This is a genomic window from Cognatundibacterium curvum (genome assembly GCF_014284235.1).
In the GTDB taxonomy this organism is placed as follows: domain Bacteria; phylum Pseudomonadota; class Gammaproteobacteria; order Burkholderiales; family Burkholderiaceae_D; genus Undibacterium; species Undibacterium curvum.
The window spans coordinates 1-57,671 of sequence record NZ_JACOGD010000005.1; the positions used below are offsets into that span (position 1 = coordinate 1).

At 51.2% G+C, this 57,671-nt stretch carries 49 protein-coding genes (1 of these 49 running past the window's edge); 30 read left to right on the top strand and 19 right to left on the bottom strand.

Going from position 1 to position 57,671, the window contains the following annotated elements:
* Positions 1-107: 107 nt before the first annotated feature.
* The 3 genes from H8K43_RS10210 to H8K43_RS10220 all read left to right on the top strand — a co-directional run bounded on the left by H8K43_RS10210 (position 108) and on the right by H8K43_RS10220 (position 3,987).
* Complete coding sequence (locus tag H8K43_RS10210) at positions 108-257, top strand: hypothetical protein (protein WP_186903756.1); 150 nt, start codon at positions 108-110, stop codon at positions 255-257.
* Between the two features lie 82 nt (positions 258-339).
* Positions 340-1,812, top strand: coding sequence for a M16 family metallopeptidase (locus H8K43_RS10215; protein WP_186903757.1), 1,473 nt, complete (start codon positions 340-342; stop codon positions 1,810-1,812).
* A 48-nt stretch (positions 1,813-1,860) separates the two neighbouring features.
* Positions 1,861-3,987, top strand: a complete 2,127-nt coding sequence (locus H8K43_RS10220; protein WP_186903758.1) for a peptidase domain-containing ABC transporter — start codon at positions 1,861-1,863, stop codon at positions 3,985-3,987.
* A 131-nt stretch (positions 3,988-4,118) separates the two neighbouring features.
* Here H8K43_RS10220 and H8K43_RS10225 read toward each other — a convergent pair whose 3' ends face one another.
* The 10 genes from H8K43_RS10225 to H8K43_RS10270 all read right to left on the bottom strand — a co-directional run bounded on the left by H8K43_RS10225 (position 4,119) and on the right by H8K43_RS10270 (position 16,114).
* The gene (locus H8K43_RS10225) at positions 4,119-4,460 is read right to left on the bottom strand and encodes a hypothetical protein (RefSeq protein ID WP_186879868.1); all 342 of its coding nucleotides are present in this window, start codon (positions 4,458-4,460) and stop codon (positions 4,119-4,121) included.
* 123 nt (positions 4,461-4,583) lie between these two features.
* Positions 4,584-6,824 (bottom strand): xanthine dehydrogenase family protein molybdopterin-binding subunit, encoded by a 2,241-nt coding sequence (locus tag H8K43_RS10230; RefSeq protein WP_186903759.1) that lies wholly within the window; start codon positions 6,822-6,824, stop codon positions 4,584-4,586.
* A 10-nt stretch (positions 6,825-6,834) separates the two neighbouring features.
* A complete protein-coding gene (locus H8K43_RS10235) occupies positions 6,835-7,293 on the bottom strand; it encodes a (2Fe-2S)-binding protein (RefSeq protein WP_329604132.1) in 459 nt (152 codons plus the stop codon).
* Positions 7,294-7,532: 239 nt separating this feature from the next.
* Positions 7,533-8,780, bottom strand: coding sequence for a phenylacetate--CoA ligase family protein (locus H8K43_RS10240; RefSeq protein WP_186903760.1), 1,248 nt, complete (start codon positions 8,778-8,780; stop codon positions 7,533-7,535).
* Positions 8,781-8,870: 90 nt separating this feature from the next.
* The gene (locus tag H8K43_RS10245; RefSeq protein WP_162019158.1) at positions 8,871-9,713 is read right to left on the bottom strand and encodes an ABC transporter ATP-binding protein; all 843 of its coding nucleotides are present in this window, start codon (positions 9,711-9,713) and stop codon (positions 8,871-8,873) included.
* Positions 9,714-9,830: 117 nt separating this feature from the next.
* On the bottom strand, positions 9,831-11,132 hold the full coding sequence (locus H8K43_RS10250) for an ABC transporter substrate-binding protein (protein WP_186903761.1): 1,302 nt from the start codon (positions 11,130-11,132) through the stop codon (positions 9,831-9,833).
* A 95-nt stretch (positions 11,133-11,227) separates the two neighbouring features.
* On the bottom strand, positions 11,228-12,286 hold the full coding sequence (locus H8K43_RS10255; protein ID WP_186903762.1) for a branched-chain amino acid ABC transporter permease: 1,059 nt from the start codon (positions 12,284-12,286) through the stop codon (positions 11,228-11,230).
* 159 nt (positions 12,287-12,445) lie between these two features.
* On the bottom strand, positions 12,446-13,342 hold the full coding sequence (locus tag H8K43_RS10260) for a branched-chain amino acid ABC transporter permease (protein ID WP_186904022.1): 897 nt from the start codon (positions 13,340-13,342) through the stop codon (positions 12,446-12,448).
* Positions 13,343-13,369: 27 nt separating this feature from the next.
* Positions 13,370-14,158, bottom strand: coding sequence for an ABC transporter ATP-binding protein (locus H8K43_RS10265; protein WP_162019154.1), 789 nt, complete (start codon positions 14,156-14,158; stop codon positions 13,370-13,372).
* A 9-nt stretch (positions 14,159-14,167) separates the two neighbouring features.
* A complete protein-coding gene (locus H8K43_RS10270; RefSeq protein WP_186903763.1) occupies positions 14,168-16,114 on the bottom strand; it encodes an AMP-dependent synthetase/ligase in 1,947 nt (648 codons plus the stop codon).
* Between the two features lie 310 nt (positions 16,115-16,424).
* Between H8K43_RS10270 and H8K43_RS10275 the strand changes: the two genes are divergently transcribed.
* Positions 16,425-17,123: a Crp/Fnr family transcriptional regulator gene (locus H8K43_RS10275; RefSeq protein WP_186903764.1), complete on the top strand. Its 699-nt coding sequence runs from the start codon at positions 16,425-16,427 to the stop codon at positions 17,121-17,123.
* Positions 17,120-17,950 carry a Rossmann-like and DUF2520 domain-containing protein gene (locus tag H8K43_RS10280; protein WP_186903765.1) on the top strand — a complete coding sequence of 277 codons (831 nt, stop codon included), beginning with the start codon at positions 17,120-17,122 and terminating at the stop codon, positions 17,948-17,950. Before H8K43_RS10275 ends, H8K43_RS10280 begins: the two co-directional genes overlap by 4 nt.
* On the opposite strand, the gene H8K43_RS10285 is transcribed toward H8K43_RS10280, so the two are convergent.
* Positions 17,935-19,395, bottom strand: coding sequence for a sensor domain-containing diguanylate cyclase (locus H8K43_RS10285; RefSeq protein WP_230403848.1), 1,461 nt, complete (start codon positions 19,393-19,395; stop codon positions 17,935-17,937). The genes H8K43_RS10280 and H8K43_RS10285 overlap by 16 nt on opposite strands.
* 266 nt (positions 19,396-19,661) lie before the next feature.
* Positions 19,662-20,231 carry a glycine zipper 2TM domain-containing protein gene (locus H8K43_RS10290; protein WP_230403855.1) on the bottom strand — a complete coding sequence of 190 codons (570 nt, stop codon included), beginning with the start codon at positions 20,229-20,231 and terminating at the stop codon, positions 19,662-19,664.
* Between the two features lie 332 nt (positions 20,232-20,563).
* Between H8K43_RS10290 and H8K43_RS10295 the strand changes: the two genes are divergently transcribed.
* From H8K43_RS10295 to H8K43_RS10350, 12 genes are all read left to right on the top strand, one after another.
* Positions 20,564-21,595 carry an AI-2E family transporter gene (locus H8K43_RS10295; protein ID WP_186903767.1) on the top strand — a complete coding sequence of 344 codons (1,032 nt, stop codon included), beginning with the start codon at positions 20,564-20,566 and terminating at the stop codon, positions 21,593-21,595.
* Between the two features lie 133 nt (positions 21,596-21,728).
* The gene (locus H8K43_RS10300) at positions 21,729-22,031 is read left to right on the top strand and encodes an antibiotic biosynthesis monooxygenase family protein (protein ID WP_162019148.1); all 303 of its coding nucleotides are present in this window, start codon (positions 21,729-21,731) and stop codon (positions 22,029-22,031) included.
* Between the two features lie 140 nt (positions 22,032-22,171).
* The gene (gene gshA, locus H8K43_RS10305) at positions 22,172-23,470 is read left to right on the top strand and encodes a glutamate--cysteine ligase (RefSeq protein ID WP_186903768.1); all 1,299 of its coding nucleotides are present in this window, start codon (positions 22,172-22,174) and stop codon (positions 23,468-23,470) included.
* A gap of 93 nt (positions 23,471-23,563) precedes the next feature.
* Positions 23,564-24,505, top strand: a complete 942-nt coding sequence (gene gshB, locus H8K43_RS10310; RefSeq protein WP_186903769.1) for a glutathione synthase — start codon at positions 23,564-23,566, stop codon at positions 24,503-24,505.
* 114 nt (positions 24,506-24,619) lie between these two features.
* Complete coding sequence (locus tag H8K43_RS10315; RefSeq protein WP_186903770.1) at positions 24,620-25,018, top strand: PTS sugar transporter subunit IIA; 399 nt, start codon at positions 24,620-24,622, stop codon at positions 25,016-25,018.
* Positions 25,019-25,054: 36 nt separating this feature from the next.
* Positions 25,055-25,324, top strand: coding sequence for an HPr family phosphocarrier protein (locus tag H8K43_RS10320; protein WP_162019144.1), 270 nt, complete (start codon positions 25,055-25,057; stop codon positions 25,322-25,324).
* Between the two features lie 96 nt (positions 25,325-25,420).
* Complete coding sequence (gene ptsP / locus H8K43_RS10325) at positions 25,421-27,175, top strand: phosphoenolpyruvate--protein phosphotransferase (protein WP_186903771.1); 1,755 nt, start codon at positions 25,421-25,423, stop codon at positions 27,173-27,175.
* A gap of 236 nt (positions 27,176-27,411) precedes the next feature.
* Positions 27,412-28,563, top strand: a complete 1,152-nt coding sequence (metX, locus tag H8K43_RS10330; protein WP_230403857.1) for a homoserine O-succinyltransferase MetX — start codon at positions 27,412-27,414, stop codon at positions 28,561-28,563.
* Positions 28,560-29,168 carry a methionine biosynthesis protein MetW gene (gene metW / locus H8K43_RS10335; RefSeq protein ID WP_186903773.1) on the top strand — a complete coding sequence of 203 codons (609 nt, stop codon included), beginning with the start codon at positions 28,560-28,562 and terminating at the stop codon, positions 29,166-29,168. The genes metX and metW overlap by 4 nt, the downstream gene beginning before the upstream one ends.
* Positions 29,169-29,281: 113 nt before the next feature.
* Complete coding sequence (locus H8K43_RS10340; protein WP_186903774.1) at positions 29,282-30,190, top strand: M48 family metallopeptidase; 909 nt, start codon at positions 29,282-29,284, stop codon at positions 30,188-30,190.
* A gap of 640 nt (positions 30,191-30,830) precedes the next feature.
* Positions 30,831-33,212: a TonB-dependent receptor gene (locus H8K43_RS10345; protein WP_186903775.1), complete on the top strand. Its 2,382-nt coding sequence runs from the start codon at positions 30,831-30,833 to the stop codon at positions 33,210-33,212.
* 103 nt (positions 33,213-33,315) lie between these two features.
* Positions 33,316-34,989: a bifunctional metallophosphatase/5'-nucleotidase gene (locus H8K43_RS10350; protein ID WP_186903776.1), complete on the top strand. Its 1,674-nt coding sequence runs from the start codon at positions 33,316-33,318 to the stop codon at positions 34,987-34,989.
* A gap of 60 nt (positions 34,990-35,049) precedes the next feature.
* Here H8K43_RS10350 and H8K43_RS10355 read toward each other — a convergent pair whose 3' ends face one another.
* Entirely contained in the window at positions 35,050-35,826 is a 777-nt protein-coding gene (locus tag H8K43_RS10355; RefSeq protein WP_186903777.1) for an exodeoxyribonuclease III, read from the bottom strand.
* A gap of 451 nt (positions 35,827-36,277) precedes the next feature.
* Between H8K43_RS10355 and H8K43_RS10360 the strand changes: the two genes are divergently transcribed.
* Genes H8K43_RS10360 through H8K43_RS10370 form a run of 3 tightly spaced genes read left to right on the top strand, consistent with a single transcriptional unit; the run spans position 36,278 to position 41,409 of the window.
* Positions 36,278-37,108, top strand: coding sequence for an ABC transporter permease (locus H8K43_RS10360; RefSeq protein WP_186903778.1), 831 nt, complete (start codon positions 36,278-36,280; stop codon positions 37,106-37,108).
* Positions 37,098-38,453, top strand: a complete 1,356-nt coding sequence (locus tag H8K43_RS10365; protein WP_186903779.1) for an ABC transporter ATP-binding protein — start codon at positions 37,098-37,100, stop codon at positions 38,451-38,453. Before H8K43_RS10360 ends, H8K43_RS10365 begins: the two co-directional genes overlap by 11 nt.
* Before the next feature lie 4 nt (positions 38,454-38,457).
* Entirely contained in the window at positions 38,458-41,409 is a 2,952-nt protein-coding gene (locus tag H8K43_RS10370) for a glycosyltransferase (RefSeq protein WP_186903780.1), read from the top strand.
* 358 nt (positions 41,410-41,767) lie between these two features.
* On the opposite strand, the gene H8K43_RS10375 is transcribed toward H8K43_RS10370, so the two are convergent.
* The 5 genes from H8K43_RS10375 to gatC all read right to left on the bottom strand — a co-directional run bounded on the left by H8K43_RS10375 (position 41,768) and on the right by gatC (position 47,175).
* Positions 41,768-42,766, bottom strand: coding sequence for an acyltransferase family protein (locus H8K43_RS10375; RefSeq protein ID WP_186903781.1), 999 nt, complete (start codon positions 42,764-42,766; stop codon positions 41,768-41,770).
* A 371-nt stretch (positions 42,767-43,137) separates the two neighbouring features.
* Positions 43,138-43,803 (bottom strand): orotate phosphoribosyltransferase, encoded by a 666-nt coding sequence (pyrE, locus tag H8K43_RS10380; protein ID WP_186903782.1) that lies wholly within the window; start codon positions 43,801-43,803, stop codon positions 43,138-43,140.
* 12 nt (positions 43,804-43,815) lie between these two features.
* Positions 43,816-45,282, bottom strand: coding sequence for an Asp-tRNA(Asn)/Glu-tRNA(Gln) amidotransferase subunit GatB (gatB, locus tag H8K43_RS10385; protein ID WP_408058524.1), 1,467 nt, complete (start codon positions 45,280-45,282; stop codon positions 43,816-43,818).
* 118 nt (positions 45,283-45,400) lie between these two features.
* Positions 45,401-46,855: an Asp-tRNA(Asn)/Glu-tRNA(Gln) amidotransferase subunit GatA gene (gatA, locus tag H8K43_RS10390; RefSeq protein ID WP_186903784.1), complete on the bottom strand. Its 1,455-nt coding sequence runs from the start codon at positions 46,853-46,855 to the stop codon at positions 45,401-45,403.
* A 17-nt stretch (positions 46,856-46,872) separates the two neighbouring features.
* Positions 46,873-47,175, bottom strand: coding sequence for an Asp-tRNA(Asn)/Glu-tRNA(Gln) amidotransferase subunit GatC (gene gatC, locus H8K43_RS10395; RefSeq protein WP_162019129.1), 303 nt, complete (start codon positions 47,173-47,175; stop codon positions 46,873-46,875).
* Between the two features lie 372 nt (positions 47,176-47,547).
* On the opposite strand from gatC, the gene H8K43_RS10400 reads away from it, so the two are divergent.
* From H8K43_RS10400 to H8K43_RS19090, 6 genes are all read left to right on the top strand, one after another.
* Positions 47,548-48,591 (top strand): rod shape-determining protein, encoded by a 1,044-nt coding sequence (locus H8K43_RS10400; protein WP_110256286.1) that lies wholly within the window; start codon positions 47,548-47,550, stop codon positions 48,589-48,591.
* Positions 48,592-48,752: 161 nt separating this feature from the next.
* Positions 48,753-49,880 (top strand): rod shape-determining protein MreC, encoded by a 1,128-nt coding sequence (mreC, locus tag H8K43_RS10405; protein ID WP_186903785.1) that lies wholly within the window; start codon positions 48,753-48,755, stop codon positions 49,878-49,880.
* Positions 49,877-50,395 (top strand): rod shape-determining protein MreD, encoded by a 519-nt coding sequence (gene mreD, locus H8K43_RS10410; protein ID WP_186903786.1) that lies wholly within the window; start codon positions 49,877-49,879, stop codon positions 50,393-50,395. The genes mreC and mreD overlap by 4 nt, the downstream gene beginning before the upstream one ends.
* Positions 50,396-50,422: 27 nt before the next feature.
* Positions 50,423-52,420: a penicillin-binding protein 2 gene (gene mrdA, locus H8K43_RS10415; RefSeq protein WP_186904024.1), complete on the top strand. Its 1,998-nt coding sequence runs from the start codon at positions 50,423-50,425 to the stop codon at positions 52,418-52,420.
* Between the two features lie 2 nt (positions 52,421-52,422).
* The gene (gene rodA, locus H8K43_RS10420; protein WP_186903787.1) at positions 52,423-53,535 is read left to right on the top strand and encodes a rod shape-determining protein RodA; all 1,113 of its coding nucleotides are present in this window, start codon (positions 52,423-52,425) and stop codon (positions 53,533-53,535) included.
* Between the two features lie 10 nt (positions 53,536-53,545).
* Positions 53,546-54,694, top strand: coding sequence for a septal ring lytic transglycosylase RlpA family protein (locus tag H8K43_RS19090; protein WP_268970901.1), 1,149 nt, complete (start codon positions 53,546-53,548; stop codon positions 54,692-54,694).
* 43 nt (positions 54,695-54,737) lie between these two features.
* Here the strand turns inward: H8K43_RS19090 and rsmI are convergent, their stop codons facing one another.
* Positions 54,738-55,658, bottom strand: coding sequence for a 16S rRNA (cytidine(1402)-2'-O)-methyltransferase (gene rsmI, locus H8K43_RS10430; protein WP_186903788.1), 921 nt, complete (start codon positions 55,656-55,658; stop codon positions 54,738-54,740).
* Positions 55,659-55,706: 48 nt separating this feature from the next.
* On the opposite strand from rsmI, the gene H8K43_RS10435 reads away from it, so the two are divergent.
* The 4 genes from H8K43_RS10435 to H8K43_RS10450 form a co-directional block, all read left to right on the top strand.
* The gene (locus H8K43_RS10435) at positions 55,707-56,090 is read left to right on the top strand and encodes a YraN family protein (RefSeq protein ID WP_186903789.1); all 384 of its coding nucleotides are present in this window, start codon (positions 55,707-55,709) and stop codon (positions 56,088-56,090) included.
* Between the two features lie 91 nt (positions 56,091-56,181).
* Positions 56,182-56,778 carry a phosphoheptose isomerase gene (locus H8K43_RS10440; RefSeq protein WP_162019123.1) on the top strand — a complete coding sequence of 199 codons (597 nt, stop codon included), beginning with the start codon at positions 56,182-56,184 and terminating at the stop codon, positions 56,776-56,778.
* Positions 56,771-57,430 (top strand): BON domain-containing protein, encoded by a 660-nt coding sequence (locus tag H8K43_RS10445; protein WP_329604511.1) that lies wholly within the window; start codon positions 56,771-56,773, stop codon positions 57,428-57,430. Before H8K43_RS10440 ends, H8K43_RS10445 begins: the two co-directional genes overlap by 8 nt.
* A gap of 53 nt (positions 57,431-57,483) precedes the next feature.
* Positions 57,484-57,671, top strand: partial view of a LemA family protein gene (locus H8K43_RS10450; RefSeq protein ID WP_222611010.1) — the 5' end (the start) only. The gene runs 406 nt beyond the window's last position; the window shows 188 of its 594 coding nt (coding positions 1-188); its start codon is at positions 57,484-57,486; its stop codon lies beyond the right edge, outside the window.

The following is a 57,671-nucleotide window of genomic DNA, read 5'->3' on the forward strand; positions in this document are numbered from 1 at the left end:
GGGTCGAAAAACCTGTAAGCATGACGCAAACATGCTTACAGGAGGCAGCAAAGCTAACCCGTATAGGATGGGTTAGTTCATTCAACCATGTATAGGAGTAACACAAAATGCGTTTAATGACAAATGAAGAGTTAGAAGAGGTTGGTGGCGGAGATCAGACTTACGAGCATGTAGAAAAACGTATGACTGAAGATGAAAAACGTGATTATGACAAACGAGCAATCTGGGAAGCTAATGGCTACGGTGGTGGCGTTTAAGTAATTCGTTAGCTCTCAACGTAAGACAGATGGTGTTGGCTTAAGCTAGCACCATCCAATAACCCTTTAAATAAGTCATTATATGCAAGCCAATAATCGATTGCTATTACATTATTTAATCGTAATTTTGTTCATTTTTGGTATCTATAAAAACTGTTCAGGCAAGGATGTTTTGATTTCTTTAGAACCCGATAAAACTGAAGCTCCAAGGTTCGTACGTGAAATCGAAGGTGTGCAAGAGTTGTTATTGTCTAATGGTTTGCAAATTTTATTAATACCTGATCATGGCGCTGCCAATGTGTCGATTAATCTGGTTTACAGAACGGGTGCTAAACAAGAGGCTTATGGAGAAAAAGGTATCGCACATTTACTAGAACATGTCCTAGTCATGCGTGGGTCTCCAAAGCATCCAAACTTAGCAGAGGAAATGAAAAAAAAGGGACTGCGGCGAATTGGAACTACGGGACATGACTATACGAGTTATCGATCAATTATTCCTGCAAATGATGATTTGCTCAACTGGGTTTTAGAAGTAGAAGCAGAACGAATGCTAACATTTAAGTACCATGAAGCTGACTTGAAAATCGCCTTGCATGAGGTATTGGAGGAAAAAGAGAACACGGATCGGGATGGTAATATATTATTAAGAAGAAGTGCGTTTGAAGCAATGTTTCTGTGGCATGCATACGGCAGGGAGCCCATTGGAAACAGAAGTGATTTGGAAAATCTGAGTTTAGAACAAATACAAAAATTTTGGAAAAGCTATTATCGACCGAATAACGCCACCTTAATTGTGGCCGGAAATTTTAATCAAGAAAGAGTTCTGGCATCGATAACCGCTCTATTTGGTTTGATTTCCAACATTGAACAGACAACAAAAGAGCCTGTCACTGTCGAACCAATGCAAGAAGGAGAACGTGAATTTACGATTCGCCGAAGAAGAACGGTTCCAATGATGCTGGCTGCATATCGGACTGAAGATGTTTCACATCCAAATTACGCTGCTGCGCCGTTGCTCGCATATATTTTAGGCAAAGAGGAAAAACGATTAAACGATACCTTAATCACTACAAAGCTAATTGATAAACAAGAGGTAAAAATTGTTAATTTCGCTGATTCAGGAGCCATCATTTTTGAACTAAAACTCGAATACGGTAAGGGTGCTGATCTAAGTATGGCTCAGGAAAAGTTATTGAATATACTAGAAAAAATCGCCGAAAAACCGATAACACAAGAAGAACTCGATCACGCTAAATCATATTGGGATGACAAACTCAGGAAATCAAAAACTGATATTGAATTGTTTTCAAAGGAAATTTCTTATAATGCCGGGCGCGGTGACTGGAGACTTTGGTTTTTGATGCGCAACCATATTCAGACTATAACTTTGGAAAAGTTACAATCAATTGCGAAGAACTGGTTTGACGCAAATAATCGTACGGTTATTAAATTGATTGAGAGTGATGGTTATTCGCGTCGGGAACCATATAGCAAAGTAAATTTAGCAAATCAGTTAAAGCAATTGGATGCAGCAAATGGACAAGTTGATCGATAACGGAGCAACTTATCCTTGCTCCCTAACCGAATAGCCATTTCTGCATCAATGCGCCCCCTCCTCCAAACCGAATCCAGCGAATGCGGCCTAGCCTGTCTCGCCATGATCGCCTCGCACTATGGCTATCACACCGATCTGCCGGATTTGCGGCGCAGGTTTGCGATCAGCCTGAAAGGCGCGACGCTCGCGCAGTTAATGCGGCATGCGTCGACTTTGCATTTGTCGACCCGGCCTTTGCGGCTGGAACTGGATGAGTTATCTGAGCTGCAGTTGCCCTGCATTTTGCATTGGAATCTGAATCACTTCGTCGTCTTAAAAAAAGTATCCAGGAACTGGCAGGGTAAGGTCAGTCTGACGCTGCTGGATCCGGCGGTCGGTGAGCGCCGCGTTTCGCTGGAAGAGGCTTCGGCCCATTTTACCGGCGTCGCTTTGGAGTTATTACCCAGCGCGGCCTTTGTCGCCAAAGATGAGCGACGGCGCATTGCGATCCATGACTTAACCGGACACATTCTGGGGCTGCGTCCTGCGATTGCCAAGGTGATGTTGCTTGCGCTGGCTCTGGAGATTTTTGCGATTTGCTCGCCCTTGTTTAATCAGTTTGTGATCGATGAAGTGATCGTGAGCGGGGACAAGGAATTACTCACGGTGCTGGTGTTTGGTTTTGCCTTGCTGATGGTCACGCAGACCGCGATTAGCCTGGCGCGCAGCTGGTTTCTGATGCGCTGGAGTATGGACATCAGCTTTCAGTGGAGTGCGCGCGTGTTTGCGCATCTGACCCATTTACCGGTTTCTTTTTTTGAAAAGCGCCATCTGGGCGATGTGGTGTCGCGCTTTGGCAGCATAAGTGCAATCCAGAGCACGCTGACCAGCCTGTTTGTAGAAAGCGCGCTCGATGGGCTGATGGCCTTGCTCGCGCTGGGCATGATGCTGGTCTACAGCCTCAAACTGTCAGCCCTGGTGTTGGTGACAGTGTTGATTTACGCGCTGTTACGCTGGGCCTTTTACCAGCCTTTCCGTGAAGCCTCGCAAGAGCGTCTGATCCTGTCGTCCAAAGAGAACAGCCACTTCCTGGAAACCCTGCGTGCGGTGACGCCTTTAAAGCTGTTTGGCCGTGAAGAAGAACGCCGTGCACGCTGGCTGAATCTCAAAATGGATGTACAGAACCGCGACATCAAGACCCAGAAAATGTCTATTCTGTTCAAAGTCGCTAACACCACGCTGTTCGGTATGCAGGGTCTGGCCTTGTTTTACATCGGTGCCGGACAAGTCATGCAGAATGCGCTCACGGTCGGTATGCTGATGGCCTTTTCCAGTTATGCCGGGACCTTCTCAGGCCGCTTCTTTAGTCTGATCGATTTATTTGTGAACCTCAAAATGCTGAGCCTGCATAGCGAGAGGCTGGCCGATATCGTGCTGGAAGAAGCCGAAACCGATCAGGCCTTAGAAACCGATTTGTCGCGCATCCAGCCCGGTATCACGCTCAATAACATCAAATTCCGTTATGCCGATGGCGAACCCTGGGTACTCAATGGCATCCACCTCAGCATCCCGGCCGGTCAAAGTATCGCCTTAGTCGGCCCCAGTGGCTGCGGCAAAACCACGCTGTGCAAAATCATTCTGGGCTTATTAAAACCAACCGAAGGTGAAATTTTGATCGACGGCATCCCGGTCAGACAACTGGGCCTGAAAGCCTGGCGCCAGCTGGTTGGCACCGTGATGCAGGATGATGTCTTGCTGGCGGGCTCCATCATGGACAACATCAGCTTCTTCGATGCCCACACCGACCGTGACCGGGTTGATCTCTGCGCGCGTCAGGCCGCGATTCATGAGGACATCAGCGCCATGCCCATGGGCTACCAAACCCTGGTCGGCGACATGGGCAGCAGCCTGTCCGGCGGCCAGAAACAACGCGTATTACTGGCGCGTGCCTTATACAAACAACCGAAAATTCTGGCCCTGGACGAAGCCACCAGCCACCTCGATGTCGAGAACGAACACAAGGTCAACCAGGCACTGGCCAGCCTCAACTTAACCCGCATCATGGTCGCGCACCGACCCGAAACCATCAGCGCCGCCCAGCGCGTGGTGGCCTTACGTGAGGGGCAGGTGGTGGAAGTCAGAGGCTGTGTGGAAGTCGCAGCAGATGCTGAGACGGAAGCGGTGCGGGTGGCTTGAACGGTAGGCCACCACCCGCTGTCTGGGCCGGGTGGCATTGGTGTGCTGGCTGGCGGCTACAACATGCTGACAGGCCGCCAGCATCTGTCATGCAAATTCAATGGCTATTGGTATGTCATGCGCTGGCGGCTTTATCGGCGAAAATCTTGCGGGAATTTGCGACGCAATTTTATGACAGCGCTGCCATTCACCATCAGGCAGACTAAAACGACAAAGCCGACTAGCCAGGGTTCGAAAGCATGTCTGAACGCTGTGACAATTGCCAAAGGCAACAGACTGGCGACGACCGTCAATGTTTCTGGAGTGTTTTTATGGCGTCCAAACTGCCAGTTGTACAAGGTGACAGGCATCACGAAAAAGATTGCTACAAGAAACAGCAAGCCGAGGTTTGATTCATTTGTACTGGCCGTCCATGCACCTGTAAGGAAAAAAAACAGGGACAAGATCCAGCTTGTTATTCCAATGATTTTCATCAATATCTTCAGCTTGATATGGCCTGGTGTGAGTGGCCTGAACCGGAACTTCCACCCGCTGTCTGAGCCGGGTGGGGCTGCTTTGCTGGCTGGCGGCCAGCATCTTTCATACAAGTGCCACGCTCAGGCCAGTTTGAATGGCAGGGCGCGCAGGCGTTTAGGTTGCAGGCGGGCTAAGGCATTGGCGAAGGCGGGTGCCAGTGGTGGCAGACCGGGTTCGCCCATGCCTTTCGGTGCATCGGCACTGGGCACGATGTGTACCGCAACTTTGGGCATATCGGTGATGCGCGGAACGACGTAGTCTGAGAAATTACTTTGCTCGACCACGCCCTGACGCAGGCTGATGGCGGCGCCTGGCAGGCACATGCCCAGACCCATCAATGCTGCGCCTTCGACTTGTGCGCGTACGCTTTCCGGATTGACGGCCAGATTGCAATGCACGCCAGCGGTCACTTCCAGCAGTTTGGGCTGAGCTTTGTGCAGCGATGCCACCACTACATAGGCCACTACCGATTCAAAGGATTCATGCACTGCCACGCCCCAGGCCTGGCCTTTTGCCAGCTTGCGTTTGCCATAGCCGGATTGCTCGACTGCCAGCATCAGCGCGGCGCGGTGACGTGGATGCTGATCGCCGATTAAGCTCAGGCGGTAGGCAACCGGGTCCTGTTTAGTTTTCTGCGCGATTTCATCGATCAGGGTTTCCATCACAAATGCGGTATGGGTAGAGCCCACGCTGCGCCACCACAGTACCGGCACATTCACTTTGGGATGATGCACGGTGAGCCGCATCGGCAGCGCATACGGTTCTTTCATGCCTTCTACCGCAGTCGCATCGATACCATCCTTAATCATCATGCCTTCAAACAGGGTACCGGCCACGATAGACTGACCGACGATCACATGATCCCAGCCCAGGATTTTGCCCTGCGCATCAAAGCCGATATGGGCAGTGTGCAGGTGCATAGGGCGGTAATAGCCGCCACGGATGTCGTCTTCACGGCTCCAGACGGTGCGTACCGGAGCCTGCAAGCCCGCATCCAGCGCGGCTTTGGCGACCTGGCAGGCTTCCACTACGTAATCATTGCTAGGCACTGCACGGCGGCCAAAACCACCGCCTGCAGCCTGGGTATGTACCAGAATATTTTCTGGCTTCAAACCCAGCGTGCGTGCGGCTGCCAGCCCATCCATACCGGCCATCTGGGTGCCGCACCAGAGTTCAGCACTGTCACTTTTAAGCGCAACGGTGCAATTCAGCGGTTCCATCGGCGCATGCGCCAGATACGGGAAAACGAATTCGGCCTTGATCTGATGCGTGGCTTTGGCGATGCCAGCGACATCGTCTTTGTAATACTGTTGACCCGGCTGGCGTGCCAGTTGGCGATAAGCGGCTAACTGCGCCTGGCTGTCAGTTTTTTCTACCGATGCCACATCCCATTCGACTTTCAGCGCATCGCGCGCCTGTTTGGCTTGCCAGTAGCCGGTCGCGATAATCGCCACACCTTCGGCACCGCGATCAAGCGCGATGCGGCGTACTGCTTTGACGCCAGGCATGGCCTTAGCCGCTGCATCATCCAGGCTGCGGATGCGCGCACCAAACACCGGTGGCCTTGCCACCACGGCTGTCAGCATGCCAGGCAAGCGCATGTCGATGCCATATTGTTGCTGGCCGCGCGATTTCGCTGCCGCATCCAGCCGTTTGGTGGCATGACCGATCAGGCGGAAGCTGGCCGGATCTTTCAGTGTGACTTGTTCAGGCACCGGCAATTGCATGGCGGCTTTGGCCAGCTGACCATAGCTCAGTTGTTGTCCATTAGCGCCGATCACAAACCCGGCCTTGGTGCTCAGGCTGGCCGGATCGGCTTTCCATTGTTGCGCAGCGGCCTGGATCAGCATGGCACGGGTGCGCGCACCGAGTTCGCGGTACTGCATATACGAGTTCTTGATGGAATTCGAGCCGCCGGTCAGATGGATGCCAAATAAAGGATCGGCATAAGCGGGCGAATTGGTGCCATGTACGCTGCGTACCAGACTCCAGTCCGCATCCAGTTCTTCCGCCAGTATCAACGGCAAACCAGTCTGCACACCCTGACCGAAATCCAGACGGTTAATCGTTACCGTGACGATGCCATCTTCTGCGATCTGTACAAAGGCGGAAGGTTGCTGAGTAGGCTTCAGACCCGCCTTCTGATTTGCTGCAGCCCCCTGCGCCTGTGCGCTGTCTGGCAACAGCGGATAGCAGGCCAGCGCAAAGCCGGAACTGGCTGTGACTTTCAAAAAACGGCGGCGGCTCAGGCCCGTTGGGGCGGCTTGCAGCCGGTTTTGCAGCGCGGGTGGTAAATTCAGCACTTGATGATTGAATAGCATGCTGTTCCCCTCAGGCTAACTGACGTGCGGCATCGTGTATCGCAGCGCGGATACGCTGATAAGTACCGCAGCGGCAGATATTGCCTGCCATGGCGGCGTCGATGTCAGCATCGCTGGGTTTTTTATTGGTTTTCAGCAGTGCGGTTGCACTCATGATCTGGCCGCTCTGGCAATAGCCACATTGCGCCACGTCATGCTGTATCCAGGCCGCCTGCACCACACGTCCGACCGCATCGTTTTCCATGCCTTCTATGGTGCTGATCTGCTGTCCGGCGACTGCTGAAACCGGCGTCACGCAAGAACGGGTGGCCTGGCCATTGATATGCACAGTGCAGGCACCGCACAAAGCCGCACCGCAGCCAAACTTGGTACCGGTCAGCCCCAGCGCATCGCGCAAGGCCCACAATACCGGGGTGGATGGGTCCACATCAAGCTGATGGGTTTGTTGATTGATGCTTAACTGGCTGATTTGTGTCATCGCTGATGTCTCCTGCCGGATCGGTTGGATGGGAATGAAGCTAGAACTATAGGCCAAAATTGCGATTACTGCTGTACGCAGCAGGCGGCTGTCGGAAATCGGCGACACCGTGGCGACAAAGTGGATGGCATCGCTGATGGTGCACAAAAAAATGGACGCCGGGCAGCGTCCACAAACACGAGGAGAAACAAGGCAGGCCGCGCTCCATGCTGAGCGCTGAACCATGAAAATTACTGGTAGCTGCGCATATCGGCGATCACTTTGCCATCATTCGGCAAGCTGGCCGGGCTCACAAATTCAACTTCGCCACGCAGTTTGGTGATGTCACGCAGGCTGGTGATGATCGCCTGTTGCAGCTGTTCGGATGAGGTCAGGGTTTCGCAGTGCAGGCTCATGGCGTCATTCCCCATTTCACCGCTGACCACCAGTCTGGCCTTGATGATTTCGGGATGGCGTTTTTGCACCTCGGCGATCTGGGAGGGATGCACGAACATGCCTTTCACCTTGGTGGTCTGATCGGCGCGGCCCAGCCAGCCACGGATACGCTGGTTAGTGCGGCCACAGGGCGAGATGCCGGGCAGGATGGCGGATAAGTCGCCAGTCGCAAAGCGTATCAGCGGATAATCGGGATTGAAGGAGGTCAGCACCACTTCCCCGACTTCACCCTCAGGCAGGACATCGCCGGTTCCGGGGCGTACGATTTCCAGTATCAGCTCTTCATCCAACACCATGCCGGGATGGACCTCACCCTCAGTCATGGTTTCGTAGGCGATATTGCCGACATCGGCACTCGCATACAATTGCAGCACATGCGGCACCCCGTGTTGTTGCAGCCATAGCCGTAAAGACGGTGGTAAAGCCTCGGCACCGACCACCGCTTTTTGCAGGCTGGAGATATCGGCGCCGCTATCCTGCGCTTTTTCTATGATGATTTTGAGGAAGCTCGGTGTGCCTATGTAGGCATCCGGCCTGAGTTCAGCCATCGCCTGTACCTGCATTTCGGTCTGCCCGGTACCGGCCGGTATCACGGTGCAACCCAGCCTGGCAGCGGCGCTTTCGACCATGAAAGCGGCGGGTGTGAAATGATAGGAAAAGCAGTTTTGTATCAGCTGGCCTTTACGCAGACCGACTGCGTGCAGCGGACGCGCAAAGCGCCACCAGTCCGCGCCACGGCCTTCCGGATCAAAGATAGGGCCGGGCGACATGAAAATGCGCGCCAGTTCATGCGGTGCGGCGGTAGTCAGTCCGCCGAATGGGCGCAGCATGCTTTGCAGCGTTTTGAGATCGGATTTGCGCGTGACGGGCAGGCTGGCCAAGGCGGCCCGGCTACGGATCTCGGGCGCATGCACGCCTTGCAGTATGCGGCTCCAGCCGGGGGCCTGCTGCGCATGGGCGATCAGTTGTGGCAGCCGGTTCATCAGCGCCTGTTCGCGACTCAGCGGATTACGGGTTTCCAGCGCATCCAGATAATCATGCATGGTGCAGACTTCCTTTAGAAAAATCACTACTGGTCAGACGTGGGGTGCTTCAGGAGACTAAGCTTGGTGCTGATAAAAACAGGCTGCGCTTCAGGCCAGCCAGCGTTTGCGACGCCGGTAAAATTTCAATTCGCGGAAGCTCTTGCGGCCTGCGCCGGAGACGCCCAGATAAAATTCTTTCACGTCTTCATTGCTGGCCAGGTCCTGAGCTTCACCTTCCATCACGACGCGGCCGTTTTCCAGGATGTAGCCGAAATCGGCGTAACGCAAAGCGATATTGGTATTCTGTTCTGCCAGCAGAAATGAGACCTGCTCCTGCTGATTCAGATTTTTGACGATTTCAAAAATCTCTTCCACCAGTTGAGGCGCAATACCCATCGATGGCTCATCCAGCAAAATCATGCTGGGTCTGGCCATCAGCGCCCGGCCGATTGCACACATCTGTTGTTCACCGCCCGAGGTATAGCCTGCCAGCGACTGACGCCGTTCACGCAGCCTTGGGAAATAGTGATACACCTTGTCCAGCTCGGCTTTCAGCTCACTGCGGCTCAGATGACGGGTATAGGCACCGGTCAGCAGATTTTCTTCCACACTCAGATGCGCGAAACAATGGCGGCCCTCCATCACTTGCGACAGACCGCGTTTGACCAGCTCATTCGGCGTGAGCTGATCGACGCGCTCGCCGCGAAAATGAATATCGCCCTTGGTGATATCGCCGCGTTCATTTTTCAGCAGGGTGGAAATCGCTTTCAGCGTGGTGGATTTCCCGGCACCGTTGGCACCCAGCAGCGCCACGATTTTTCCTTGCGGGACTTGCAGCGATATCCCTTTTAAGACCAGGATCACATGGTCGTAAATCACTTCGATATTGTTCACACTCAGATAAGCTGGGTTATCTGTAGTGGCTTCTGGTCGCAATGCGGAGATACTCATAATCAGCTCATCGGTAATGTCACGCGAATCATACGAATTGATGCAGCGGGCAAATTGGCTCAGGTTCTGGCTACGGCGACGCAGCTTGTCGGCTGCGTCGCCGGAGTACTGCCAGTCTTACTTCAGACAGGCTGGGGTGATTTTTTTCTCAGCCGCGTATTTATTCGATGACTCTTCCAGCATCGCGCGTGTGAGTGCCTTGTCACCTGTGATCCAGTTTGGCGTAATCGCCTTCCACTGATCGCCAGTCCATTGCTGCACCTTGACTGCGCCTGAGCCTTCATGGTCTTCACACGAGGTTTTCACCGGTGGGAACATGTTCAGGGCACCCAGCGCTTTTTGACGTGCTTCATCCACATTCAGGTTTTCAAAGCCCCAGCGTATCTGTTCCGCGCTCATGGTTTTGCCTTTGCCGAATTTTTCCTGCGCTTTCAGGATGGCTTCTGTCCACAGGATGGCGGCAGTCACACCGCGCATGTGATACACCGAGCCTATGCGTGCTTTATCGCTCAGATTGCCCTTGCCAGCGGCATAGACTTTGCTGCGGATTTCATCGAGCACAGGGTAATTGCCCGGTGTATTGAAGGTCATCGAGGTATACCCTTTGGCAGCGTCACCGGCCGGTACCGCGTCTTCTTCCGAACCGGCCCACCACACGCCCAGCATTTTTTCACGTGAATAGCCATTGCGCTGTGCGGTTTTGATTGCCACTGCATTCATTACACCCCAGCCCCACAGGATCACGAAATCCGGATTGGCCTGACGGATTTGCAGCCATTGTGATTGTTGTTCATTGCCAGGATGCGCGACCGGGATTTTGATGAGTTCAAAGCCATATTGCTTGGCCTGCGCTTCCAGTACCGGGATAGGTTCTTTACCGAATGCCGAGTCGTGGTACAGGTGGACGATTTTTTTGCCTTTGAGTTTGTCCAGGCCACCGGCTTTATCACCCAGGTATTTGGTCATGGCCGCAGCCTGATTCCAGTAGCTGGTGATGAGTGGGAAAATATATGGGAACACCTTGCCGTTAGCCGCATCGGAACGGCCATAACCGAGCGTGGTCATGGGGATTTTGTCGTCTGCCACGCGATCCAGGATGCCGTAGGCAATGCCGGTGGACAGCGGCTCTACCAGCGAAGCGCCGCCCTGGGATTTTTTCAGACGCTCATAACATTCCACCCCGCGTGAAGCGTTGTATTCGGTTTCGCATTCTTCCCAGCTGATTTTGACGCCGTTCAGGCCGCCTTTGGCATTGATCAGATTGAAGTAATCAATCGCGCCGCCAAAGAAGCCCGAGCCGCCCGCTGCATACGGTCCGACGCGGTAGGACAGGACAGGAATAAACTGCTCATCAGCTTGCGCTGTGACAGTCAGACCACATAGTGCAGAAGCCAGTAATACAGATTTCATCAGTTTCATGGTGTCTCCTTCGTGTTGTCAGTTACTGCGTTGCGGCCCTGACCCGGATGGGTGGCGGGCTCTTTTGTGGTTAAAACCAGATAAAACTCACATCCTTAATGCGGGAAAGGCCATAGCCTTAATTTTTCTTTGGCGATTTGCCATAAGCGCGCCAGTCCGTGCGGCTCCACGATCAGGAAGAAAATGATCAGTGCGCCAAATACCATCAGCTCCAGATTCGATGCCACATGGGTGGGCAGCGCCAGTGTATGCGCCAGCAGATTGAGCACTACCGGCAGCAGCACGATAAAGGCCGCACCCAGAAAAGAACCCAGGATAGAGCCGACGCCACCGATAATGATCATGAACAGGATGCGGAAAGACAGATCAAGGTTATAGGCCTCAGGCTCGACCGTGCCCAGATAGGCATACGCATACAAAGCACCGGCGATGCCGCAGTAAAACGAGGACACTGCAAACGCCAGCAGCTTGGTGCGCATCAGCCGGAAGCCGATCACTTCCGCTGCCACGTCCATGTCACGCACTGCCATCCACGAGCGTCCCACATTCGAGCGCACCATATTCTTTGCCAGCAGGGCCAGCAGCGCGACGATCAGCAGGGTCAGCAGATATTTTTTGAGCGGTGTGTTGAAGGCATAACCCGCGATCACGATTTCCTGCGCGGTGATCACGCCCGATGTGCTGTAGTTGGTGAACCACTGAATTTTAGTCAGACACCAGACCACAAAAAACTGCGTCGCCAGCGTCGCTGCCGCCAGATAAAAGCCACGGATACGCAGCGAAGGCAGGCCGAAAGCAATACCGACCAGTGCGGCGCAGATACCGCCCAGTACAAAAGCGAGTAACACCGGTATGCCGGGCAGCCGCAGTATGAAGTTATACGAAGCAAAGGCGCCGACCGCCATGAAGGCGGCAGTGCCGAGCGAGAGCTGGCCCGCATAGCCGGTCAGGATATTGAGGCCGAGTGCCGCCAGCGAAAAAATCAGGAAGGGGATGAAGATCGCCGAAAATGCATAATCCGATGCCAGCCAGGGCACGGCGATCAAGGCGATCAAGAGCAGGATCGCGATCCCTATGCGGTCCTGACGCAGCGGGAAGATCTGACTATCCGACTGGTAGCTGGTTTTAAATTGTCCGGCTTCACGATAAAACATAGTCTGTCCTTATAGTCTCAATACGGATGCGGCTTTCAGGGCGATTTGGGCTGGAAAGGCAATACTGCTGCGGATGTGCTGTTTTAAAAGTCCAGTTCAAACACAGTAAAAAGCGCATTTCACATTTCATTTCATCGGCCAAATCAACTGTGTGCGGCTTTAAATACGCCGGATAATTTTTTCACCGAACAGCCCCTCAGGTCTGACCAGCAGGAATAGCAGCGCCAATACGTACGGGAACCAGCCCTCAATCCCACCGCCGACCAGCGGGCCGATATATACCTCGGCCAGCTTTTCTGATGCACCGATGATGAGTCCGCCGACTATTGCGCCCGGCACCGAGGTGAAGCCGCCCAGGATCAATACTGGCAAAGCCTTGAGCGCAACAAAGGTCAGCGCAAACTGGACGCCATTACGCGCACCCCATAACAAGCCAGCCACCAGTGCCACAAAGCCAGCCACGGTCCAGACGATGGCCCAGATCTGCTGCAACGGAATACCGACTGCCAGCGCGGCCTGATGGTCATCTGCCACGGCGCGTAATGCACGGCCGATTTTTGTCTTGGAAAACAGCAGCGCCAGTGCCGTGACCAGTAAGGCGCAGATCAGCGCGGCGATCACATCAAACTGCGAGACCAGGATGTTGTAGTGCTCCATCACATATTCGATAGGTACATCTTCTATCGGCAGAGTGAGTTTATGCGGTTGCGAACCCCAGATCAGCTGCGCTAATCCTTCGATGAAAAACGTCAGTCCTATGGTCGCCATGAACAGCGTAATTTCCGGCTGATTGACCAGCGGCCGCAACACCACGCGCTCTATCGCCAGACCCAGCAGCACCATCACCAGCATAGTCAGCGGGATCGCGAGCCACATCGATAACTGGAATTTCTCGCTGAGCCCGACGCAGGTCAGCGCCGCAAAAAACACCATCGCACCCTGCGCGAAATTGAACACGCCGGAAGCTTTGTAAATCAGCACAAAGCCGAGTGCCACCAGCGCATACATCACACCGGACAGCAAGCCGCCGATCAGCACTTCAAAGAAAAAATTCAGATTCATGATTTGCCCTTAATGACAGTCTCAGTGCGCCACGCCCAGATAGGCGTTAATCACTTCCTGGTTGGCCAGCACTTCTGCCGGTGTGCCATCGCCGATTTTTTTGCCATAGTCGAGCACCACTACGCGGTCGGAAATATCCATCACGACACCCATATCATGTTCGATCAGGACGATGGTGGTGCCGAACTGATCATTCACATCCAGTATGAAGCGGCTCATATCCTGTTTCTCTTCCACATTCATGCCGGCCATCGGCTCGTCCAGCAACAGGATTTCCGGCTCTGCCGCCAGTGCCCGGCCCAGCTCCACGCGCTTTTGTAAGCCATAGGACAAGCGGCCTACCGGCGTTTTACGGATATGCTGAATTTCCAGAAAGTCGATGATTTGTTCGACCTTGTGTCTATGTGCAATTTCTTCTTTTTGCGCGGGTCCCCAGTACAGCGCCTGCAGTAAAAAATTACTGCGCATCTTCAGATTACGACCGGTCATGATGTTATCGAGCACACTCATGCCTTTGAACAGCGCGATGTTCTGGAAGGTGCGTGCAATACCGCTGCGTGCAGCAGCATAGGTATTCATGTCCTTGCGCACTTGTCCACGATAAGTGATCTGACCCTGCTGCGGCCGGTACACGCCATTGATCACATTCAGCATAGAACTTTTGCCTGCGCCGTTAGGCCCGATGATGGCGCGGATTTCATGTTCCCTGACATTGAACGAGATATTGGTGAGTGCCTTTACCCCGCCGAACGCAAGTGAGATACCTTGCAGGTCGAGGATGACGTCGCCGGTTTGTCTGCTGTGATTCATGCGCTCTCCTCAGGCGGCGTGCTGACGGGCAGCGAAAGTGGTGGCATCGCTGATGTGCAGGTCAGCACAAACTTTGCCCTGACGGCCATCTTCAAACTTGACCTGGGTTTCTATGTATTGCGAACGCAGCCCGGCATACATTGCATCGATCAGAACCGCATATTTATCGGCCACAAAACGGCGCCTTACTTTGCGGGTGCGGGTCAGTTCATCATCATCCGGGTCCAGTTCTTTATGCAATACCAGGAAGCGTTGTATCTGGGTGTCGGCCATACCGGCTTCACTGGCCAGACCGGCATTCACTTTTTCTATGCAGGACAGGATCAGTTGATATGTCTCGGCCTTGGCGGCCAGATCGGTATAGCCGGAATACGCAATGCCGCGCCGTTCGGCCCAGTTACCGACCGCTTCCATATCGATATTGATGAAGGCACAGACATGCGCACGTTCATGACCGAAGGCGACGGCCTCTTTGATGTAGGGGAAAAATTTCAGTTTGTTTTCGATATAGTTGGGTGCAAACATGGCACCCGATTGCAGCTTACCGACATCGGCCGCACGGTCTATGATTTTCAAATTGCCATCCTGATCCAAAATGCCGGCGTCGCCGGTATGGAAGTAGCCCGCGCTGTCTATCACTTCTGCCGTCGCGTCTGGCCGTTTGTAATAGCCAGTCAGCATCGCTGCGGATTTCACCAGCACTTCCCCATTGTCTGCCAGCCGCAGATCAACGCCGGGTGCAGCGCGGCCTACGCTGTCAAACTGGATTTTTCCATCCGGCTGCAGGCAGACATAGGCACAGGTTTCGGTTGAGCCATATAGTTGTTTCAGGTTGATGCCTATCGAGCGGTAAAAGCGAAATAAGTCTGGCCCGATGGCAGCACCGGCGGTGTAAGCGACGCGCACGCGCGACAGGCCCAGCACGTTTTTGAGCGGCCCATAAATCAGGAATTCACCAAGCTGATACTGCAGCCTGTCAGCCAGTACGACCGGTTTGCCATCGAGGATGTCAGCGCCACAGCGGCGCGCAACCTCCATGAAATGCTGAAACAGTTTTTGCTTGAACTGACCGGCATCTTCCATTCTTATCATGACGGTGGTCAGCATGTTTTCAAACACCCGTGGCGGGGCGAAATAATAGGTGGGGCCGACTTCGCGTAAGTCGCTCAATACGGTTTCACCCGATTCCGGGCAATTCACGGTAAAGCCGCATACCAGCGCCTGCGCAAATGAAAACAGGTGGTCACCGACCCAGGCCATGGGCAGATAAGACAGGATGTCTTCGTGTTCGCTTAATCGATCGAAGGCCACGCCGCCTTCAGCCGCAGTCATGAACGCGCGGTGGCTCTGGCACACGCCTTTAGGCTTGCCGGTGGTGCCTGAGGTGTACAGCATGACGGCAGTGTCTTCGGCCGCACCGGCTGCAATCTGCTGCAGATAGAAATCGGGATGTGCCGCATCATAGTCACGCCCCGCCTGCTGCAGACTGGCATAAGACACCAGCTCAGGCTGCTGATAATGGCGCATGCCGCGCTCGTCTTCAAAGCAAATGTGGGCGATGCCTGCATAGTGGCTGCGGATTTCCAGCAGCTTGTCGACCTGCTCCTGATCTTCCACCACCGCGTAGGTGATTTCAGCATTTTCCAATACATAGGCCATGTCGGCAGCGGGCGCATCCTGATACAGCGGCACGGCGATTCCGCCCAGACTTTGCGCTGCCAGCATGGCCCAGTACAGGCGTGGACGGTTGTCGCCGATGATGGCCAGATGCATACCGCGCTGAAAGCCGCGTGCCGCCAGGCCACAGGCGAGGGCGCGCACTTCCGCATTGACCTGTTGCCAGCTCCAGGTTTGCCAGATGCCCAGATCTTTCTCACGAAAAGCCGGATGATGCGGACGCAGCTTGCCATGCGCCAGCAACAAGGCCGGAAAGGTCTTGTTCGTTGTACTTGTCATGTCTCCACCATCTGCCTTCAGGCATAGCGCTCAGGTTCCGGTTTCTGTGTACCGGTCATCCTTGCGTTCAGGTTTGTAATACTTATTTAAGTTAGTTCGGGAAGTGTCCTGAGCTTTACTTACGACAGTCTTACTTGTGTACACAGAGCGGCTCGGGCATCAAACAACAGCGCATGCGTGCAGACTAGGGCTTACAATATTGCTCTGTGACAGTCAGGGGCTGAGTCTAGCGGTGTTCTCCAACTCCCTGCTGTCGTTTGACTGACAATCTGAGTAATTGAGACAACTTTCGGTGGTGCGTTGCACAAACATGAATACATCCAACAGCGATCCAGAACTGCGTTTTCAGCACACTATGTGGGCCAGCATGCTGGCGCCGGAACACATGCAAAAAGTCAGGGAAGAAGTGACAGAGCGCTTTGTACCGGCCGGTGCGTTTGTGTGTCGTAAAGGCGATCCTGTGGATCACTGGATGGGTGTGATCGACGGTTTTTTAAAAATGAGCAGTATCTCGCCGGAAGGGAAAACCGTGACCTTCAGCTGTATGCTGGCGGGTGGCTGGTTCGGCGAAGGCTCACTGCTCAAGACTGAGCCACGGCGCTACGATGTGGTGGCCTTGCGCGACACCCGGGTCGCCTTCATGCCACGCACGACCTTTAACTATCTGCTCGATCACAGCATACCGTTTAACCGCTTCCTGCTGCATCAGCTCAATGCGCGGCTGGGTTTGTTTATCTCACTGGTGGAATATGACCGCATGCTCGATCCCGATACCCGGGTGGCGCGTTGTCTGGCCGCGATGTTTCATCCCTACCTGAATCCTGCCAGCAGCATGCAATTGCAGATTTCTCAGGAAGAGATCGGTTATATCAGCAGCGTGTCGCGTCAGCGCGCCAATCAGGCGCTGCAGCTGCTCGAGAAAAAGCAGTTATTACGGGTCGATTATGGTGGCATCACGATACTCAATCTGGATGGCTTACGCAGTTTTCCGCAGGAGACTGAACTGTGAAAACACTGTCCATCATCGGTGCTGGCCGGGTCGGCCAGACGCTGGCGCGGGTCTGGCATCAGCAGGCGCTATTCCGCATTGGCCAGGTCATCAATCGTAGCCCGGCCAGCACTGCTCACGCGCTGACTGTGATCGGTGCCGGCAGCGCTGCCAGCTGGCCAGATTTGCAGCCGGCCGATATCTGGATGTTGAGCGTGGCAGATGATCAGATCAGCCAGGCGGTCGCACAACTGACAGCCAGCGCGGTATTGCGGCCTGGTGATGTGGTGTTTCATTGCAGCGGCGCCAAAGCCTCGCTGTTGCTGGCGCCTGCGGCACAGGCAGGTGCATTCACTGCCAGCGTACATCCGGTGCGCAGCTTTGCTGATCCTGTGCAGGTGGTGGCTGATTTTGCGGGGACCATATGCAGTCTGGAAGGCGATGTGCATGCATTGACATTGATCGAGGCGGCCTTGCAGGCCGTCGCTGCACAAACAGTGCGGATAGAAGCAGAACACAAGCTGGTGTATCACGCGGCAGCCGTGATGGCGAGTAATTACCTGGTCACGCTGATGGATACGGTATTAGCGACGTATCAGGCGGCGGGTATTCCCCTTGAAATGGCACAGGCAATGGCGGCACCGCTGGCGCGGCTGTCGCTGGAGAATGTGTTCAGCTTAGGTGCAGAGCGCGCGCTGACCGGGCCGATAGCACGCGGCGATATGGCCTTAGTGCAGCAGCAGGCGACGGCCTTGACGCAGGCCTCGCCTGCAGCCGGTGCGCTGTATCAGGCGTTGATTGCACCGACCCAGGCACTGGCAGCACGCCGTACTCACTCAGAGAAGTAAACGCTGTTGCGTCCGTTTTCTTTCGCCTGATACAGCGCCAGATCGGCTCTTTCGAATACGCTGTCTTCACTCTCATTTTCACGGCATTGCGCGACGCCCATACTCACCGTCACTGACAAACGGCCGCGGGTTAAGTCGGTGGTGCGTGAAAAATCATTATTGGCGATGGTATTACGCAGGTTTTCTGCAATCGATGTGGATTTTTCCAACGTGCAGTTTTTGAGTAATACCAAAAATTCTTCGCCGCCCCAGCGGCAGATCACATCGCTTTCACGCAATGAACGTTTGGCAATCGCGGCGACTTCTTTCAAGACGTGATCCCCCACCAGATGGCCTTGTTTGTCATTGATTTTTTTAAAGAAGTCGACATCAAGCAGGATCACACACATAGGCTGGCGCGTACGTTCACTGTCGAGTAGTGCTTGCTGAAATACGAAGTCAAACGCATGCCGGTTTAACAAATTTGTGAGTGCATCAGTGGATGCGGATTTTTCCAGGCGTGTCTGATAGCGCCGCACAGAAATCAGTACCATACTCGCAATCAGCAGCGTGATGCCGGCACTGATGCCGATATTGAGCAGGTACACATTCTGCAAAGGTTTGATATCGGCATTGGTTTCCTGCTCGACCAGCAAATACCAGCTCAGTTCCGGGATGTAGCGTGAATTCAGCAAGACCTTGCCATTATTACCCATGTACTCAAGATGAGAGGAGTCAGTAGCGCGATTACTCAGTATCTTATCGCTGATACTTTGTATGCCGCTCATGGCTTGCAGACTGCCACCTGTTTTACCAAAATTGCTGCCAGTCAGTGTCAACAGGCCTTTCTGATCGACGAAAAATATTTTCCTGTTAAAGCGTTTTTGATAGCTGTCGATCATGTGTTTGAGGGTGTCGAGGGTTAGTCCTACACCAGTCACACCGAGAAATTCACCCTGGTAATCGAACACGCGATAATTGACGAAAATCGTAACCGTATCATTATTGGCATGATCCAGATCGACATTCGTTTCATATTGGGCCTTGAGATTTTTAACTCGCAAAAACCAGGCATCACGCGGATCGCTCTCCTGTATCTTTTTGAGCACTCCGTTGGTGTGATAATAATTGCGGGTTTTTTCTGAAATCAGGAAGCTGGAGACCGCTTTATTTTTTTGTTTGATTTCTTTCAGATATTTGGCGATTAGTTCCTGATCTTCTTCGCCATTCAATATCCAGTCACGCAGAAAAGTGTCATGCGCCATTTGTGAAGAAACGAAAACCGGACGCAGGATGTCTCGCTGGATCTCAGAATAGACATTGTCACCAGTCAGCGGCAAGGTTTGTTCAGAGATACTTTGATGTATCGTGTCACGCGAGACGATATAGCCAGCTAAGGTTGTGCAGACAAAACCGGCAATCAGGATCAGAGATAGCCATACCAGCAGACCGTATTTTTTAAACATGTTTTTCATGGACTGGAGACGGAGCGTAAGCGATGGGTTTGCCGCAAATCATACTATAAAGCGCTGCGCTTTCTGTGGCTTATGCAACTTGTTTTTGGGTAATATTGACGAAAAAAATGCCGCAAATCGCGGCATTTTTTTCATTTCGGACTATTTTTGACTTTTTTGCCAATTTTTCAGGCAAAGGAGTGATGTAAAATTACCACGGTCGCTGCGGAATCACGCGAAAGCTCATCAAACCACAGGCGGCTTATACGCTCAGGCACTCAGGGACGCGGTGTCAGCGCAACATGCAGGCGCAGACGTGAACCCGGGTCATATGGCATGACCGTGGTATAAGTACGGTTATGGTATTCATAAGTCACCGCATAGCCATTGGTACGTGTTTCCCAGCTGTCTACATTACGGCATTGACGTACAGGACGGGTTTCATAGCTAGGCTGGTTGTTGTAATTATTGTTGCTATTGGTGTTGTTGTTATCCATGCGGTCACCGACCAGCGCGCCGGCAATGGCACCTGCTGCGGCTGCTGCAATGCGGCCATTACCACCGCCAACCTGGCTACCCAATAAACCACCGGCTACGCCACCCAGGATAGCGCCGCCATTGCTGCGCTCAGCCTGACGTTCTGGCTGGCGATAACGTTGGGTGGTTTCGTATTCGGTACGGCAATCCTGACGCGGGACGTTGATTTGCTCCATTTGTGGCGTGACGCTGATGACACGTGCAAAATCTTCGAAGTCGGCTGCATGTGCAGTTTGCACAGCGCCACCCATCGCGATCAGTGCGCTCAGTATCATCCAGTGTTTGCTTGTCATTTTACGTGTCGTTTTCATATTAGCCTCATTGCGAATTGTCACGAATTAGTCAGCATTAAACGCCACAAGTTCCGAAAAGGAATACAAACTTAGTGTAACTTAGTTTAACGGCGCATATCCTGCTACCTTTGGTATTGCCAGCATCGGCATCTTGCTTGTGAGTAGTGATACTCACTTTCGTATTATTGCAAACGGAGTAATTCAGCTGGGTTTTTACCGTCGCTGACAGGACTGGCTTTATGCTTAAATGAGCGCCTTATCAATGTACACCTAATTTTGCCGCTGCGAACACGTTGTCTGGAGTAATCATCGACCACGCGCTGCAATCTGTAACTCTTGAAAGGATAACTATGGCCGTTAAGCCTCTGATACCCGCACTGCCAAGCTTGAATTCCTGCGATTACGCTTCTTATGTACTGGCTGGCGTGGGTCTGCTGCTGGTGTTAAAAGCGGGGCTGGTGCTGGCTTTGTTCGCGGGTTTGCTGGTGTATTCCCTGATCCATGTGATGACACCGGGCATCGCGCGCCGTTTCAGCCACCGGCAACCGCGCATGATCGCGGTGGTATTGCTTTCTTTTATATTGATCAGCGCCATTCTGGCGTCGTCCTGGGGCTTGCATGTGTTTTTCCGCAGCGATGCCGGTAATCTGCATAGTCTGTTGCAAAAACTGGCGGATATTATCGAGGCGTCCCGTCATCAGGTTCCTGAGTGGGTGGGTGCTAACTTGCCTGAAGACGTCGCCGCGTTGCAGGAAATACTGATACATTGGCTCAGGGAGCATGCTGGTGAAGCCAAATTACTGGTACCCGAAGCAGGTCATATGCTGGTGCATCTGCTGCTGGGCCTGATCATAGGCAGTATGGTGGCTTTGCGCGATGTGAGTAGCGATGTGCAACACAAACCTTTCGCCGCAGCCCTGATACGCCGCATCAGTAATTTGGGCAATGTGTTTCATAAAATCGTGTTTGCCCAGGTACAGATTTCCCTGATCAATACCGTCATGACGGCGATTTACCTGGCTGTCATACTGCCCTTGTGCGGCATACATCTGCCACTGGTCAAAACCATGATCGCGATTACTTTTGTGGCCGGGCTTATTCCTGTGGCGGGCAATATTATTTCGAATACGGTCATTGTCATTGTTGCCCTGTCTCATTCCCTGCATGTGGCGCTGGGTTCTTTATTGTTTATGGTGTTGATCCATAAAGCAGAATATTTCCTGAATGCCAGAATTATCGGCGCGCAAATCAATGCACGTGCCTGGGAATTACTCACTGCTATCCTGGTGATGGAGACCTTGTTCGGTGTGCCAGGTTTGGTGGTGGCCCCCGTGTTTTATGCCTATCTCAAGCTGGAATTGAGCCAGCGTGAGCTGGTCTGAAGCTGAAAAAATTTCATCGCAAGGGGATTTTGGCCTGTAGCGAATTATCTTGCGGCGCAAGAAAGCATGGAGTGATGCCATAATGGAGAGCAAAGATTTCTTCTACTTTCCTCCATTTGCCAAAGAGCACATCATGATTCTTGAACTCGCCGATATCCGCATCCATCCGGGCCAGCAAGCCGAATTCGACCAGGCTATACAGCGTGGCCTGACCGAAGTGATTTCTCAAGCCAAAGGTTTTGCGGGGTATAAAGTCAATAAAGGCATAGAATCTCCCGAACGCTATATCTTGACGATATTCTGGGAAACCCTGGAAAATCACACAGTTGATTTCCGGGAATCTGCAGCATTTCTGCAGTGGCGTGCTATCGTAGGCCCTTACTTTGCCGCACCGCCCGTGGTGGAGCATTTCACTCTGCTGACCAAATCATCCTGAAACTTGTAGGGATATAGCTAGAATTGACTTGATTCCTGCGGTTTCGTCCCAAGTTAGTTTTATCTTTATTGATTCGGTGCATTTCATAGTATTTTTGCTATGGCCGCCGGATCACCGGCAGCTCAAACGCAAAGGTCACTATGGTTCCGCATCTGGTCACGGCTCTCAACGGGCCCCTGCACGATCTCGAAAAGAAAATTCTGGAAGCAACGCCCGCCATTGAGCGTTGGTTCCGCCTCGAATGGCAGGAACATACGCCACCATTTTATTGCTCGGTAGACTTACGTAACGCCGGTTTCAAGCTGGCGCCAGTCGATACCAATCTGTTTCCGGGCGGATTCAATAATCTGGCCACCGAAATGTTACCGCTGTCGGTGCAGGCAGCGATGGCCGCTATTGAAAAATATTGCCCTGACGCAAAAAATCTCTTGCTGATTCCGGAAAATCACACCCGCAACATGTTCTATCTGCAGAATGTGGCAAGGATGATCAAGATTTTCCGCCAGACTGGTCTGAATGTACGCCTGGGCTCTTTGTCCGCCGAAGTGACTGAGCCTGTGACCATAGATTTGCCGGATGGCGAGCAACTGATACTGGAGCCGCTCGAACGTTCTGCCAATGGACGCCGGCTGGGCCTGAAGAACTTCGACCCGTGTACCATCGTGTTGAATAATGATTTATCGGCCGGTATTCCCGCTATTTTAGAAGAGCTCAATGAGCAGACTCTGCTGCCGCCGCTGCATGCTGGCTGGGCCTTGCGGCGTAAGAGCAATCACTTTGCCGCTTACGATGAAGTCGTGAAGAAATTCGCCAAGATGGTGGATATTGATCCCTGGATGCTGAATCCGTTTTTCCTGAAAGTGAAAGACGTGAATTTCCATGAACGGACCGGCGAAGATGCGCTGGCTGCAGCAGTCGATACCATCCTGGCCAAGATACGCAAAAAATACAAAGAATACGGCATCAAAGAGAAACCCTTTGTCATCGTCAAAGCCGATGCTGGTACCTATGGCATGGGCGTCATGACGGTGCACAATTCGGATGAGGTCCGCGACCTGAACCGTAAGCAACGCAATAAGATGTCGGTGATTAAAGACGGTGTTGAAGTGCGCGACGTGATTGTGCAGGAAGGTGTGTACACCTTTGAGCAGGTGCATGAATCTGTCGCGGAACCCGTGGTGTATATGATAGATCGCTATGTGGTCGGTGGTTTCTACCGCTTTCATGAAGACCGTGGCGTCGATGAAAATCTGAATGCACCGGGCATGCATTTTGTGCCGCTTGCATTTGCACAGCAACACGCGGTACCGGATATGCGTGCCAAACCCGGCACCGCTGCACCTAACCGCTTTTATATGTACGGTGTGGTGGCGCGTCTGGCTTTGTTAGCTGCGTCTCTTGAGCTGGAAAGAACAGATCCGAATCCTGAAATTTATTAATCTCAGGACTGCAGCATAAAGGCAGGTGTGCTGTGCTGCATACCAGTCGTGCTGTGGCAGACTATCAATGATGTCTAAACTGAAATACAGGCTATGAAAATTGCATTTCTGACCGACCCTTTGGCGCAGTTTAAAACCTATAAAGATTCCACTTTCGCCATGATGCGCGAAGCGGCAAAGCGTGGGTACACGATTTATGCCTTCGGCCCTGAACAGTTGGCGTTGGAATCCGGCCTGGTAGTGGCGAATGTGGCGCGTATCACGCTGACGGGTGACGCAGACGATTGGTATCGTGCTGAAGCGCCGCAAGCCATGCCACTGCACGCATTCGATGCGGTGTTACAGCGCAAAGATCCGCCGTTCGATATGGAATACATTTACGCCACCTATTTGTTAGAGCTGGCTGAATCCCAGGGCGCACGCGTTTTTAACAAACCGGCTGCGATCCGTAATCACAATGAAAAACTCAGTATCGCCCAGTTCAGTCAGTTCACCGCGCCGACCCTGGTCACGCGCGATGAGCAGCGTATCCGTGCATTTCACCGTGAACATCAGGATGTGATACTGAAGCCCCTCGATGGTATGGGTGGCGCGGGTATTTTCCGTATCGGTGCCGATGGCATGAATCTGGGCTCGGTGATTGAAACCCTGACTTTACAAGGCGCGCGCACTATCATGGTGCAGCGTTATATTCCGGAAATCGTGCATGGCGACAAACGCATCTTATTGATTGGCGGCAAGGTTGTGCCGTTTGCACTGGCCCGCATTCCTCAGAATGGTGAAGTACGTGGCAATCTGGCTGCCGGTGGCGTCGGTGTGGCGCAGGAATTGTCGGTGCGCGATCTTGAGATTGCGCAGACGCTGGCACCTGAATTGTATAGACGTGGATTGTTGCTGGTAGGATTAGATGTGATCGGTTCCTGTCTGACCGAAGTCAATGTGACCAGTCCAACCTGCTTCCAGGAAATTACGCAGCAAAAAGGCTTTGATGTGGCGGCGATGTTTATCGATGCGCTGGAACAGGTGCTGGCATAGGGCTTGCGCCGTATAGATACAGCCTTGGGCTTGACAAGAAGCATGAGTCAGCGAAGACTGAGGTCTTGACTGGGTCTTAGCGGCCCCGGCTTACACTACAGGTAATCAGGTAATATGGTTGGTATCCTTTTAATGACACACGCGCCGCTGGGTTCGGCATTTTTACAAGCTGCGGCTCATGTGTTCCGTGCCATGCCTGAACGGCTGGAAGCCATTGATGTGATCGCCGATCAGAACACAGATCAGGTACATCAGCTGGCATTGGAAGCGGTACAGCGACTCAATAGTGGGTCTGGCGTGTTGGTGTTGACCGATATCATGGGGGGCACGCCATCGAATTGTTGTCGTCAGCTGGGTGAGCCTGATCAGGTCGCCGTCATTGCTGGTATCAGTCTTCCTATGCTGCTGCGGGCTTTAACCTACCGTCATGACACTCTGGATGTGGTGGTGGAGATGGCGTTGGCAGGTGGACAAAACGGGGCAACGCGGGTGGATAGCCGGGTACGCATCTGACAAAAAACAGAACGATAAAAAACAGAAAGAATAAGCATGATTCAACAAGAAATTGAAATCGTTAATAAGCTGGGTTTGCATGCACGTGCGTCGGCAAAATTCACCCAACTCGCGAGTAAGTTCAAAAGTGAAGTCTGGGTAACCCGCAACGGACGCCGTGTAAATGGCAAGTCCATCATGGGTGTGATGATGCTGGCAGCTGGAAAAGGCAGCAAAATCCTGCTGGAAACCGATGGCCCCGAAGAACAGGCTTGTTTTGACGGACTGCTGGCTCTGATTAACGATAAGTTTGGTGAAGGCGAATAACAGCGCGAGATACACAGGGCACAGGCAGCCCGGCTGTCTGTCTCCTTAACCTGAGCTTACATCAGGGCACAATAACGAAAATTTGGGGGATACAGCATGGCATCATTTACATTGCAAGGCATCCCGGTTTCGCGTGGTATCGCGATAGGCAGGGCGCATCTGTTACGACCTGCTGCACTGGATGTGCAGCATTATCTGGTGGCTCAGGAGCAGGTTGAGGCCGAAGTGTTACGGCTGCAGGATGCGATTGCTCAGGTACATAAAGAATTACAGGCCATCTGGGCCGATCTTCCTCAGGACGCACCGACCGAGCTGGGTGCGTTTCTTGATGTCCACGCATTGATCCTGTCTGATCCCATGGTGTCAGAGGCGCCGCTCGATATTATCCGTACCCGTCATTACAATGCAGAGTGGGCCTTAGTCAGTCAGGTCGATGAATTGTCGGCCCAGTTCGATGAAATCGAAGACGACTATCTGCGTGAACGTAAAGCCGATATCCAGCAAGTGGCCGAACGTGTGCTCAAGGTGCTGACCGGCTCTGCCAACGCCGTTCCGCGCTCAGACGGTATTGATGAGCGCAGTGCCAATATGATCGTGGTCGCCAGAGATATCTCTCCGGCTGACATGATGCAATTCCGCGATGATGCTTTCAGTGGCTTTGTGACGGATGAAGGTGGACAAAATTCGCATACCGCCATCGTCTCGCGCAGTCTGGGCATTCCAGCCGTAGTCGGCATGGGCAATGCGTCGCGCCTCATTGAGCAGGATGACTGGCTGATTATAGACAGCGATGCCGGCGTGGTGATTGTGGCACCGACGACTCAGGTGCTGGAGCAATACCGCGAGCGCCAGAGCCAGTTACTGCGGCAAAAGAAAAAGCTGTCGAAACTGAAGAAAACGCCTGCCATCACGCAGGATGGCGTCGAAATCACACTGCTCGCCAATATCGAATTGCCTGAAGATACCGCGCATGCGATGGATGCCGGCGCCAGTGGCGTTGGCCTGTTCCGCTCCGAATTCCTGTTCATGGAACGCAGTGGGCACGAACATAAATTGCCCACGGAAGATGAACAGTTTGCCGCTTACAAGGCAGCCGTGACTGGCATGAAGGGACGACCAGTCACCATACGCACCCTCGATGTCGGTGCTGATAAACCCTTGGACGCGAGTGAGCACCAGATACTGAATCCGGCCCTGGGCTTGCGGGCAATACGCTACTGCTTGTCTGAACCGCAGTTATTCATGACGCAGCTGCGTGCCATTTTGCGGGCTTCTGCATTTGGACCAGTCAAAATGCTGATCCCTATGCTGGCGCACAGCATGGAAATCGAACAGTCGCTGGCGTTGATTGCGCAGGCGAAAGCTGAGCTGAGCGCGGAAGGCATCGCTTTTGACGCGGCGATACCGGTTGGTGCCATGATAGAAATTCCCGCTGCAGCGCTGGCCTTGCCTATGTTTGTCAAAAAACTGGATTTTCTGTCGATAGGTACCAATGATCTGATTCAGTACACGCTGGCGATAGACCGGGCTGATCATGAGGTTGCGCATCTGTATGACGATTTGCATCCGGCTATTCTGCAATTGATGCAGATGATAGTCAGTACTGCTGATAAAGCAGAGATACCAGTCTCGATTTGCGGTGGTATGGCAGGCGATATCCGTCTGACCCGCTTACTGATCGCCATGGGTTACCGCGAGTTATCCATGCCTGCTGCTTTATTACCAGAAATCAAACAGGCGGTCTTGAATACCACCCTGGAAAATCTGCAGGCACCATTGAAGAAAATTTTACGCAGTTTTGATCCCCTGCAAATACGGGAGCATCTGGCGGCAATGGAGCAAGCCGGCTAGCCGCTGTCCGGGTGGAAGCCCGATTCCACAGCTGTTGTTTGACGGCAGCGCCGGACTTGTTTATCCTTACTCAGTAGCGCCGATTTGAGAATCAGCTTGCGGGCGCTTTCCGGATATCTTCCGGATGATAAATACGGCTAAAGCGAGCTTGAATGCAGCTTATCCTTCCCCATTCAGCCCACCTTTTAGCCTTCCTTCACAGTTATTTTGACGGGATATTCCCGATGGAAGAGTGTATGTCTGACTCCCCCGGATCTGTAGGCATCGTGACGCCACAAGCGTTTCGTTTCGAACAGCCACTGGCATTGCAAAGCGGTGCCAGTATCGCCGGTTACACCTTGATGGTGGAAACTTATGGTGAACTGAATGCGGATAAATCCAATGCCGTTTTAATTTGTCACGCCTTGAATGCCTCGCATCATGTGGCTGGTGTGTATGCCGATCAGCCGAAAAATCTGGGTTGGTGGGACAACATGGTAGGCCCCGGAAAACCGGTCGATACCACGCGCTTCTTTGTGATCGGTATCAATAATCTGGGTTCCTGTTTCGGCTCGACTGGCCCTATGCATGAAAACCCGGCGACTGGCAAACCGTATGGCGCAGATTTTCCAGTGATTACCGTGGAAGACTGGGTCAATGCGCAGGCGCGGGTCGCTGACCAGTTTGGGATACAACAGTTTGCTGCTGTGATGGGTGGTTCGCTGGGTGGTATGCAGGCGCTGGCCTGGAGTATTTTGTATCCGGATCGCTTGCAACATTGCGTGGTAATCGCTTCCACACCCAAACTGTCCGCTCAGAATATTGCCTTCAATGACGTAGCGCGTCAGGCAATACTGACTGACCCGGATTTTCATGGTGGTGATTTTTATGCCCATCAGGTAGTGCCGCGCCGTGGTTTGCGGGTGGCCAGGATGATAGGTCATATCACTTATTTATCCGATGACGACATGGCGGAAAAATTTGGTCGTGATCTGAAGAGCGGAGATTACCAGTTCGGTTACGGCGTCGACTTTGAAATTGAATCCTATCTGCGCTATCAGGGCGATAAGTTCTCAGACTACTTCGATGCCAATACCTATTTGCTGATTACCAAAGCGCTGGATTACTTTGATCCGGCGCGCCATACCGCTGGCGATCTGGCGCAGGCTTTGGCGCAGACTAAGGCGAAGTTCCTGATTGCCTCATTCACCACAGACTGGCGCTTCTCACCTGAACGCAGCCGTGAAATCGTTCGTGCCCTGGTCAGCAACCGCCGTACAGTGACGTATGCAGAAATCGATGCACCACATGGACATGATGCCTTCCTGCTGGATGATGCACGTTACCTGAACCTGGTCGGCGCTTATTTTGACCGTATAGATGCAGAGTTGAAAGGACAGACAGCATGAATTTCGCAGAATTGAACCAGCTACGTCCCGACCTGGCTTTTATCGCTGATTGGGTGCAAGCAGGCTCGCAAGTGCTGGATGTAGGTTGCGGCGATGGCGTGATGCTTGATTATCTGCAGACAGATAAGCAATGCAGCGGTTACGGTATAGAAATCGCCGATGATAAAGTACTGGCCAGCGCGAAGCGCTATGTGAGTGTGATTCAGCAGGACATGGAGCATGGACTGGGCATGTTTAATGACAATGCCTTTGATACCGTGCTGTGTTTATCCTCGCTGCAGATGATGAAGCATGTAGAACCCTTGTTGCGCGATATCGCCAGGGTAGGGCGCGAAGCGATCGTTTCTTTCCCTAATTTTGGTTACTGGCCACATCGCACCGCTTTATTACTCGGCAAAATGCCCGTGTCGAAATCTTTACCTTATCAGTGGTACGACACGCCTAACGTGCGTTGCGCCACGATTTATGATTTTGCTGATCTGGCCAATGAAGTCGGCCTGGAAGTCATGCAATGCGTGGCTTTGCATGAAGGGCAGCCTATCCATGTATTACCCAACTGGCGCGGCAGTCTGGCGGTATTCCGTTTGCGTAAGAAAAACAGCTGAAGCCGCATTGAGCACGTTCACGGGGAGTGTGAAGTGTGAAACTTTGCCATACTTTGCTTGAAAACCGGCAAGGCTGTTACCATCTTGTTTCCATTTCCCATGAATGTACGTTTATGAAGCCACCCTATTTGAAATCAATGCTGGCAACATGCCTGAGTCTCACGCTGGGCCTGGCGATTCCGGTGCTTGCGCAGGACAACACGCAGCATGAGGGTGTCAGCGTCGGCAATATGTCTATCATGCGCAAGTTTGCGCCTACCGGTACCTTGGAAAAACAAGCTGCTGCACAGTACACTCAGACCTTGCAACAGGCACAGCAGCAACGTGCCTTGGGTCCGGATGACCACCCGCAAGTCATACGTTTACGCAGCATCGCCAAAAAGCTGATTCCGTTTGCGCTGCCTTGGAATGAACGCGCCAAAGACTGGAAATGGGAAGTGAATTTGCTGGGTTCCAAGCAAATTAATGCGTATTGCATGCCAGGTGGCAAAATTGCTTTTTACAGCGGTATCCTTGATATCCTGAAGCTCACCGACGATGAAGTTGCGATCGTGATGGGACATGAAATCGCGCATGCCTTGCGTGAACACGGCGCTGAGCGTGCGGGCAAAGCTGCTGTCGCTAATTTTGGTGTAAAACTGGCAGAAATTTTTGCTGCTGCCAAAGGTTATGATCCTTCTATCGCGGGTTCGGTGGCAGGCGGAGTGGCGAATGTCAGTATGCTTAAATTTTCACGCGATGATGAAACTGAGGCTGACGTGGTTGGTTTGGAAATTGCGGCCCGTGCTGGCTATGATCCGCGTGCTGGTGTGAGCCTGTGGCAAAAGATGGGCATGGTCAATAAAAACTCGCCCCCGCAGTGGTTATCCACCCATCCTGCCGGAAAAACACGCATTGATGAAATCCGTCGGCATTTTCCTGAAGTAATGCCTTTATATGCACGTGCAAAATCGCTGCCTTTGGACCGGATTCCTGCTTACCAAACTAATGTAAAAGGCATAGCACCAATTAGTTATCCATAAAAAGGATGGACGGCAGCGTGCCGTCTGTGCGCTCGTCTTCTGAGGACTTTAGCCCCATGTCATGAAAATTAATTTTCATGACATGGGGCTTTTCTCATGAAAAGTCGGTAAAATCCGGGTAATACGTCAAAATAATGACAAAAATGTTAACTTTGTGGTGTGTATGTGACATATTTTTTGCAGAAAAACCACTTTGTCATCATCCTTTCATAATTGGGTGTAACACTTTGTAAGATGCAAAAATTTCTGTGCTAGACTTATTTCACATATCAATATATCTGTTTCAGTAAGTTTGCAAAGCAGCAAATTTTTTGTTGAAGATGCCCCAAAAAGAGACGATGTCAGAAATCGTCTGTTTTTTTGTTCCGAAAAGCAATCGTTTGCGCAATATGAAAAAGTAGCTTTTTCTGCAGTTGCACAAAGTATAGCAATCGTTTGCGCCTGATCGGATCAGGTCCTTGGGATAGGGGCTATCACCGAAATGAAATAGTTATAGCAGACTCAATAGTTTTCAAAAAACCGTTAGACGGTCATACAAAGTGTGGTGATGGAGATGTCATCAAGCTGTGTTGAAGGCTTGAGATGATAGACAAGGTTTAACGCAATCTTTATTTATCTGTAATCTGATCAGGAGCAGTCAATGAAACAAACTAAGCAATCGTCTGCGTTTCCATCGCGTTTGTCGATGGTCGCAGTAGCATGCCAGATCGCATGCCTGGGCATGTCTTCCGCTTATGCGCAGCAAGCCACTACCAGCAATGATCCGGTAGATTCTAAACAAGTTACTATTACTGGCAAAAAAGTCGGTATGGGTTTGATGGTGCAGGAAAACGCACCTAAAGCACGCAGCACAATCACAGCAGAAGAACTGGCTAAACAGCGTCCAACCGGTAATGCGTATGAAGCATTGGAACTGATGCCAGCGGTTAACAGCTACAACTACGATGCGACTGGTTTGTTCGGTGGTGGTCTGACACTGCGTGGTTTCAACAGCGACCAGATCGGTGCAACCATCAATGGCGTTCCGGTTAATGATTCCGGTAACTTTGCAGTTTACCCGCAAGAATTTGTGGATCAGGAAAATACTTGCACCCAATTTGTGACTCAGGGTTCGACCGATGTGGATTCTCCACAAATCGGTGCGACCGGTGGTAACTTCGGTATCACAACTTGCGATCCATCCAAAGAAAAACGTTTCCGCTTCATGCAGACAGTCGGTGGCTTGCACCTGACTAAAACCTATATGCGTTACGACACCGGTATGGTGTTGGATAACAAAGCGCGTTTCTTCATTTCTTATTCCAACGCACAAGCCGACAAATGGAAAGGCGATGGCGGCGCACGTCGTGACCACGTCGACATGGGTTTCCGTACTGACTTCGATCGCTTCAACTCTGTTTCCGGTACCATCCTGTACAACCGTGCAGTGAATCAGAACATCAGTTCTTTCAGCTTGGCTGATTTGAACAAAAACGGCTACTACTACGATTATTCGACAAAGTTCATTGGCCATGTAACACCGACCAAGGGTAAAGCAGATAACGACCCAAGTCAGGCAAATGCAGACTCTTACTACATGTTGACGCAAAATCCGTTTGAAAACGTGATTGCATCCACTACCATCAAAGCACGTTTTGGTGAAAATACCGACGTAAAAGTTATTCCTTACTACTGGTATGGCTATGGTAACGGTGGTGTACAACAAAAACTGGTCTCTGAAGGTGGTTTCCTGAATCCGGCCACTGGCAAAAATACGGTTGGCGTAGACCTCAATGGCGACGGTGATACTTTGGACAAAGTCATCGTTGCAAACGCGAGTGTGACACGTACCAATCGTCCTGGAGTTACCGCTTCTTTGACACACCAGTTCGATAACCATCAGGTATTGGTTGGCTTCTGGTACGAACGTGCAACACATGAGCAATTTGGTCCTATGGTTGCAGTTGGTGCAAATGGTGAGTCTGCAGATATCTGGTTGAAAGAAGGCCGTATTCTCCGTCCTGACGGTACACCATACCAGTCCCGTGACTGGAAAACGATCAGTACTGGCTATCAGATTTTTGCTCAGGACACCATCAGCCTGATGAATGATGCGTTGACATTGAACTTCGGTGTACGTGCTCCTACCATGAAGCGTGACTTCACAAACTTCGCGAATGAAGGCGCAGGCACCAGCTACAACATCAGCAAGTCTTATTCTGAAATTTTGCCGCAATTGGGCGCGCGCTACCAGATCGATAACAACAATCAGGTATTCGCAAGTCTGGCAAAAAATATGAAAGCACCGCCAAATTTCATCTATGCGACGACTGGTAATGTCGTACTGGTGAATGGTGTAGCTACAATGCCAGTTGACGTAAAAGCTGAAACATCCTTCAATCTGGATTTAGGCTATCGTCATCAAAGCGACAAGCTGACAGGTCAGGTAACTGTATATGCAGTTGATTTCCGTGATCGTCAGGCTACAGCCTATGACGTTGTTACGAACACCAGCAGCCTGACCAGTGTCGGCAAAGTCAAGACTAAAGGTTTCGAGGTTGAACTGGGTAACACTCCAGTCAATGGCTGGTCGTTCTACAGCTCTTTAGGCTACGCGAAATCTGAAATTCAGGCAGATTTGCCAGTCAATAAAACAGCATCTTTACCAACAGCAGGTAAAGAAATGACTCTGACACCGAAGTACAAAGCAGGTCTGAGTGCTCAGTATGAGACCAGTGTGTGGTATGCACGTTTGAAAGCTAAATACACAGGTAAACAATGGGCAACCATGACCAATGATGAATTGGTTCCTGCTTACACTTTGGTTGGTTTTGATGCTGGTTATCAGTTCCCAAATACAGGTTGGATGAAAAAGCCGACTTTGCGTTTGAACGTAGCTAACCTGTTGGACAAACAATACCGTAATCCATCCAGCTTCAATGTAACGAATGCTCAGGCATACGGTACAGCTGGTGCGAAAACTGTGTTCTACTACCTCGGTGCTCCACGCTTCACATCGATCACTTTCTCCGCAGATTTCTAATCTGTTCTGAGTCAGTATCCTGCTGCTGTCTTTAGCAGCAGACATTTCAGAAGGTCTGCAAATCTCAGGGTTTGCAGACCTTTTTTCTTGCTATTCCGGAGTCATGATGTATTCATCCAAAATTCTTTCAGTCAGCCTGTTAGCCTTGTTGTTACCCGCTTGCGCGCTGAAACCAGCAGCACCTGAGCAGGTGACCATATTCAGTATCAACGATTTTCATGGCAACTTGCAGTCAGAACAGCCGGTACCGTATCAGTACACACAGAACCACAATGGTAAGGTCGTCAATGGTGCGGCCGGTGGCTATGCGTATCTGGCCGCTAAATTGAAGGAGCGGCGCGCTGCAGTAGGTGCCAGTATTCTGGTCGGTGCAGGCGATTTGATGGGGGCATCACCGATGGGTTCCGCTTTGCTCAAGGACGAACCAGTGGTTGAAGCACTCAACCGTATCGACTTAAGTGTAACGGCCGTTGGCAATCATGAGTTTGATTCCGGTACTGCAGATCTGATGCGCCGTATCCAGGGCGGCTGCCCGCAGACAGGCTGCGCTTTTAGCGACTTCAGCGGTGCACGCTACGCTTATCTGGGCGCGAATGTGATCGACAAAACGACCCGGCAAGCCTGGTTGCCGCCTTATGTAGTACGCCAGGTGGGTAATCTGAAAATCGGTTTTATCGGTGCCGTGACTGCGGATGTGCCTAACCTGGTCGCAGGCGATGCAGTGAAGCAACTGGAATTTGAAGATGAAGCAAAGGCGATCAATCGCTATGTGCCTGAACTGCAAAAGCAGGGTGTAGACGCAATCGTTGTGTTGATCCATGAAGGTGCCAATTTCAAAGGTTCAGAGAATGATCCGACTTATCGCTGCGAAGGTTTGCAGGGACCTGTCATAGGTATTGCCAATCGCATCGACCCAGCAGTGAGTCTGATTGTGTCCGGACATTCACATCAGGGCTACACCTGTAAAATCGGCAACAAACTGGTGGTGCAAGGACGGAGTTATGGGGCATTTTTAACAGAGTCAACGCTGAGTATCGATAAGGCGAGCCGGCGTGTAGTCAAAGCGGAAGCAGTCAACCATCTGATCGATCAGCAGCAAATTGTGCCGGACGCTGCTGCGCAAAAGCTGGTGGCTGAAGTCTCGCGCCTGACAGCATCGATGCGCTCACGGCCAGTGATCAGCTTGAATAAACCATTGCTGCGTTTTAGTCAGGACAAAGTGTTCGACAGTACGCTGGGTAATCTGATCGCTGACGCGCAATTGCATCATGCTCAGCATATCGGTCAGGCGGATATCGCATTCATGAATTCCGGTGGCATACGCAACGACCTGCCCTCAGGCGTGAATACCAGCCCAGTACAAGTCAATTTTGGTGACCTGTATGCGGTGCAGCCTTTTGGTAACGGTGTTATCCGTTTAAAAATGACGGGCGAGCAGATTCGTCAGGTTTTACAGCAACAATGGCAAAACCGGCTTGCCGGCGAGGTCAAAAAACTGTTTGTGTCTGATGGCTTTAGTTATGAATGGCACCAGAAAGCAGTTGCGGCGGAACAGATACAGAACCTGCGCCTGCATGGTGAATTGCTGTCCAATGAAAAAATGTATACCGTGATTGTGAACAGCTTTCTTGCCGACGGTGGTGATGGATTTACCGTATTCCGGCAGGCCAGTGAGCGTGCCCTGATCGGACGTGACCTCGATGCGATGGAGTCATACATCCGCGAAGCTGGTCGAAAAATAGAGCAAATACCGGTCAACCGGGTAATCCTGAAATAAAAAAAGGCTGGAATTTTCCAGCCTTTTTTTCAACAGTTAGTTGCCTGAGGTGCTAATTGTTCAGACCTGATATTGAATAATCAGCGGCGAGTGGTCTGAAAAACGTTCATCCTTGTAGATACTCGCTGCGTGCGCTTTTTCTGCAATACCCGGTGTTACCACCTGATAGTCGATACGCCAGCCTACGTTATTTGCCCAAGCCTGACCGCGGTTACTCCACCATGTATAGCATTCACTGGTGGTATCCGGATGCAGCCGACGGTAGGCGTCGACCCAGCCTAATTCATCAAACACCTGCGTCATCCAGGCGCGTTCTTCAGGCAGGAAGCCGGAATTTTTTTGATTGCTTTTCCAGTTTTTCAAATCAATTTCTTTGTGTGCGATATTCCAGTCGCCACAAATCACCAGCTCGCGTCCTTCCGCTTTCAATGCAGCCAGATGCGGCAGAAATTCTGCCATAAAGCGGAACTTTGCTTCCTGTCTTTCAGGAGACGAAGAGCCGGATGGGCAATAGACAGAAATGACGGACAGATTGCCAAAGTCGCAGCGCACATAGCGCCCCTCAGCATCGAACTCCGCGCTGCCAAAACCTATGTGGACCTTATCTGGCTGCTGTTTACTGTACACACCGGCACCGGAATAGCCTTTTTTCTCTGCATAATGAAAATGACCGTGAAAACCATGTGGATTCAAAAAATCTAACGTCATATCCGTAGCCTGTGCCTTGAGTTCCTGCACACAAACAAAGTCAGGATCTTCTTTTCTCATCCATTCAAAAAAACCTTTTTTAGCAGCAGAGCGGATGCCGTTCAGATTGGCGGAGATGATTTTTTTCATAGGATGAATACTAAAGGAAAGGATAAAGCCTGATGGCTTGCGAATTGAGATGAAGCGAACAAGAGTAGCGCGTAAAGCTTGCCGCCTGCTTGAGTTAGTGTGACTGCTTATTGATCAAGTTGAAACGTCGAGAGTGGGGGCGGCGCTGTTGAAAATAAATAAATCCAAATTCAATCCAGTCTTAAATGTCCTGAAACTGGAAGACGGAAAATCATTCAAATTGTAACGTATTATAAAATTATCGTTGATATCAGGTAGCATCAAGGGAATTTCATCCATCCGCTAAATTCATTTTTGGTTCAGCCCCAGATTATATAATATCGTTTTTCCTGCCAATAAAAGTTAATAGATTTTTAATCTCGTAACTTATCCAATCATTGTTTTTGATGTATTCCACAGTTATATCCCAAGTAAACATCTTTTTTCCCATACAACAAGGTCGGGTGCATGTATGAATCCGCATGAAACACATCCGTGCAACTTTAAGGCACCCATACTTAGTATTTGGAAAAATCGCCGCCTGATTTTGCAAATGACTCAGCGCGAAGTCGTCGGTCGCTATAAAGGCTCTTCTATGGGATTGGCATGGTCATTTTTGCACCCCGCAATTCTATTGATGGTCTATACCTTTGTTTTTTCGGTTGTATTTAAGTCCCGTTGGGGAGGTAGTGAATCGCAAAGTCAGACTGAGTTCGCTATTTTGCTCTTTACTGGAATGATCGTGCATGGCTTGTTTGCGGACGTGATCAATCGCTCACATGCTGTGATTACTTCAAATACAAATTTCGTCAAACGTGTGATATTTCCGTTAGAAATTTTACCAGTGATTACGCTGGGTGCTGCGTTGTTTCATAGCGTAATCAGTGTTGCTGTTTTACTGGTGGGATATTTACTTTTCAATGGGTTTTGGCATTGGACAATTGTGTTTTTGCCTATCGTGTTCCTGCCACTTATTATCGTTTCTTTAGGTGCGGCCTGGTTCCTTGCCTCATTAGGTGTATTCCTGCGTGACGTTGGTCAGACAGTCGGCATCATTGCCATGGTGTTGATGTTTCTCTCGCCAATTTTCTATCCTATCAGCGCTGTTCCGCCAATTTTTCAAAAGTGGTTAATGCTGAATCCGCTGACTTTTATCATTGAACAAGCGAGAAACGTGATTTATTGGGGTCTCATGCCCGAATGGACCGGTTTGGGTATGTATACGGCGGTTGCCAGCATCATTGCATGGGTAGGATTTGTTTGGTTTCAGAAAACCAGAAAAGGATTTGCAGATGTACTCTGATAGTAATGCAATCAGTGTCAGTGGATTGGGCAAATACTATCAAATGTATGGCACGCCAGCTGACAGGTTAAAACAGTTTATTTTTCCTAAGATAAAGAATCTGTTCGGCATCAGGTCTGAAAATTATTTTCGTGAATACTGGTCTTTGAAAGATATAAATTTCGAGATAAAAAAAGGTGAGACGGTCGGTATTATCGGGCGCAATGGATCTGGTAAGTCCACTTTATTGCAAATCATCTGTGGAACACTGACTCCCAGTACAGGCCAGGTCCGCACCGATGGACGCATAGCTGCATTGCTGGAACTCGGATCTGGATTTAATCCGGAATTTACCGGGCGTGAAAATGTACATATGAATGCGGCTGTGCTTGGCCTCACAGCAGAGCAAATACAAGCAAGATTCAAAGATATTGAAGCCTTTGCTGACATAGGCGAATTCATAGAGCAACCAGTGCGTACATACTCCAGTGGCATGATGGTGCGACTGGCATTTGCTGTCATTGCTCATGTTGATGCCGATATTCTGATCATCGATGAGGCGCTGGCGGTGGGAGACGCCTTCTTCACACAAAAATGTATGCGCTTCCTGCGTGACTTCATGAAAAACGGAACGGTTCTTTTCGTCAGTCACGATACCGGTGCTGTGAAGAACCTGTGTAACCGCGTAATCTGGCTGGAAAAAGGCAGTTTGATAGAGCAGGGTCATCCAAAAGAAGTGTGTGCATCCTATCTGCAGGCTTATTATGAAGCGCAGCAAGGAAAGAGTGACACAAAGAAATTGAAAACGGTACGCAAAGCTGAGCCCGTTTCGTTTCGTGATCAACGTCAGGATTTTGTCAACGCAAGTAACTTGCGTAACGATTTGCGCATATTTGCATTTGATCATGATGCTTCCGCATTTGGACAAGGTGGAGCGCAAATTAAGAGTGTTGAATTTAGCGACGTGAATGGCAAGCCCTTAAATTGGGTGGTGGGCGGAGAAATCGTCACCTTAAAAATATATGCCCAGGCGCATCAGGAGTTAGTCAACCCTATCGTCGGATTTTCCATTAAGGATCACAGAGGCCAGGCATTATTTGGAGATAACACCTATCTGAGCTACGCAGATGCATCAATGTCTTGTGATGCAGGAAGTGATCTGGAAGCAGAATTTACGTTTGCCATGCCAATACTGCCAGCGGGTGACTATAGCGTTGGTGCTGCTATTGCAACTGGAACTCAGGAAATGCATGTTCAGCATCATTGGTTACATGATGCACTTATTTTTAAATCGGAAGCAAGCTCAGTGGCTACTGGCTTGATGGGAATTCCTATGCAAGACATTAAATTGACAACCAGAGATTGATGAAATGGAAAATATTCTTAAATTTACTGGTGAACGATATGTACCCGAAATCAATGGCAATATTGAATTGGAACATATACATCGATATGTACAAGCCAGCACATTAGCAAAGGGAAAAATTGTGCTGGATATCGCCAGTGGTGAAGGGTATGGATCTGCTCTTTTAGCTGAGTGCGCGCAACAGGTTTATGGCGTTGATATCTCAAATGAAGCGGTTCAGCATGCAACTGCGCGCTATAACAAAGCGAATCTGGAATATCGCGTTGGAAGTTGTGCGGCGATTCCACTGGCTGACGCCAGTGTCGATTTGGTCGTCAGTTTTGAGACCATAGAGCACCATGATCAGCATGAAGAGATGATGCTTGAAATTCGACGTGTTCTGCGTCCAGATGGCCTGTTACTGATTTCCAGCCCAGATAAGCATTTTTATACTGACTTGCCTGGGATTGAAAATGAATATCATGTTAAAGAATTATATGAACATGAATTCAAAGAATTGCTAAATAAGCATTTTTCTTATACCAAATTTTTTGGACAAAAGCTGATTTATGGTTCCGGGATTTTCGCAGAGTCCGACAGTACTGGCTTGATCACTCATCGCCGTGAAGAAGGACAGCTTCAGACTCAGAGTGGCATGCGTTGTCCGCTATATTGGATTGCATTGGTTTCAAATGCTGCCCTACCCGAGTTCGCTACCAGTTTTCTTGAGCAAGATGTTGAGCATTCGGATACCTATCAGTCGATAAAAATAGCCTTAGATCATCGTGTCGAAGATATTGCGCAGCATAAAAAGTGGATAGCACATCTGGAACAGGATATTGCGGAACTTAATCGGGTTCAGGAACGCAATTTAGCAGAGCATAAAAATCAAATTTCTGTTCTGACTGAACAAAGCGAGGAATTGCAGCGTAGCTTGTTATCCATAAAAAGTGAAAGAGATGCTGCGTTCGCGCAAGTAGTCGAAATTCGTGCCAGTACAGCCTGGAAATTAAGTGCACCATTGCGCTGGCTAATACATTTAAGTAAAGGAAATGTGACACCGCTTTGGAATGGTATTAAGTTCATTGTTAGCCGTTCGCGCATCTTAGTGCCTAAGCCACTTTATAACTTGCTTGGTGCATCTTGGTCTAAGGTAATGAATTTAACCGCAGTTGCACCACATTCAAGTATGAATCAGGGAACAATTGCAGATATCGTCAAAGAGCGTTGCGAAACGATGCAGCAGTCACTGGCAGTTTGCCTGCCACCTGCACTTAAACCGGAACAGTTACCACGTATCGATATCAGTATCGTGACCTATAACAACGGCCGATGGATAGAGGCGTTTACCAATTCATTATTGGCACTCAATTACGATAAAAAGTTAATCAATTTATATTTTGTAGATAACGCGTCTACAGATGATACGGTTAAGCAGTTGCGGATTTTTTCGCAAAGATTAGTTGAACATGGCTTGACAGTTGAGATTCTTGAAAGAGAAAACAGAGGTTTTGGCGCAGGGCATAATGCCGGAATTCGGGCTGGGAAAGCACCATATTGCCTGGTCACGAATATTGACTTGACCTTTGAAAGAAATGCTTTACTGAATATCGTGTCTTCAGCACAGGCGGACACAGACAGGGCAGCGGCTTGGGAATTGAGACAAAAGCCTTATGAACATCCCAAGTATTACGACCCGATTACCGGCAGTACCAGCTGGAATTCCCATGCCTGCGTGTTATTGCGACGGTCTGCATTGGAACGCATCAAAGGTTACGATGAAACGCTGTTCATGTACGGTGAAGACGTAGAGCTATCTTATCGTTTGCGCAGGGCTGGGTATGTATTGCGATATTGCCCTCAGGCAGTTGTATGGCATTACACCTATGAAAGTGCCGGGCAAGTTAAGAAGCTACAGTACACGGGCAGCACTTTTGCTAATTTGTATTTGCGATTGAAGTATGGGAATTTTTGGGACGTGATGGCAGTTCCCATATTAAGCCTGAGATTAATGATGGCAAATGAGGCCTATCCCGGCTCGCGCTTCGACGTATTTAAAAATCTGTTCCGTCTGGTCTTACTGACACCAAAAGTTTTATTTTCCCGTTCTTCGAGTAAGGTAAATTTCCCTTTCCGTGCATGGGATTTTGAAATGATACGTGACGGTGCTTTTATAGAGCAACATGCCCTGCCAGAGCCACCGCCCCTGGTCAGTGTTATTACCCGTACTTATCGTGGTCGTGAACACTATCTGCGTCAGGCAATTGTTTCTGTAGCGCGTCAGACCTATCCCAACATAGAACATATTATTGTTGAGGATGGCGGTAACACCGCAGAGGAACTGATCGCAGGTTTGCGTGGAAATGTGCCTCTGCCACTGCGCTATTTTGGTTTAGAAAAGTGTGGGCGTTCTGCAACTGGTAATTATGGAATGCAGCAGGCAAATGGTCGTTGGTGCTTATTCTTAGATGATGACGACTTACTTTTTTCGGATCATGTCGAAGTACTGGTGCATGCGCTGACAGACCAGCCTAAGGCGAGTGCTGCCTATAGTCTGGCATGGGAAATAATGACCGATAGCAGTCAGATAAACGATGGCTATTACGAGGAATGCAGCTATCAGGTGCCAGACGCATTACGCCAGAATTATGATTATCAGATTCTGCGTCATCATAACTTTTTTCCGATACAGTCCGTACTGTTTGAGCGTTCATTGTTTGAGCAACGTGGCGGATTTGACGAGGATATGGAAGCGTTGGAAGACTGGACCCTATGGGTGCGCTACGCACACAATAATGAGTTTATCTACGTACCGAAACTGACATCCATGTACCGTACTCCTATGGATCCTGAACAGGTAAAAAAACGCTGCGATGCGTTTAGTGCAGCTTATCCTGTTGCACTCGCACGAAATATTTCGAGGACACAGGCGATTGATGAGCAGTTCGTTGTCGATACGAATAAATCAATTGGATGAAGGTATATTTGAGTTTCCATCGCATCGCCAGCTTTAAAGTTGGGAAGTAAATTTGATGCTAATTGGACACTTTAAAGGAAATGCTGGAAAATTTATAAATCAAATATTTCTTAATAGCCGAGTGTTAAATTGATATGGTAAACACGCGACCTTGCGCTAAATAAGTATGAAATGAGATATGAATAGTAAATAGTGTTGTGTAACTATTTGGTGGTTAACTTTTTATCTGCATATTTTCCAGCCTATGTTGGAAAAATTAAACGTGCACAACAAACTGCATTCAAAATTCCAGACAAGTTGCGCGAAGCCCAGGTTGTTTGATGATGCCACTTCGAAATGGCATCATCAAATTCCGTATTTATCGCTTCGGCTTTAACTCTAACGCTTTCTTTTCTATTAAGTGCCACGACACGGCAGCCAGTAACAGCGTAATCAAACTGACGAGAAGCAAGTACGGCAGTATGCTCATTTTTGGGAAAAAATGCGCAATCGTCTGTTGCACCGGAAAGGCATAGATATAAATTCCATACGAGTAATCGTATTGTGAAAGTCTACCCAGCCAATTGCTGGTGGCGAGTCCAAAGCCTAAGGCTAATACCGGAATCGCCAGCTCTGCACCGATTGCAAACAGTTCTGGCCATCGGCTCAGGCAGATCCAGGCTATCATCGTGACACCAAGTGTTGTTACTGATGAAGGATTAAATTTGTAACGGCAAAATGCGGAGCCTATCCAGAAATAGACACCACAAGTAATGACAGCTCTCAAATCAGAACGATAAATAATAATCGGATCGACAGAGACGGTGGACCAGGTTTTTGAAAAGTACATTAACAGAGCGATAATAATTAGCCAGAAGAAACGTGGTAACTTAGCGATCCCTATCAGCGCAACGACCAGGTACATAAAGAATTCAACGGGTAAGCTCCAAATCGACCCATTAACTGCATGCGGATAAATATTCGTTGTGAATACGCCTGGTAAGCTAAACGTTATGTATAGAAATAAATTTTCAAAAAAATAATGCCATGCTTGAGGATGGGCTAAGTAGTCCGTCAAGCGCAATGTGCTTAACAATGGCCCTAAGATAAAAGTGCTGACAGCAAGACATACAGCTAGTCCGGGAAATATCCGCAATGCCCTGCGCGCTAAAAAGCGATAAAGATGGGGATCACGTTCCCAACTCTGGGTGACCAGATAGCCACTCACCGCAAAAAATATAGAAACGCCTAAAGGGCCTAGTCTCGTGTAATTCATGAAAACTGGTTCAGGTAAGCCCATTAAAGCGAAGCTGTGCCCAAACAGCACCAGTCCGGCAGAAAACCATCGGAGTGCAGTTAAATTATTGTAATGATTCACAAAAGTACCGTCCAAATTGTAATTGATTGACTTATTTAGTCTCTCAGGAAGACTGAGTGACCTTTGATGTCGGCAGATGAAAATGAACTAAGCGCAGAAACTGTAGGATCAGGTCTGTCATATCTTTACATGTCTGGAAACCTTGGTTATGCCTCAGGTTCAGGCATTCTTCAATTGAAGGATAAAATCAGGTGATCACGCATTCAGATACGGGGCCGAAGAAATGCCATGAAAGTCAGGCCAGCCACTTGATTGATTACACCTGCGTGTACTGAATTCAGTGGCTGGCTGAGTATTGACTGCCTGGCAGGGCAGATTCCCCGCTTTTCATTCCTGGTGAGTTTGGCCTGGACAAGCTAGCTGTAGCACATTTATTTAGCGCCGTACTTATCCCTATACGCAGCTACCGCATCTTTATGCTGGGTCAGTTCTGTACCGGCACCTGCTGCGGACAGGTAGTCAAACAAATCGTTCAGATTGCCGATAGAAACGACAGGCATGTTGTAAGTCTGGCTGACTTCCTGCACCGCTGAATGTGCTGACAGCGCATCGTCCTTACCCGACCTTTCCATACGGTCGAGTGCGATCAGTACGGCAGCAGGCGTGGCACCGGCAGCGCGTATCATGTCTACCGATTCACGCACCGAAGTACCGGCGGAAATCACGTCGTCGATAATCACGACACGGCCCTTTAACTGGGCACCCACGATAGTGCCACCTTCGCCATGGTCTTTGGCTTCTTTGCGGTTATACGCGAAAGGAACATTGCGGCCCCGTGCTGCCAGAGCGACAGCGGTTGCGCTGGCCAGCGTGATGCCTTTATAGGCTGGGCCAAACAGCATGTCGAATTCCACGCCAGAGTTAATCAGCGTGTCGGCATAGAAGGCCGCGAGCTTACCCAGATTCGCGCCATCATTGAACAGACCTGCATTAAAAAAATACGGCGACAGGCGACCTGCCTTAGTGACGAATTCGCCGAAGCGGATTACACCCGCATCGACAGAAAAACGAATAAATTCCTGACGTAAGTTACTCATCAATATCTCCTCTTAGCCTGCGAGTTTCTTACGCAGTAATTCATTGACCTGGGCAGGATTGCCTTTGCCCTTAGTCGCTTTCATGGCCTGACCGACCAGTGCATTAAATGCCTTCTCTTTACCGGCGCGGAATTCATCGACCGATTGCTGATTAGCAGCCATGACTTCATCAATAATTTTTTCCAGTGCACCGACATCAGAAATCTGCTTGAGGCCTTTGGCGTCGATAATCTGATCGGCCAGATTCAGGTCGGTACTGCCAGCCTGCCACATACCGGCAAACACTTCTTTGGCGATCTTATTGGAAATCGTGCCATCGGCAATACGTTGCAGCAGTATGCCACTTTGAGCGGAACTGACAGGAATAGCGGCAATATCCACGCCTTCACGATTCAGGGTAGATGCCACATCGCCCATCATGAAGTTAGCTGCTGTTTTCGCGAGGCTCACACCCGCGGTCTCTACCAGCGCGACATAGTAATCCGCCATGCCTTTAGACTGGGTCAGCACGGTCGCATCGTATTCTGGCAGCGCGTATTGTTCAACAAAACGCTGGCGCATCGCAGCTGGCAATTCCGGCATGGTTTTGCGGACTTCATTGATCCAGGCTTCGCTGATGCGCAGCGGTGGCAGATCCGGGTCAGGGAAGTAGCGGTAATCCTGAGAATCTTCTTTACTGCGCATGGAGCGGGTGACTTTTTTGTCCGGATCGTACAGACGGGTTTCCTGTACTACGCGGCCGCCATCTTCGATCAATTCGATCTGACGTCTGACTTCGTAATTGATCGCTTCTTCGAGGAAGCGGAAAGAGTTGAGGTTTTTGATTTCGCAGCGGGTACCGAATTCCTGTTGGCCGACCGGGCGTACCGAGACGTTGGCGTCGCAACGGAAGGAGCCTTCCTGCATATTGCCATCGCAAATGTCCAGCCACATCACCAGTGAGTGCAGGGCCTTGGCATACGCTACAGCCTCAGTCGCGCTGCGCATCACAGGCTCAGTCACGATTTCCAGCAACGGAGTACCGGCACGGTTCAGATCGATGCCCGTCATGCCCTGATAATCTTCGTGCAAAGATTTACCGGCATCTTCTTCCAGATGGGCGCGGGTTAGCTGTATCTGATGTACTTCCGCTTTGCCGTCTTTTTCCACGATGCAGGGGACATAGCCGCCTTGTACTACCGGGATTTCAAACTGGCTGATCTGATAGCCTTTTGGCAGATCCGGATAAAAGTAGTTTTTACGTGCGAAGATGGATTCCGGCGCGATGGTGGCACCGACGGCCAGACCAAACTGTATCGCCTTTTCCACTGCACCTTTGTTCATGACTGGCAGTACGCCGGGCAGAGCCAGATCAACCGGGCTGGCCTGAGTGTTCGGTTCTGCGCCGAATTGGGTGGATGAACCACTGAAAATTTTGGAGTGGGTTTTGAGCTGCACATGTGTCTCAAAACCGATAACGACTTCCCATTGCATATGTATTCCTTCGTATCTGGTTGGCGCTGACAGACGCTGTTGTCTGCCAGCTGCACCTGACTGAGTCGCCGCTGAGAGCCACTGTCGTGGCTTACGCTATCAGTCAAGCTATATGTTTGAGCACTTATTCCGGGCTGCGCTGATGCCAGTCTGTGACTTGCTGATACTGATGCGCGATATTGAGTAACTTCGCTTCCGCAAAATAATTTCCTATCAGTTGCAGACCTACCGGACGACGGGCATTTTTGTCACCCTGACCGAAACCGCAAGGGATAGACATACCAGGCAAGCCAGCCAGACTGGTTGACAAGGTGAAAATATCAGCCAGGTAATTCGCCAGCGGATCATCGGATTGTGCGCCGATGTCCCAGGCTACCGTCGGTGCTACCGGTCCCATAATCACATCGCACTGTTCAAAGGCTGTGGCGAAATCCTGTGCGATCAGACGGCGGATTTTTTGCGCCTGCAGATAGTAGGCGTCATAGTAGCCATGCGACAGCACATACGCGCCAACCAGAATACGGCGTTTCACTTCAGCGCCAAAACCTTCGGTACGTGACTGGCGATACATATCATCCAGGTCGGTATAGCTGGCAGCGCGGTGGCCATAACGTACACCGTCGAAACGTGACAGATTAGACGATGCTTCCGCCGGCGCAATCACATAGTAAACCGGGATAGACAGTTCTGTTTTTGGCAGCGAAATATCGACCAGGGTCGCGCCCAGCTTTACATACTGGTCCAGTGCCGCGCGTACTGCTAACTCCACGTCCGGTGCCAGTCCGGCGCCAAAGAATTCTTTTGGTACACCGATGCGCAAGCCTTGCAGTGACTGATGCAAATCGCGGTTAAAGTCTTCCGGCTGACGTTCCAGTGAGGTCGAATCTTTGTCATCGAAACCGACCATGGCGTTCAGCAGCAAGCCGCAATCTTCTGCTGTTTGCGCCATCGGGCCGCCCTGATCCAGTGAAGAAGCAAAGGCGATCATGCCATAGCGCGACACGCTGCCATAAGTAGGCTTGATGCCGGTGATGCCGCAGAACGAAGCTGGCTGGCGGATAGATCCACCGGTATCGGTGCCGGTGACAGCCGGTGCCAGTCGCGCAGCAATCGCTGCTGCTGAGCCACCCGAAGAACCGCCCGGCACAGCGGATTTATCCCAGGGATTACGTACCGGGCCAAAATACGAGTTTTCATTCGACGAACCCATCGCGAATTCATCGCAGTTCAGCTTGCCCAGCGTGACCATGCCAGCCTGCGCCAGTTTGTCGACTACGGTCGCATCGAAAGGGCTGACATAATTTTCCAGCATGTGCGAGCCGGCGGTAGAGCGCAGATTGCGGGTCACGAAAATATCTTTGTGGGCAATCGGGATGCCAGTCAGTGCTGTGGCTGTGCCCGCTGCGATACGTGCATCCGCAGCCGCAGCCTGTTGCAGTGTCAGTGCTGTATCTACATGCAAAAACGCATTCAGATCACTGGCGGCGATACGGTCAAGAAAATGTTGGGCCAGTTCAGTGGCGCTGACCTGCTTGCTTTGCAGCATGGCAGATAATTGTGCGAGAGTTTTGGTATGCATAATTAATTCCGGAATACTTATTCGATGACCTGAGGAACCAGGTAAAGGCCATCCTGGGTCGCAGGAGCAGGTTGCTGGTAGGCTGCGCGTTGATTGCTTTCGGTGACGACGTCTTCACGCAGACGCAAAGCCAGCTCAGGCAGCAAAGCTGCGATCGGGTGACTCAGGGGCGCGACGCCCGTGGTGTCGATGGCTTTCAGTTGTTCAGCCAGAGAGAAAATGCCATTGAGCTTTTCCAGGGTGGAATCGGCTTCAGGGCCAGATACATTCAGCTTTGCCAGTTTGGCAATGCGCGTTACATCATCAAGTGTCAGTGACATAGTTAATCGGCGTTCGCACGCATCAAAGTGTCAAAAAGGGGATCAGTGGCCCGGTACAAATTATCGGAAAATGCGCGAAATTCCGTGGCAGAGAGCGAAGTTTTTAAAATCGGTCTGCGCTTAATTTTGCATCAAAGCCAATTAATTATTTATAAACATCGATATGAGCACTTTTAGGCATTGGTATCGAGTAAATTTAAGAAGATTATAAGGTAGAATGATGGGTTAATGCCCTAAATGGCACGCTAAATCCTGTAAGTCGATGCAGAATGGATTTGTCAGCGCAACGCCGTGTGCCCTAGGGAGAAAAAATTCCGTGGCTCAGCCCATCAGCGCGGCTGGACACCTCAATAGTTAAATACAGGACAATACATGTTTGGTTTTTTACGTAGTTATTTCTCGAATGATCTCGCAATCGATCTGGGTACCGCAAATACGCTGATTTATGTCCGTAGCCAGGGTATCGTCCTGGATGAGCCTTCCGTTGTGGCGATACGCCAGGAAGGTGGCCCTAACGGTAAAAAGACGATCCAGGCCGTCGGTAAAGAAGCAAAGCAAATGCTGGGTAAGGTACCTGGCAATATCGAAGCCATCCGTCCGATGAAAGATGGCGTGATCGCTGATTTCACCGTGACTGAGCAAATGCTCAAGCAGTTCATCCGCATGGTGCATGACACCAAGTTCTTCAAGCCTTCCCCACGTATCATCATCTGCGTTCCTTGCGGTTCTACCCAGGTTGAGCGCCGTGCTATCCGTGAATCGGCGCTGGGCGCAGGTGCTTCCCAGGTGTATCTGATTGAAGAACCGATGGCAGCAGCGATCGGTGCCGGTCTGCCGGTTTCTGAAGCGACCGGTTCCATGGTGGTTGATATCGGTGGCGGTACAACTGAAGTCGGTATTATTTCGCTCGGCGGTATGGTCTACAAAGGCTCGGTACGTGTTGGTGGTGATAAGTTTGATGAAGCCATCGTCAATTACATCCGTCGCAACTACGGCATGCTGATCGGCGAACAAACCGCAGAAGCAATCAAAAAAGCGATCGGTTCTGCTTTCCCGGGTTCCGAAGTCAAGGAAATGGAAGTCAAAGGTCGCAATCTGTCCGAAGGTATCCCGCGTTCGTTCACGATTTCCAGCAATGAAATTCTGGAAGCACTCACAGATCCGCTGAACAATATCGTTTCTGCCGTTAAAAATGCGCTGGAACAGACGCCGCCGGAACTGGGTGCGGACATCGCAGAAAAAGGCATGATGCTGACCGGTGGTGGTGCTTTGCTGCGCGATCTGGACCGCCTGCTGATGGAAGAAACCGGCTTGCCAGTGATCGTTGCAGAAGATCCGTTGACCTGCGTGGTACGTGGTTCCGGCATGGCGCTGGAACGCATGGATAAGCTGGGTTCGATTTTCTCTTACGAGTAATCTGAACAGCAGACTGTCCGTGGCAAACATAACATGGACAGTCACTGAACATATTGCAGAGCCGGCTGCTGATCTGTCGGCTTTTTGCTTTCAGGAGCACAGACTGCACTGGCTGTACTGCGGTCGGGACGGGCCAACCGGTTTTTGTTGATGGATACAGTATGGATTACAGTCCGCCACCACTTTTCAAACAAGGCGCATCAGCGCGTGCCCGCGCCATTTTTTTTGCTGTCCTGGCGATCTTCCTGTTAGTTGTTGATTCCCGTCTCAAGTCCCTGAACCTGGTACGTCAGGTGGTCGGTACTGTGTTATATCCGGTACAGATGCTGGCTGTGCTGCCGAGCCAGGCAGCCCGTGATATGTCGCATTATTTTGTGAGCAGCAGCGAATTGCAGACAGAAAACGCGCGCATACGGCGGCAACAGACCCAGCATGCCGATGCCTTGCAGCAGAGTGCCCAGTTACAGGCAGAAAATGCCCATTTACGCCGCTTGCTGGATGCGCGTGAACGCCAGCCAGTCAAGTCGGTGCTGACCGAAATTATCTACGATGCACGCGATCCTGCTACCCGTAAAGTCATCGTTGACCGGGGTATCAAGGATGGAATTGCAACTGGCCAGCCGGTAATTGATGATCAGGGTGTGGTCGGTCAGGTGACGCGGGTGTTTCCGCTCACAGCAGAGGTCACTTTGCTGACTGACAAAAATCAGGCGATACCGGTACAGATATTGCGCAATGGCTTGCGCAGTGTGGCCTATGGCCGTGGTCAGTCGCCGTATCTGGACATGCGCATGACCGCCAATGCTGACGTACAAAAAGGCGATCTGCTGGTGACTTCCGGTCTGGACGGCATTTATCCGCCAGGTCTGGCGGTTGGTAAAGTCGAACAGGTGGAAAACAAAGCGAGTTCGACCTTTGAAAACATCATCTGCCTGCCTGCCGCTGGTGTCGACCGCAATAAGCAATTACTGGTACTGCAAGTCACGATGGATAATCTGCCCAAGCCGGATACCGAAGACGTGCGCGCCAAAAAAGAAAAAATTAACCGTCGTGTTACACGCGACAGTCTGCCAGTCGCGAACGATATCAAACCAGTTGATCAGAACCCGGCCGCACAGCCAGCTTCGCGTGAGGCACAGTCGCCGCCAGCTGACAGCGTGAAACCTGCTGCTGCAGCAGCACCAAACCCGAATGCCACAGTGCCGTCACCGAATACTGCAGCATTGCCGGTAAAAGAAGCGGCCGCCAAAGTGAGCGGCAAAGATGAAAGAAAGGATGCGCCGAAATGACCCACCCGCATTACATCCTGTTGCCGGTGAATCCGCTGTTTATCGCCTTCAGTTTTGCATTTGCCTTCCTGCTTAATTTCCTGCCCTGGGGTTCCGCCATGGGGGTGCCGGATTTTGTGGCGCTGGTGCTGGTATTCTGGACTATCCATCAACCGCGTAAAGTCGGCATAGGTGTTGCGTTTGCGATGGGTTTGCTGATGGATGTGCATGATGCGATTCATCTGGGTGAAAATGCACTGGCCTATACCTTGTTATCCTATTTTGCGATCACTATCCATCGCCGCGTATTGTGGTTTGCACCATTGACGCAAGCGCTGCATGTGTTTCCACTGTTTTTATTTGTACAGAGTCTGCAGATAGCGGTACGTCTGATCGTTGCACCAGATGCGCATTTTCCGGGCTGGCTGTATTTTGCACAGAGTCTGGTCACGACCGCACTATGGCCAATAGCCGGTTATCTGTTACTCGCGCCGCAGCGTCGCGCCATCGACAAAGATGACACACGTCCAATCTGAGTCTGCCTGGAAACGACCTGAATCATGATGAATGAACTTAAGAATACGGAACGCGAGATTTACTTCTTCCGTATGCGCCTGATTTTTATCGGCGTCTTTGTTTTTTTCTGTTTCGCCTTGCTGATTTCGCGCTTTATCTGGCTGCAGGTCGTCAAGCATGATGACTACATGTTGCTGGCAGATGAAAACCGTATCGATGTAGTGCCAGTCGTGCCTAACCGTGGTCTGATCATGGACCGCAATGGCGTAATCCTGGCGCGCAATTACTCGGCCTATACGCTGGAAATCACACCGTCCAAGATCAAGCAGGACATGGACACGCTGATCGATAACCTGGCTGAGCTGGTCGATATTCAGCCCAAGCATCGCAAGCGTTTTCGTAAGCTGCTGGAAGATTCCAAAAACTTTGAAAGTGTGCCTATCCGTACCCGGCTCACGGATGATGAAGTGGCGCGCTTTATCGCCCAACGTTTCCGCTTTCCGGGGGTCGATATACAGGCCCGCCTGTTCCGTCAATATCCGCAAGGCGATTCGGCTTCGCATGTGATCGGTTATATAGGCCGCATCAGCCAGAAAGATGCAGAACTGATCGACGAACGCGAAGATGCAGCCAACTACAATGGTACTGATTACATCGGTAAAGAAGGGCTGGAAAAGAGTTACGAAAACCTGCTGCACGGGACCACAGGTTTTGAACAGGTGGAAGTCTCCGCCGGTGGCCGCGCGGTACGCACGCTGTCACGCACGCCGCCGATGTCCGGTAAAAATCTGATCCTCTCGGTCGATATCGAATTGCAGAAAGTGGTGGAAGAGGCCTTCGGTGACCGTCGTGGCGCACTGGTCGCGATCGAACCGGAAACCGGCGATGTGCTGGCCTTTGTTTCCAAGCCGACCTATGATCCGAATCTGTTCGTCGAGGGTATCGATCAGCAAAGCTGGAATGAGCTCAATACCTCAGAAGACAAGCCATTACTGAACCGCCCCCTGACCGGCGCCTATCCGCCGGGCTCGACCTATAAGCCTTTCATGGCATTGGCCGCACTGGAGCTAGGTAAGCGTACACCGAATCAGGCCATCGCTGATCCCGGCTATTTCACTTTCGGTAACCATACCTTTAAAGACGATAAGCCAGGTGGTCACGGCATGGTCGATATGTACAAATCCATCGTGCATTCCTGCGATACCTATTACTACATGCTGGCCAATGACATGGGGGTCGACGCCATGCATGACTTCATGAAACCTTTCGGCTTCGGTCAGAAGACGGGTATCGATCTGGAGCATGAGCGTTCTGGTTTACTGCCTTCCACCACCTGGAAGCGCAATGCCTTCAAGAAGCCGGCTCAGCAACGCTGGGTGTCGGGTGATACGATTTCGCTCGGGATCGGGCAGGGACAAAATACCTTCACCCCTTTGCAGATGGCGCATGCGATGGCAACCCTGGCCAATAACGGCATTGTGATGAAGCCGCATCTGGTCAAGATTATCGAAGACCCCAAAACCAAGGAACGCGAGCTGACGGTACCCAAGGAGAGTTTCCGCATACCCTTGAAGCAGGAAAATATCGATATCATCAAAAATGCGATGGTAGGCGTGGTTAAAGAAGGTACTTCGGCGCGTGTATTCGCTAATACTGAATATCAGTCTGGTGGTAAGACCGGTACTGCGCAGGTGGTGGGATTGAAGAAAAACGAAAAATATGATGCCAAACGCATGGCCGCACGTCATCTCGATCACTCTTTATACATCGCTTTTGCGCCGACGGATAAACCGAAGATTGCGATTGCCATCATTGTGGAAAACGGTGGTTTCGGTGTGGAGGCGGCAGCGCCTATCGTGCGTAAGGCACTCGATTACTATCTGCTTGGAAAACGCCCGCAGGATAAAGAGCGTAAAGATCCTCAGCCTCTGCCTAAGCCGCAAAGCGACATGGCTTTGTACCGCTCCGATACCGAAGTCAAGGCACCTGCAGAGCCGGAACCGGGACCGAAACCCGGCGGTGAAACCCTGGGAAACAAGGATTAAGCATGAATAATCATGGTGTTCACTGGCGCGCATTGCGCTCGCGCCTGATGGTGTTTGATGCACCGCTGGCGATACTGATTTTTCTGATTCTTTCCTGCGGCGTGATTACTTTGTATTCAGCTGGTATGGATTTCCCGGGGCGGGTGGAAGACCAGATGCGCAATATCGTAGTGTCGTTTTTTATCATGTGGGTGGTGGCAAATATCCCGCCGCAAACCCTGATGCGCTTCGCTATCCCTATCTATACCTTTGGTATCGCGATGTTGCTGGCCGTTGCCATGTTCGGCATGGTAAAGAAAGGTTCACGTCGCTGGATTAATGTCGGCATGGTGATACAGCCTTCAGAAATGATGAAAATTGCGACGCCGCTGATGCTGGCCTGGTATTTTCAAAAACGTGAAGGCGCTTTGCGGGTCAAAGATTTCGTGATCGCCAGCGTGATACTCGGTATTCCGGTTGCGTTGATTGCTAAACAGCCGGATATGGGAACCGCTTTGCTGGTGGTTGCGGTTGGCTTTACCGTCATTTTTCTGGCGGGCTTATCCTGGAAAGTCTTATTGTCGGTATTAGGTTTTACTGCGGTGGTGATGCCTACTCTGGTCTGGCCTTACCTGATGCATGATTACCAGCGCGACCGCGTGCTGACCATGCTGGATCCAACCCGCGACCCGCTGGGTAAGGGCTTTCATATTATTCAGTCCACCATAGCGCTGGGCTCAGGCGGGATGACAGGCAAGGGCTGGCTCAAAGGCACGCAAGCCCATCTGGAATTTATCCCTGAACATACCACCGACTTTATTTTCGCCGTGTTCTCGGAAGAGTTTGGCCTGGTCGGCAATGCGATACTGGTGACTTTGTACTTTCTGCTCATCATACGTTGCCTGATGATAGCCGCGAATGCGCCTACCCTGTTCAGCCGCCTGTTGTCGGGATCGATCACCATGATTTTCTTTACCTATGCCTTTGTGAATATGGGCATGGTCAGCGGCATTTTGCCAGTGGTCGGTGTGCCTTTGCCTTTCATGAGTTATGGTGGCACCGCGCTGGTGACGCTGGGGATGGCTGCGGGTATGATGATGAGCGTACAACGTAACCGTAAACTGGTACAGACATGATGGGGCATACATGACACAGCGATCACCCTTGCAAACCAGCGCCGGTCCTGTGACTGTGCGTTGCCAGACTTTGCCCTACGCGCTTATGCAGCAGCATATTGCCCCGGCTCTGATGATGCTGAGTGCGGCGTTGCTGACTGCCTGCGGCAGCACACCACACGCCCCGGCGCCGGTGCAGGAAACACGTCCGGTCACGGCTAAGCCTTCCGGCACGCCGGTGCTGCCAAAAGCGAATTCGGGTAAGGGGGGTTATTACAAGGATGATGGCCCGGGTGACAATCCACCGGAAGGCCTGGAGTTCACGGTCGATCCGATTCCTATGGTAGAGAGTTTTTCGCGCAGCGCTAATAAGCCTTATGTGGTGTTTGGTAAAACCTATACCCCGATTGCCGATAGCACCACGCCCTTTATCCAGCGTGGAGTGGGCAGCTGGTACGGCAAAAAATTCCATGGTCAGCGTACCTCATCGGGCGAGCCGTATGACATGTACAAAATCACCGCCGCCCATCCTACGCTGCCTATCCCTTCTTATGCGCGCGTGACCAATCTGGGCAATGGCAAGCAGATTATTGTACGCATTAATGACCGTGGCCCTTTCCACTCCAGCCGCATCATTGACTTGTCCTACACTGCTGCACTGAAGCTGCAAATTTTGGGTAAGGGCAGCAGTCAGATCGAAGTAGAGCGCTTGCTGCCAGCCGATATAGAACGCATGGCAGAAAACCGCAAAAATCAAGCCGTGCCCATCAGTCAGCCTGCGCCGGTGCTGGCGAATAACACAGTTCCGGTACGTGCACCGGAAGTAGCAGCCGTGGTCAGTACCTCACCAGTACCAGCTCCGGCCAGTGTGAGTATGGAAGCCTTAAATACCGCTCAGGATGGCAGACCGGTAGAAAAGCTGAGTACGGTCGCAGCTACGCCAGCCACTACCGGCTTTTATCTGCAATTTGGCGCCTATGCGATACGCGCGAATGCAGAAAACATCATGGGACATCTGAAAGGCAAGGCAGACAATCGCTTGCCGGGCTTTGATATCGTGCAGCAGGGTAGTCTCTACCGTCTGCTCAGCGGGCCGTTCAACAGCCGCGCTGAAGCCCAGCAAGTGTTAGCGCAAGTCGGTGATCTCGGGGTGGGGCGGCCTATTGTGATACAGCGCTGATCAGGCCGCCACGTGGCGTGGCGCTTACGCTGATGAGGACGGATTATTCCTCTTCACCAGCCTCTGATTTCATGCTCAGCGCGAGCTGGTACAAGGCATTTTTTTTCTGACCGGTCAGTTGCGCCGCCAGGCTGGCAGCTTGTTTGAGCGGACATTCCTGCAGCAGAATTTGCAGCACGCGCCGTGCTTCCAGCTGATCGGCCTGTTCCGCCTGTGCTTTACCTTCGATAATCAGCACATATTCGCCCTTGAGCCTATGCGGATCACCCGCCAGCCAGCCAGACGCTTGCGCTAAGGGGCAACGATGGATTTCTTCAAACAGCTTGCTCAGCTCACGCGCAAACACGATGCGGCGCTCGCCGCCGAACGCTTCCAGCATGGCTTGCACCGATTCTTCGATACGATGCGGCGCTTCGTAAAAAATCAGACTGGCCTGCATGCTCTCCAGCTGTTGCAGGATGCTGGCGCGCTGTCCCGCTTTGCTGGGTAAAAAACCGGCGAAGTAAAAATGCTCATCCAGCAGACCGCTGGCGGATAAGGCCGACACCGCGGCCGAGGCGCCGGGCAGCGGGGTGACTGGAATACCGGCCGCTTTGAGTTCATTGACGATTTTGGCACCCGGGTCAGAAACACCGGGCGTGCCTGCATCCGACACCAATGCGATGCGTTCTCCAGCTTGCAAGCGTTGCAGGATTTTGCCCGCGACTTCACGCTCATTATGCTGATGCGCCGCGATCAGCGGTTTTTGTATGCCGTAACGGCTCAGTAATTGCGCGGTATTGCGGGTATCCTCACAGGCGATCGCATCGGCCAGTGACAGCAGATGCAGCGCACGCAGCGAAATATCGGCAATATTTCCTATCGGTGTCGCAACCACGTAAAAAGTACCGGCAGGATATTGCTGTCGCGTGACTGCTTCGATTAAGGTAGGGTGTGTGAATGGGGTGGATTCAGTGACGCTCATAACTGTCCATTTCTGTGAAATCAAACGCTCAATCAGGCATTGTACGACATGAAGCGAGAAACCCGACCGCAAACTGCTGCACCTGACCGCAGAACGCCGCAGCGCCGCCGTGGTGATGCCGGCGAGGCGCAGGCCTTAGCCCATCTGGAGCAGGCCGGACTGCGACTGGTGCAAAAGAATTTTCTGTGTCCGGGCGGAGAAATCGACCTGATCATGCAAGACCGTGAGACACTGGTCTTTGTGGAGGTACGCAGCCGTGCCTCAGCCAGTTTTGGCGGGGCTTTAGCCAGTATTACCCCAGCCAAGCAAAGGAAGTGGCAACATGCCGCCCAGGTGTACCTGATGGGGCTTCGTTCACAACCTGCCTGCCGTTTTGACGTAATTGCCATAGAAGCGGGTAAAATCACGTGGTTACAGAACGTCGTCCTTTAATAATCCCGGGATGCTCGCCAGATGGAACCGGTTTGGACTGCATGTTGTCCAAGCCCGTAACAACTGGTGTCATGCCTGAATCCGACTCATTATGACGAATCAAAGAATTGTGGCGCACTTCAAAGAAAGTGCCGAATTAAAAATGCGCGCAGCCGAAGAGCTGGCGCAGCCTATAGAGCAGGCCGTGGAACTGATGTTCCTGGCGCTGTCTAATGGCAATAAGATTATGGCTTGCGGTAACGGTGGCTCCGCCGCTGATTGCCAGCATTTTGCAGCTGAACTGGTTGGGCGTTTCGAACGTGAGCGGCTGCCACTGCCAGCGATGGCACTGACGACTGACAGTTCTATTTTGACGGCGGTGGCGAATGACTACAGCTTTCAGGAAGTGTTTTCCAAGCAGGTGCAGGCCTTCGGTCAGTCCGGTGACATCCTGCTGGCCATCACCACTTCCGGCAATTCAGTCAGCGTGATCAATGCGATCAATGCTGCACTGGAGCGCGATATGCGGGTCGTGGCACTGACCGGTAAAGGCGGCGGTGCGGTGAATCAGCTGCTCAGCGACGCTGATGTGCATATCTGTGTGCCGCATGACAGAACCGCGCGCATCCAGGAAGTACATTTGCTGACGATACATTGTTTATGCGACGGGATAGATTCCGCGCTGTTTGGAGGAGATGTGGATGACTAAGACTAAATGGCAAACTCTGGCGCGACCGGTCGCTGCCATCAGCCTGTGCCTGGCTGCTGCAGCCAGTCTGCAGGGCTGTGTGGAACTGGTGATAGGCAGTGCCGTGATGGGCACATTCGCCGCCACTGACCGCCGTACTTTCGGTGCCCAGACTGAAGACAAGAGCATCGTCTTCAAAGGTGAAGTGCGTATTTCCAAAGCACTCGGCGATAGCGCGCATGTGAATGTGAATGCCTTCAACCGCCGTGCCCTGCTGACTGGTGAAGTCGCCGATGAGGCAGCGCGTCTGCGTGCTGAAAACGAAATGCGTGCAGTCGAAGGCGTGGTCTCTGTCATGAATGAGTTGCAGGTATCCGGTATTTCCAGCCTGTCTTCGCGTTCGAATGATGCGCTGATCACCACCAAGGTGAAAGCCACTTTCGTCGATACCAAAGACATGTTTGCGAGTGCCTTCAAAGTTGTTACCGAAGGCGGCGTCGTGTTTCTGATGGGACGTGTGACCCAGCGTGAAGGTGATCGTGCGGCTCAGGTAGCAGCCAGCATCAGCGGCGTCAGGAAAGTGGTGAAGGTTTTCGAATACATTTCTGAAGCCGAGCTGCAGGAAATGACGGTTAAACCGAATACCAATCCGAGCACAACAACTAACAACTGATAGATTTCTGAACCGATGCCAGCGCATCGGTTTTTACTTTTTGCATGGAGCGTATGATGACTACATTGATCGTGATTCTCGTTATCCTGGCTGTACTGGCATTTTGGGTTATCGGCGTCTATAACCGTCTGGTTGGTTTGCGTAACCGTTTTAAAAACAGCTTCGCCCAGATCGACGTGCAACTCAAGCGTCGTTATGACCTGATCCCGAATCTGGTTGAAGTCGCTAAAGGCTATATGAA

Excerpts from the sequence above, each read along its gene's own strand:
- H8K43_RS10210 (WP_186903756.1), top strand. The coding sequence starts at position 108 with ATGCGTTTAATGACAAATGAAGAGTTAGAAGAGGTTGGTGGCGGAGAT.
- H8K43_RS10215 (WP_186903757.1), top strand. The coding sequence starts at position 340 with ATGCAAGCCAATAATCGATTGCTATTACATTATTTAATCGTAATTTTG.
- H8K43_RS10220 (WP_186903758.1), top strand. The coding sequence starts at position 1,861 with ATGCGCCCCCTCCTCCAAACCGAATCCAGCGAATGCGGCCTAGCCTGT.
- H8K43_RS10225 (WP_186879868.1), bottom strand. The coding sequence starts at position 4,460 with ATGAAAATCATTGGAATAACAAGCTGGATCTTGTCCCTGTTTTTTTTC.
- H8K43_RS10230 (WP_186903759.1), bottom strand. The coding sequence starts at position 6,824 with ATGCTATTCAATCATCAAGTGCTGAATTTACCACCCGCGCTGCAAAAC.
- H8K43_RS10240 (WP_186903760.1), bottom strand. The coding sequence starts at position 8,780 with ATGCATGATTATCTGGATGCGCTGGAAACCCGTAATCCGCTGAGTCGC.
- H8K43_RS10245 (WP_162019158.1), bottom strand. The coding sequence starts at position 9,713 with ATGAGTATCTCCGCATTGCGACCAGAAGCCACTACAGATAACCCAGCT.
- H8K43_RS10250 (WP_186903761.1), bottom strand. The coding sequence starts at position 11,132 with ATGAAACTGATGAAATCTGTATTACTGGCTTCTGCACTATGTGGTCTG.
- H8K43_RS10255 (WP_186903762.1), bottom strand. The coding sequence starts at position 12,286 with ATGTTTTATCGTGAAGCCGGACAATTTAAAACCAGCTACCAGTCGGAT.
- H8K43_RS10265 (WP_162019154.1), bottom strand. The coding sequence starts at position 14,158 with ATGAATCACAGCAGACAAACCGGCGACGTCATCCTCGACCTGCAAGGT.
- H8K43_RS10270 (WP_186903763.1), bottom strand. The coding sequence starts at position 16,114 with ATGACAAGTACAACGAACAAGACCTTTCCGGCCTTGTTGCTGGCGCAT.
- H8K43_RS10275 (WP_186903764.1), top strand. The coding sequence starts at position 16,425 with ATGAATACATCCAACAGCGATCCAGAACTGCGTTTTCAGCACACTATG.
- H8K43_RS10285 (WP_230403848.1), bottom strand. The coding sequence starts at position 19,395 with ATGTTTAAAAAATACGGTCTGCTGGTATGGCTATCTCTGATCCTGATT.
- H8K43_RS10290 (WP_230403855.1), bottom strand. The coding sequence starts at position 20,231 with ATGAAAACGACACGTAAAATGACAAGCAAACACTGGATGATACTGAGC.
- H8K43_RS10295 (WP_186903767.1), top strand. The coding sequence starts at position 20,564 with ATGGCCGTTAAGCCTCTGATACCCGCACTGCCAAGCTTGAATTCCTGC.
- H8K43_RS10300 (WP_162019148.1), top strand. The coding sequence starts at position 21,729 with ATGATTCTTGAACTCGCCGATATCCGCATCCATCCGGGCCAGCAAGCC.
- gshA (WP_186903768.1), top strand. The coding sequence starts at position 22,172 with ATGGTTCCGCATCTGGTCACGGCTCTCAACGGGCCCCTGCACGATCTC.
- gshB (WP_186903769.1), top strand. The coding sequence starts at position 23,564 with ATGAAAATTGCATTTCTGACCGACCCTTTGGCGCAGTTTAAAACCTAT.
- H8K43_RS10315 (WP_186903770.1), top strand. The coding sequence starts at position 24,620 with ATGGTTGGTATCCTTTTAATGACACACGCGCCGCTGGGTTCGGCATTT.
- H8K43_RS10320 (WP_162019144.1), top strand. The coding sequence starts at position 25,055 with ATGATTCAACAAGAAATTGAAATCGTTAATAAGCTGGGTTTGCATGCA.
- ptsP (WP_186903771.1), top strand. The coding sequence starts at position 25,421 with ATGGCATCATTTACATTGCAAGGCATCCCGGTTTCGCGTGGTATCGCG.
- metX (WP_230403857.1), top strand. The coding sequence starts at position 27,412 with ATGTCTGACTCCCCCGGATCTGTAGGCATCGTGACGCCACAAGCGTTT.
- metW (WP_186903773.1), top strand. The coding sequence starts at position 28,560 with ATGAATTTCGCAGAATTGAACCAGCTACGTCCCGACCTGGCTTTTATC.
- H8K43_RS10340 (WP_186903774.1), top strand. The coding sequence starts at position 29,282 with ATGAAGCCACCCTATTTGAAATCAATGCTGGCAACATGCCTGAGTCTC.
- H8K43_RS10345 (WP_186903775.1), top strand. The coding sequence starts at position 30,831 with ATGAAACAAACTAAGCAATCGTCTGCGTTTCCATCGCGTTTGTCGATG.
- H8K43_RS10350 (WP_186903776.1), top strand. The coding sequence starts at position 33,316 with ATGATGTATTCATCCAAAATTCTTTCAGTCAGCCTGTTAGCCTTGTTG.
- H8K43_RS10355 (WP_186903777.1), bottom strand. The coding sequence starts at position 35,826 with ATGAAAAAAATCATCTCCGCCAATCTGAACGGCATCCGCTCTGCTGCT.
- H8K43_RS10360 (WP_186903778.1), top strand. The coding sequence starts at position 36,278 with ATGAATCCGCATGAAACACATCCGTGCAACTTTAAGGCACCCATACTT.
- H8K43_RS10365 (WP_186903779.1), top strand. The coding sequence starts at position 37,098 with ATGTACTCTGATAGTAATGCAATCAGTGTCAGTGGATTGGGCAAATAC.
- H8K43_RS10370 (WP_186903780.1), top strand. The coding sequence starts at position 38,458 with ATGGAAAATATTCTTAAATTTACTGGTGAACGATATGTACCCGAAATC.
- pyrE (WP_186903782.1), bottom strand. The coding sequence starts at position 43,803 with ATGAGTAACTTACGTCAGGAATTTATTCGTTTTTCTGTCGATGCGGGT.
- gatA (WP_186903784.1), bottom strand. The coding sequence starts at position 46,855 with ATGCATACCAAAACTCTCGCACAATTATCTGCCATGCTGCAAAGCAAG.
- gatC (WP_162019129.1), bottom strand. The coding sequence starts at position 47,175 with ATGTCACTGACACTTGATGATGTAACGCGCATTGCCAAACTGGCAAAG.
- H8K43_RS10400 (WP_110256286.1), top strand. The coding sequence starts at position 47,548 with ATGTTTGGTTTTTTACGTAGTTATTTCTCGAATGATCTCGCAATCGAT.
- mreC (WP_186903785.1), top strand. The coding sequence starts at position 48,753 with ATGGATTACAGTCCGCCACCACTTTTCAAACAAGGCGCATCAGCGCGT.
- mreD (WP_186903786.1), top strand. The coding sequence starts at position 49,877 with ATGACCCACCCGCATTACATCCTGTTGCCGGTGAATCCGCTGTTTATC.
- mrdA (WP_186904024.1), top strand. The coding sequence starts at position 50,423 with ATGAATGAACTTAAGAATACGGAACGCGAGATTTACTTCTTCCGTATG.
- rodA (WP_186903787.1), top strand. The coding sequence starts at position 52,423 with ATGAATAATCATGGTGTTCACTGGCGCGCATTGCGCTCGCGCCTGATG.
- H8K43_RS19090 (WP_268970901.1), top strand. The coding sequence starts at position 53,546 with ATGACACAGCGATCACCCTTGCAAACCAGCGCCGGTCCTGTGACTGTG.
- rsmI (WP_186903788.1), bottom strand. The coding sequence starts at position 55,658 with ATGAGCGTCACTGAATCCACCCCATTCACACACCCTACCTTAATCGAA.
- H8K43_RS10435 (WP_186903789.1), top strand. The coding sequence starts at position 55,707 with ATGAAGCGAGAAACCCGACCGCAAACTGCTGCACCTGACCGCAGAACG.
- H8K43_RS10440 (WP_162019123.1), top strand. The coding sequence starts at position 56,182 with ATGACGAATCAAAGAATTGTGGCGCACTTCAAAGAAAGTGCCGAATTA.
- H8K43_RS10445 (WP_329604511.1), top strand. The coding sequence starts at position 56,771 with ATGACTAAGACTAAATGGCAAACTCTGGCGCGACCGGTCGCTGCCATC.